The 57671-nt window shown below is 36.5% G+C and carries 54 protein-coding genes and 2 pseudogenes (1 of these 56 only partly in view); 7 read left to right on the forward strand and 49 right to left on the reverse strand.

What is annotated here, in order from left to right:
- Window positions 1–154: 154 nt before the first annotated feature.
- The 8 genes from Ami3637_RS00230 to Ami3637_RS00265 all read right to left on the reverse strand — a co-directional run bounded on the left by Ami3637_RS00230 (window position 155) and on the right by Ami3637_RS00265 (window position 10203).
- The gene (locus Ami3637_RS00230) at window positions 155–991 is read right to left on the reverse strand and encodes an MBL fold metallo-hydrolase (protein ID WP_162360795.1); all 837 of its coding nucleotides are present in this window, start codon (window positions 989–991) and stop codon (window positions 155–157) included.
- 120 nt (window positions 992–1111) lie between these two features.
- Window positions 1112–3979 carry an S-layer homology domain-containing protein gene (locus Ami3637_RS00235; protein WP_162360796.1) on the reverse strand — a complete coding sequence of 956 codons (2868 nt, stop codon included), beginning with the start codon at window positions 3977–3979 and terminating at the stop codon, window positions 1112–1114.
- A gap of 5 nt (window positions 3980–3984) precedes the next feature.
- Complete coding sequence (locus Ami3637_RS00240; RefSeq protein ID WP_162360797.1) at window positions 3985–4242, reverse strand: hypothetical protein; 258 nt, start codon at window positions 4240–4242, stop codon at window positions 3985–3987.
- A gap of 80 nt (window positions 4243–4322) precedes the next feature.
- Window positions 4323–5903 (reverse strand): GLUG motif-containing protein, encoded by a 1581-nt coding sequence (locus tag Ami3637_RS00245; protein ID WP_162360798.1) that lies wholly within the window; start codon window positions 5901–5903, stop codon window positions 4323–4325.
- Window positions 5904–6140: 237 nt separating this feature from the next.
- Window positions 6141–7442: a GHKL domain-containing protein gene (locus Ami3637_RS00250; protein ID WP_162360799.1), complete on the reverse strand. Its 1302-nt coding sequence runs from the start codon at window positions 7440–7442 to the stop codon at window positions 6141–6143.
- 101 nt (window positions 7443–7543) lie between these two features.
- Window positions 7544–8275 carry a LytR/AlgR family response regulator transcription factor gene (locus Ami3637_RS00255; protein WP_162360800.1) on the reverse strand — a complete coding sequence of 244 codons (732 nt, stop codon included), beginning with the start codon at window positions 8273–8275 and terminating at the stop codon, window positions 7544–7546.
- A 230-nt stretch (window positions 8276–8505) separates the two neighbouring features.
- On the reverse strand, window positions 8506–9132 hold the full coding sequence (locus tag Ami3637_RS00260) for a type 1 glutamine amidotransferase family protein (protein ID WP_162360801.1): 627 nt from the start codon (window positions 9130–9132) through the stop codon (window positions 8506–8508).
- A gap of 108 nt (window positions 9133–9240) precedes the next feature.
- On the reverse strand, window positions 9241–10203 hold the full coding sequence (locus Ami3637_RS00265) for a helix-turn-helix transcriptional regulator (RefSeq protein ID WP_162360802.1): 963 nt from the start codon (window positions 10201–10203) through the stop codon (window positions 9241–9243).
- A gap of 307 nt (window positions 10204–10510) precedes the next feature.
- Here Ami3637_RS00265 and Ami3637_RS00270 point away from each other — a divergent pair, with 307 nt between their 5' ends.
- Entirely contained in the window at window positions 10511–10750 is a 240-nt protein-coding gene (locus tag Ami3637_RS00270) for a hypothetical protein (RefSeq protein ID WP_162360803.1), read from the forward strand.
- 58 nt (window positions 10751–10808) lie between these two features.
- Here the strand turns inward: Ami3637_RS00270 and Ami3637_RS17755 are convergent, their stop codons facing one another.
- The 5 genes from Ami3637_RS17755 to Ami3637_RS00290 all read right to left on the reverse strand — a co-directional run bounded on the left by Ami3637_RS17755 (window position 10809) and on the right by Ami3637_RS00290 (window position 14672).
- A complete protein-coding gene (locus Ami3637_RS17755) occupies window positions 10809–10937 on the reverse strand; it encodes a hypothetical protein (protein ID WP_279286679.1) in 129 nt (42 codons plus the stop codon).
- 124 nt (window positions 10938–11061) lie between these two features.
- Window positions 11062–12039 (reverse strand): lipoate--protein ligase, encoded by a 978-nt coding sequence (locus Ami3637_RS00275; RefSeq protein WP_162360804.1) that lies wholly within the window; start codon window positions 12037–12039, stop codon window positions 11062–11064.
- A complete protein-coding gene (gene lpdA, locus Ami3637_RS00280; RefSeq protein ID WP_162360805.1) occupies window positions 12032–13741 on the reverse strand; it encodes a dihydrolipoyl dehydrogenase in 1710 nt (569 codons plus the stop codon). Before lpdA ends, Ami3637_RS00275 begins: the two co-directional genes overlap by 8 nt.
- A gap of 13 nt (window positions 13742–13754) precedes the next feature.
- Window positions 13755–14108, reverse strand: coding sequence for a carboxymuconolactone decarboxylase family protein (locus tag Ami3637_RS00285; protein ID WP_162360806.1), 354 nt, complete (start codon window positions 14106–14108; stop codon window positions 13755–13757).
- Window positions 14109–14222: 114 nt separating this feature from the next.
- Window positions 14223–14672, reverse strand: a complete 450-nt coding sequence (locus Ami3637_RS00290) for a MarR family winged helix-turn-helix transcriptional regulator (protein ID WP_162360807.1) — start codon at window positions 14670–14672, stop codon at window positions 14223–14225.
- A 169-nt stretch (window positions 14673–14841) separates the two neighbouring features.
- Here Ami3637_RS00290 and Ami3637_RS17160 point away from each other — a divergent pair, with 169 nt between their 5' ends.
- A complete protein-coding gene (locus Ami3637_RS17160) occupies window positions 14842–14988 on the forward strand; it encodes a hypothetical protein (protein WP_243158060.1) in 147 nt (48 codons plus the stop codon).
- A 1057-nt stretch (window positions 14989–16045) separates the two neighbouring features.
- Here the strand turns inward: Ami3637_RS17160 and Ami3637_RS00300 are convergent.
- The 10 genes and pseudogenes from Ami3637_RS00300 to Ami3637_RS00340 form a co-directional block, all read right to left on the reverse strand.
- A complete protein-coding gene (locus Ami3637_RS00300) occupies window positions 16046–16648 on the reverse strand; it encodes a hypothetical protein (RefSeq protein WP_162360808.1) in 603 nt (200 codons plus the stop codon).
- Between the two features lie 762 nt (window positions 16649–17410).
- Window positions 17411–17803: pseudogene (locus Ami3637_RS00305) on the reverse strand (LCP family protein); the annotation flags it as partial.
- Window positions 17804–17826: 23 nt separating this feature from the next.
- Window positions 17827–18003 (reverse strand): hypothetical protein, encoded by a 177-nt coding sequence (locus Ami3637_RS00310; RefSeq protein WP_162360810.1) that lies wholly within the window; start codon window positions 18001–18003, stop codon window positions 17827–17829.
- A gap of 68 nt (window positions 18004–18071) precedes the next feature.
- Window positions 18072–19049 (reverse strand): M56 family metallopeptidase, encoded by a 978-nt coding sequence (locus tag Ami3637_RS00315; RefSeq protein ID WP_162360811.1) that lies wholly within the window; start codon window positions 19047–19049, stop codon window positions 18072–18074.
- Window positions 19050–19100: 51 nt separating this feature from the next.
- A complete protein-coding gene (locus Ami3637_RS00320) occupies window positions 19101–19472 on the reverse strand; it encodes a BlaI/MecI/CopY family transcriptional regulator (protein WP_162360812.1) in 372 nt (123 codons plus the stop codon).
- 426 nt (window positions 19473–19898) lie between these two features.
- Window positions 19899–20024 carry a hypothetical protein gene (locus Ami3637_RS17760; RefSeq protein WP_279286680.1) on the reverse strand — a complete coding sequence of 42 codons (126 nt, stop codon included), beginning with the start codon at window positions 20022–20024 and terminating at the stop codon, window positions 19899–19901.
- A 114-nt stretch (window positions 20025–20138) separates the two neighbouring features.
- Entirely contained in the window at window positions 20139–21107 is a 969-nt protein-coding gene (locus Ami3637_RS00325) for a lysine exporter LysO family protein (protein WP_162360813.1), read from the reverse strand.
- Entirely contained in the window at window positions 21104–22630 is a 1527-nt protein-coding gene (locus Ami3637_RS00330; RefSeq protein WP_162360814.1) for a B12-binding domain-containing radical SAM protein, read from the reverse strand. The genes Ami3637_RS00325 and Ami3637_RS00330 overlap by 4 nt, the downstream gene beginning before the upstream one ends.
- Before the next feature lie 283 nt (window positions 22631–22913).
- Entirely contained in the window at window positions 22914–23144 is a 231-nt protein-coding gene (locus Ami3637_RS00335; protein ID WP_162360815.1) for a hypothetical protein, read from the reverse strand.
- Window positions 23145–23420: 276 nt separating this feature from the next.
- Complete coding sequence (locus Ami3637_RS00340) at window positions 23421–24311, reverse strand: LysR family transcriptional regulator (RefSeq protein WP_162360816.1); 891 nt, start codon at window positions 24309–24311, stop codon at window positions 23421–23423.
- A gap of 131 nt (window positions 24312–24442) precedes the next feature.
- On the opposite strand from Ami3637_RS00340, the gene Ami3637_RS00345 reads away from it, so the two are divergent.
- Window positions 24443–25222, forward strand: a complete 780-nt coding sequence (locus Ami3637_RS00345; RefSeq protein WP_202931069.1) for a dimethylarginine dimethylaminohydrolase family protein — start codon at window positions 24443–24445, stop codon at window positions 25220–25222.
- Window positions 25223–25345: 123 nt separating this feature from the next.
- On the opposite strand, the gene Ami3637_RS19205 is transcribed toward Ami3637_RS00345, so the two are convergent.
- The 3 genes from Ami3637_RS19205 to Ami3637_RS00355 form a co-directional block, all read right to left on the reverse strand.
- Complete coding sequence (locus tag Ami3637_RS19205; protein WP_330586953.1) at window positions 25346–25504, reverse strand: DUF6061 family protein; 159 nt, start codon at window positions 25502–25504, stop codon at window positions 25346–25348.
- A gap of 6 nt (window positions 25505–25510) precedes the next feature.
- A complete protein-coding gene (locus tag Ami3637_RS00350; protein ID WP_330586733.1) occupies window positions 25511–25669 on the reverse strand; it encodes an RNA methyltransferase in 159 nt (52 codons plus the stop codon).
- Between the two features lie 453 nt (window positions 25670–26122).
- Window positions 26123–26539 carry a pyridoxamine 5'-phosphate oxidase family protein gene (locus Ami3637_RS00355; RefSeq protein ID WP_162360817.1) on the reverse strand — a complete coding sequence of 139 codons (417 nt, stop codon included), beginning with the start codon at window positions 26537–26539 and terminating at the stop codon, window positions 26123–26125.
- Between the two features lie 97 nt (window positions 26540–26636).
- Here Ami3637_RS00355 and Ami3637_RS00360 point away from each other — a divergent pair, with 97 nt between their 5' ends.
- Window positions 26637–27581: a helix-turn-helix transcriptional regulator gene (locus Ami3637_RS00360; protein WP_162360818.1), complete on the forward strand. Its 945-nt coding sequence runs from the start codon at window positions 26637–26639 to the stop codon at window positions 27579–27581.
- A 349-nt stretch (window positions 27582–27930) separates the two neighbouring features.
- Here the strand turns inward: Ami3637_RS00360 and Ami3637_RS00365 are convergent, their stop codons facing one another.
- The 14 genes and pseudogenes from Ami3637_RS00365 to ruvC all read right to left on the reverse strand — a co-directional run bounded on the left by Ami3637_RS00365 (window position 27931) and on the right by ruvC (window position 43206).
- Entirely contained in the window at window positions 27931–29046 is a 1116-nt protein-coding gene (locus Ami3637_RS00365; protein ID WP_162360819.1) for a hypothetical protein, read from the reverse strand.
- 85 nt (window positions 29047–29131) lie between these two features.
- The gene (locus Ami3637_RS00370; RefSeq protein WP_162360820.1) at window positions 29132–29632 is read right to left on the reverse strand and encodes a C39 family peptidase; all 501 of its coding nucleotides are present in this window, start codon (window positions 29630–29632) and stop codon (window positions 29132–29134) included.
- Window positions 29629–29877: a hypothetical protein gene (locus Ami3637_RS00375; protein ID WP_162360821.1), complete on the reverse strand. Its 249-nt coding sequence runs from the start codon at window positions 29875–29877 to the stop codon at window positions 29629–29631. The genes Ami3637_RS00370 and Ami3637_RS00375 overlap by 4 nt, the downstream gene beginning before the upstream one ends.
- A gap of 1110 nt (window positions 29878–30987) precedes the next feature.
- Entirely contained in the window at window positions 30988–31575 is a 588-nt protein-coding gene (locus Ami3637_RS00380; RefSeq protein WP_162360822.1) for a helix-turn-helix domain-containing protein, read from the reverse strand.
- 895 nt (window positions 31576–32470) lie between these two features.
- On the reverse strand, window positions 32471–34210 hold the full coding sequence (locus Ami3637_RS00385) for a M56 family metallopeptidase (protein ID WP_162360823.1): 1740 nt from the start codon (window positions 34208–34210) through the stop codon (window positions 32471–32473).
- Window positions 34203–34580, reverse strand: a complete 378-nt coding sequence (locus Ami3637_RS00390) for a BlaI/MecI/CopY family transcriptional regulator (protein WP_162360824.1) — start codon at window positions 34578–34580, stop codon at window positions 34203–34205. Before Ami3637_RS00390 ends, Ami3637_RS00385 begins: the two co-directional genes overlap by 8 nt.
- A gap of 418 nt (window positions 34581–34998) precedes the next feature.
- Window positions 34999–35865 carry a BRO family protein gene (locus tag Ami3637_RS00395; RefSeq protein WP_330586734.1) on the reverse strand — a complete coding sequence of 289 codons (867 nt, stop codon included), beginning with the start codon at window positions 35863–35865 and terminating at the stop codon, window positions 34999–35001.
- A 175-nt stretch (window positions 35866–36040) separates the two neighbouring features.
- Window positions 36041–37195 (reverse strand): 23S rRNA (uracil(1939)-C(5))-methyltransferase RlmD, encoded by a 1155-nt coding sequence (gene rlmD / locus Ami3637_RS00400; RefSeq protein WP_162360826.1) that lies wholly within the window; start codon window positions 37193–37195, stop codon window positions 36041–36043.
- 66 nt (window positions 37196–37261) lie between these two features.
- Window positions 37262–38383, reverse strand: a complete 1122-nt coding sequence (tgt, locus tag Ami3637_RS00405; protein WP_162360827.1) for a tRNA guanosine(34) transglycosylase Tgt — start codon at window positions 38381–38383, stop codon at window positions 37262–37264.
- Window positions 38384–38493: 110 nt separating this feature from the next.
- A complete protein-coding gene (gene queA, locus Ami3637_RS00410; protein WP_162360828.1) occupies window positions 38494–39558 on the reverse strand; it encodes a tRNA preQ1(34) S-adenosylmethionine ribosyltransferase-isomerase QueA in 1065 nt (354 codons plus the stop codon).
- Between the two features lie 35 nt (window positions 39559–39593).
- Window positions 39594–41018 carry a SpoIID/LytB domain-containing protein gene (locus tag Ami3637_RS00415; RefSeq protein WP_162360829.1) on the reverse strand — a complete coding sequence of 475 codons (1425 nt, stop codon included), beginning with the start codon at window positions 41016–41018 and terminating at the stop codon, window positions 39594–39596.
- A gap of 20 nt (window positions 41019–41038) precedes the next feature.
- Window positions 41039–42051: pseudogene (gene ruvB, locus Ami3637_RS00420) on the reverse strand (Holliday junction branch migration DNA helicase RuvB).
- 20 nt (window positions 42052–42071) lie between these two features.
- On the reverse strand, window positions 42072–42668 hold the full coding sequence (gene ruvA / locus Ami3637_RS00425; protein WP_162360830.1) for a Holliday junction branch migration protein RuvA: 597 nt from the start codon (window positions 42666–42668) through the stop codon (window positions 42072–42074).
- A gap of 31 nt (window positions 42669–42699) precedes the next feature.
- Window positions 42700–43206, reverse strand: a complete 507-nt coding sequence (ruvC, locus tag Ami3637_RS00430) for a crossover junction endodeoxyribonuclease RuvC (RefSeq protein WP_162360831.1) — start codon at window positions 43204–43206, stop codon at window positions 42700–42702.
- Between the two features lie 248 nt (window positions 43207–43454).
- Between ruvC and Ami3637_RS00435 the strand changes: the two genes are divergently transcribed.
- Together Ami3637_RS00435 and recN are read left to right on the forward strand one after the other, a co-directional pair.
- Window positions 43455–43904 (forward strand): arginine repressor, encoded by a 450-nt coding sequence (locus tag Ami3637_RS00435; protein ID WP_162360832.1) that lies wholly within the window; start codon window positions 43455–43457, stop codon window positions 43902–43904.
- A gap of 23 nt (window positions 43905–43927) precedes the next feature.
- The gene (gene recN, locus Ami3637_RS00440; RefSeq protein ID WP_162360833.1) at window positions 43928–45601 is read left to right on the forward strand and encodes a DNA repair protein RecN; all 1674 of its coding nucleotides are present in this window, start codon (window positions 43928–43930) and stop codon (window positions 45599–45601) included.
- 86 nt (window positions 45602–45687) lie between these two features.
- Here recN and Ami3637_RS00445 read toward each other — a convergent pair whose 3' ends face one another.
- From Ami3637_RS00445 to Ami3637_RS00470, 6 genes are all read right to left on the reverse strand, one after another.
- Entirely contained in the window at window positions 45688–47838 is a 2151-nt protein-coding gene (locus Ami3637_RS00445; protein ID WP_162360834.1) for a methyl-accepting chemotaxis protein, read from the reverse strand.
- A gap of 453 nt (window positions 47839–48291) precedes the next feature.
- Window positions 48292–50442, reverse strand: coding sequence for a methyl-accepting chemotaxis protein (locus Ami3637_RS00450; protein WP_162360835.1), 2151 nt, complete (start codon window positions 50440–50442; stop codon window positions 48292–48294).
- A gap of 261 nt (window positions 50443–50703) precedes the next feature.
- A complete protein-coding gene (locus Ami3637_RS00455) occupies window positions 50704–51204 on the reverse strand; it encodes a shikimate kinase (RefSeq protein WP_162360836.1) in 501 nt (166 codons plus the stop codon).
- 155 nt (window positions 51205–51359) lie between these two features.
- Window positions 51360–53327, reverse strand: coding sequence for a bifunctional 4-hydroxy-3-methylbut-2-enyl diphosphate reductase/30S ribosomal protein S1 (locus Ami3637_RS00460; RefSeq protein ID WP_162360837.1), 1968 nt, complete (start codon window positions 53325–53327; stop codon window positions 51360–51362).
- Window positions 53314–54597, reverse strand: a complete 1284-nt coding sequence (locus Ami3637_RS00465) for a replication-associated recombination protein A (RefSeq protein WP_162360838.1) — start codon at window positions 54595–54597, stop codon at window positions 53314–53316. The genes Ami3637_RS00460 and Ami3637_RS00465 overlap by 14 nt, the downstream gene beginning before the upstream one ends.
- A 26-nt stretch (window positions 54598–54623) precedes the next feature.
- The gene (locus Ami3637_RS00470) at window positions 54624–55223 is read right to left on the reverse strand and encodes an SPOR domain-containing protein (RefSeq protein WP_162360839.1); all 600 of its coding nucleotides are present in this window, start codon (window positions 55221–55223) and stop codon (window positions 54624–54626) included.
- A 754-nt stretch (window positions 55224–55977) separates the two neighbouring features.
- Here Ami3637_RS00470 and Ami3637_RS00475 point away from each other — a divergent pair.
- Entirely contained in the window at window positions 55978–56136 is a 159-nt protein-coding gene (locus tag Ami3637_RS00475; protein WP_128745376.1) for a zinc-ribbon domain-containing protein, read from the forward strand.
- Between the two features lie 97 nt (window positions 56137–56233).
- On the opposite strand, the gene Ami3637_RS00480 is transcribed toward Ami3637_RS00475, so the two are convergent.
- The 3 genes in view from Ami3637_RS00480 to Ami3637_RS00490 are tightly spaced (each overlapping or abutting the next) and all read right to left on the reverse strand, a layout consistent with a single transcriptional unit that may run on beyond the window.
- Complete coding sequence (locus tag Ami3637_RS00480) at window positions 56234–56755, reverse strand: DUF6382 domain-containing protein (protein ID WP_162360840.1); 522 nt, start codon at window positions 56753–56755, stop codon at window positions 56234–56236.
- A complete protein-coding gene (locus tag Ami3637_RS00485) occupies window positions 56755–57519 on the reverse strand; it encodes a hypothetical protein (protein ID WP_162360841.1) in 765 nt (254 codons plus the stop codon). The genes Ami3637_RS00480 and Ami3637_RS00485 overlap by 1 nt, the downstream gene beginning before the upstream one ends.
- On the reverse strand, window positions 57503–57671 hold the 3' portion of the coding sequence (locus Ami3637_RS00490) for a DUF5702 domain-containing protein (RefSeq protein WP_162360842.1). The gene runs 1070 nt beyond the window's last position; the window shows 169 of its 1239 coding nt (coding positions 1071–1239); its start codon lies off the right edge, out of view; its stop codon occupies window positions 57503–57505. Before Ami3637_RS00490 ends, Ami3637_RS00485 begins: the two co-directional genes overlap by 17 nt.

The following is a 57671-nucleotide window of genomic DNA, read 5'->3' on the forward strand; positions in this document are numbered from 1 at the left end:
TAATCCTTTTCAATATTGGATTGCGATTTTTTATTGCTTATTTTACAGTTTACTTCTATACTGAAAAGCGGCAGGGTTTGTAGTTCATTTAAGTTGACTGCAAACTCTGCCGCTATTTATTCACTGATTAAATTAGAATTTGTCATTATAACTATTAAAAATCGCTAATCATATTATTACTTAGTGTTTTAAATACTTGAGAATATTTTTTAAACCCTTCATATCCAACGATATAAATATTCGGCATATACGAATACCTTACCTTAGAATAAGCAATTCGTAACAAACCATTGTCAATAGCGGTATGGTTACTAAGAGCAACATCAACATTTTTTTTATCAGCTTCTTTAATAAAATAATCCAGTGAATCCATATATGTCTGAATATCTGGTTTAGTGCGTGGCGGAGTGGCACCGCCAAAAATAGCAGCCATATGGGGTATGTCATTATCTTTGACCGGAAAAATGTAACTTAAGCACCCAGGCGTATGTCCCGGTGTGCTGTATACATAAATTTTTTTGTCACCACATAAAATAACATCTTTATCATTGAGATAAACGTCAATATTGTAATTTTTCCATGTTTCAGGTCTATCAGGTTTGGTTGGATACTCACGCCAGTAAATATCGTCGATTCTTGACATATAAGTCTTCACATTATGGTTATTCACCAGCCACTTACCGCAGCCGGTATGATCTACATGTCCATGTGTAAGTATAAGTTTATATAACAAATCCGGATTCCATCCAACATCTTTAATAGCACCAACAATTGCTTCGTAGGCCTTAACTGACGGCCAAATTGCGTCTATTACAATAAGCCCCTCAGATGATTTCAGCACAAAGCAATTGGTTTCTTTTTGAGTAACAATTAACAAATCATCGAAAATAAGTGCATGTGTAAAAAATGACATGTCTTCCATATCAATAATTTTTTGCTTTGTAAGAACTGGACTATCTAATCTGTTTAGTACATTATTTATTTTATTCATTATTAAATCTCCTCTACATAATATTAATAATCAGTAACTATGCAGAGGTTGCTCTTTTTGTAGGATGCATCTTTTGAATTATTTTCTTATTCAATATGTCTCATCTTCTTTCTAGTTTATCTATTTCATAATGTTTTTTACAAACCGTTCAATTACCGCTGCTACTTCGGCTCTTGTAGCGTTTCCCTGAGGAATAAAGCGGTCCCCTTCTCTGCCTGTTATCACATTTGTTTCCTGACAGTATTTAGTACCGTCCATTGCCCAAGATGAGATGCTTGCGCTATCTGCATATACAAGGGAACTGTCTGTAACATCTGCCTTTTTTAAGAACTTCGCAAAGTTGAACATCATAACTGCCATTTGCTCACGTGTTACCTTTTTGGTTGGAGCAAACTGGTTTTCTCCTATACCTTTTATAATACCATTATTATTTGCCCATGCAACATACTTTGCATAATACTCGTTTGGATTTACATCAGAAAAATTACTTTTACTCAAAATGCTACCATAAGAACGCTCGTAAAGTCTACCGATTGCTGTAACAAACATGGCTCTTGTCATGCCTTCATTTGGTCCAAACTGATCTTGTGTTTTCCCAATGAAAATTTCACGCTCCGTCACAAAGTCAATACTTGGTTTTGCCCATGCTATGGTATTGTCCGTAAAAGTCTTTGGATTTTCTTTGAATTCTACGGTAACGCCGGCCGGGGCAACATATTTGTAAAGATTGCCTACAATTGCAGAAAAACCAATGTAAACCTTTTGATTCTCTTGATTGTAATACGCAAGTGCGCTTTTCTTTACAAAAACAGCTTTAATTTTATGAGTTTTGCTATCTGAAAAGGTGTATTTCTCCGTTGCTCCTATGCTCTTGCCATCGACTACTACATTTGCTATTACATAATCGTCATCTGGGATAAGAGTTGCAGTCTTTTTGTCCTCGCTAATGGTGATTTTACCGCCCTCACTTGTTTCCTTAGTGATAGTTGATGCCACTACACTACTACTCGAGCCTCCGCCAGAGCCTCCACCTGTATTATTAGTTGGTGTTGATGGCGTGGTATATGCAATTCCATAAGTGGAGAATTTTTTTACAGTAAGCTTGATTGTTGTACCGTTATTGATAAGCTCTATTTTCTCTCCTGCCGGATTTGCCTCTGTGGTAATGGTATTTACCTCAGTTCCATGGTAACGATATACAACATAGTTTGCTCTGCCTTGAAGCGAGGTAGGGAGTGGAATAAGCACCTCTATTAAGCTTGGAAGCTCCTTTAGAATAGCGGATTGCGAAGAAATTTCGTCTCCACTACTATCCTTTACCGTCTTTAGCACCGATAAGTCAACGAAGATGCCTACTGTTTTTCCGTCTGATGTTGCAGTAGCTGAAATATCTGTTGCGTTTGTTGCCGTATTATCCTTTTTCTCTGCAATAAGCTTAATTTCAACGGAACCACCGTTTGTTACCACATCATTATCGGTTGAAGTTACCCCCTTATCTGGTTCTGTGGCCGTTACCTGAAATTGTGTATCCAGCCCACCTACAACAATCGGCGGTGTGGAAGGTTTTACTTCAACAACACTATTGGTCTTTCCACTAGGAAGTATGATGGCACTTTCCAGGGTGTTATTTGTATTATTCACTACTACAAGAGTAGTAACGGTAATTCCATTTTTACTCACTACCAGATTATAGGTGCCATTTATTACGTTCTCAATGGTAAATTTACCATCCACATCAGTTTGAACCGATAGCCCAACCTGGTTTTGTCCATGCATCAGTTTAACTGTGGCATCCTGAACGTTGCTACTATTTCCATCCTGCACGATTCCTATAATTTTATAAATTGGGATTTCCGCATAAGGTGTTGCTGCAATAGTAATCGTCTTTTGGGAAGTAAATAGTGTTTGTAGTCCCTTTGAAACTGTTATTTTGAATACATAACTCCCGTTTGTACCCGCAGGATCTACACTTGTTCCAGCAATAGGCACTATGTAGCTTTCTTTGTTTACTGTTACGTTAACGGTATTGTTATTCACTGCACTTTCTGCTATAGCTTTGAGCGCATCCTGAATACCCGCTTCATCGATAGCGCCTACTTGAGTCATGTCTACATAAGTTGCGTTATCCGCCGCATTTTGGGCATTGTTAACCGTTGCAATGTCAGGGTCGGCGTCTTCTGTGATTATCATTGTAATGGTTGTTGAATCCTCAATGCTTCCTTTTGAAATCACAACATCATATTTACCAGTTTCGCTGTTAAACGTAACAGTAGCGGTTACGCCTGTAGCATCCCCTGTCAGCAAGCCCTCCACATAACTTTTCACAGCCGCCGTTTTCGCTGTTTGATCTGCCCCAAATGCTACAGTTACTGTGCTGTCTTTGATGGCAGTTTTAGCTGCGGCAACCGCATTCACATCACTTACACCGGTAAAAGCTGTTGCCTTAATTGTAATTGTCTTTTTTTCTGTTTTTTGTGTTTGACTACCCTTGCTTACGGTTACGGTGAACTCATAGCTACCATTTGTGCCAGTAGGATCTGCGCTGGTTCCGGCAACTGGTTCAGTGTAGCTTTCTTTGTTAATTGTAACGGTTACACCATTATCGTTTATCGCTGTAGTTGCGGTTGATTTAAGTGTGTCTTTAATTATGTCTTCACTCGTTGCGTCCGTTTGGTTCATATCTGCATAGGTTGCACTTTCTGCCGCATTTTTGGCATTGTTAACCGTTGCAATGTCAGGGTCGGCATCTTCTGTGATTGTCATTGTAATGGTTGTTGAGTCCTTAACGGTTCCTTTTTGAATCGCAACATCATATTTACCAGTTTCGCTGTTAAACGTAACAGTAGCGGTTACGCCTGTAGCATCCCCTGTCAGCAAGCCCTCCACATAACTTTTCACAGCCGCCGTTTTCGCTGTTTGATCTGCCCCAAATGCTACAGTTACTGTGCTGTCTTTGATGGCAGTTTTAGCTGCGGCAACCGCATTCACATCACTTACACCGGTAAAAGCTGTTGCCTTAATTGTAATTGTCTTTTTTCTGTTTTTTGTGTTTGACTACCCTTGCTTACGGTTACGGTGAACTCATAGCTACCATTTGTGCCAGTAGGATCTGCGCTGGTTCCGGCAACTGGTTCAGTGTAGCTTTCTTTGTTGATTGTAACGGTTACACCATTATCATTTATCTCTGTAGTTGCAGTTGATTTCAGTGTGTCTTTGATTATGTCTTCACTTGTTGCGTCCGTCTGGTTCATATTTGCATAGGTTGCACTTTCTGCCGCATTTTTGGCATGGTTGACCGTTGAAATATCCGGATCGGCCGCTACGGTTACTGTTACTGTATACTCTTTTTTGTTCCGTCTTCGGCTGTTACTGTATAAATAACAGGGTCTGTAAAGTCTTTTCCTATACCGCTTATAGGTGAAATGGTTGCTTTTGGTGAAAAAGTGATAGTGGGAATAAGGTTTGTAACAGTGGTCCCATATGGAACCGTAATAGCAATATTTGTTCCTGTTATTGTCCCTGTTACAGTAGGGCTTGCAAAGCTAAACTCCGTAATATCGCAAGCATTACTTGCTGTTGCCTGCCAAGTTACTGTTATTGTAAGTGTTTTATTAGCATCAGAAAGCACGACAGCCACTGTGCCCCCATTTGTGACCGTTATATCGCTTGCCACAATTGTGCTGTCAAACTCATACCCTGCGCTGGCAGTATACACATATTTTGTTTTGTATTCTGTGCTTGCTGCAAAGCTGCCACTTGCAGCAGCATAGGACGTACCGTCGTCAGACCAAGTAATTACTGGAGCTATTGCACCTGTTGGCACTGTGTTTGTACCGTCTGCAACGACTGCCGCTGTAACAGGAGCAGTTGTGTCAATTGTAATTGGCTTTGCGATTATGATTGGAGGAACATAAAATGTTGGATAACCTCCAGAAACCGGTACCCAAGTGCTGGCTCCTGAAATACTGGAACCATTATTGTTTAGCGTTGTAACAAAGGCTGTGTCCTTCATGTCGACGGATGTCATTTTTGTTCCACCTTCAGTACCACTTCCAACGCCTAATTTGTTTGCATCAGGTCTAGCCCCCCACAAGTTCTGCTCTGCATTAATATTCCAGTATGATTTTGTGATTGTCAGGTTTTGTCCCAATCCAACCAATCCACCGACATTGGGATTGGTAGAAGGAGCTCCACCAATGACAGCACCTGTGGCATAGCAGTTTGTAATTTTACCGCCAGAATTCCCTCCAACCAAACCTCCAACATAAGCACTGGTTCCACCGTTAATACTACCTGTAGCATAGCAATTTATGATTGTTGTACTTTGACTATATCCAAGCAAACCACCCACATTAGCCATATATCCGCCCGTAACAGGACCTGTAGCATAACAGTTTGTGATTGTAGCGTTATAATTGCTACCAACCAAACCGCCAACATATCCACTACCATAATTTGAATTAATTGCTATATCAACTCCAAGATTTTTAATTGTCCCACCGTCAACATTGCCAAACAAGCCTACATACTGTAGGGTGCTTTCAGGAGTAGTCGATGATCCTATTTTAACTTGTGTAATTTTTTTGCTGTTGCCGTCAAAGGTGCCCTTAAATGAACAACTTGTCCCTCCAATCGGTGTCCACGCAACATTAAGAGCAATATCATTCTGAAGCACAAAGGTTGTGTATTGATAGGTAGTTCCACTGTTTACCTTCGTTGCTAAAGCACGGAGCTGTGTCTCGTTACTGATGGTATAAGTCACAGGTACAGAACTTGTGCCTGCTGGAGCTCCTGACGAGTATGGTGTTTCGCTTGTAGCAAACACAGGCACTGTCATTTGCGGCAATAGCCCGATTGTCATGGCAACGGTTAAAATTAAAGACAAGATTTTATTTCTTTTTGTTTTTTTCATATCTTTCGCTCCTTATACATACATACGCCGTTTTTTATAGATGATAAACCCGGCAAGTAAGCTAGAGTTACCAACATTTAATTGAAACATAGCATAAAAAGGAGCGCAAAAACCGTTTTTGGGGCAATTGCTATCATTTTAGGGATAATTGCCTGATTATGTCAAAATAGCTACTGTCAGTGGTGGTTGACAGCAGCTATTGGGAAAGTTCCTAATTCTATTTTCTTATTGAACCTTTCAAAGCACATTGAGGACAATTTGAGCAATGAACTTACCATTATTTACTGAAAAGCCTGATGTGCCTTCATACCGCTCAGCGGTGTAAATCATGCTTTTTATCCCTGTTCCACCACTTCGCTTCTGGGTTTTTGGCAATTCCCCTTCAAAGGCGATATCCTCACGGCAAGTGTTCTCAACTCGTATACGCAGTCTTCCATCTACATATCTTACGGTCACAGTAATTTCCCGTATATTCTCATCCGGCAGTCGCAAACAGCCCTCAATGGCATTTTCGAGTATATTACCAAAGATACAAGTCAAATCAACGTTATCAATACCTATTTGTTCAGGGACAACTATTTGAAAAGTAATCTTAATTTGTGCCTGCTTGGCTTTTTTTGCATAGGCATTGCAAACACTGTTGATAATTGGATTTTTGCAAAAGACTGTACTTTGGCTCATGTCCAAAGCCGCATCAAAGCTTTGCATATATCCTTCAAGTTCGCTCAATTTACCCGCCTTAAGCATTTCCATGATAACTGCATTGTGGTGATGCATATCATGCAGTTGCTGGGATGCCAAAGCTACTGCCGCCTTTTGCCGTGCAAGCTCCGATTCCCACAGCTTGTCTTGCTGTACCATGAGTAAGTTTCGGTTTTCCAAAGCATACTTCTCTACAATATCACTTGCCTGGATATACAAGAGATAGTATACCGCTAAGAACAACAGATAGACCATGACGATAACAATTTGATTCCAATTTTCGCTCTTCCAAAAAAAGTATGGGACCGGATAGTACAGCAGAACGATTTGAAGAATTAAAAACATAAGAGGCACTAACGTGGCTGCACGCCATTCTTTGTCCAAAGAATCCACCAGTCTACGAAAGTGAGGGCGAACAAATTTAAACAACAATGGGATAGTCACCCCATAAATGATCGTACGGGCGATATTGTACTCCGTCACATACACAACACCACCTCCACGTATACTCACCATTGAGCTAATGTAACTGATGGCGATATATATGTTAATGCATGTCAGAAAGTTAAAGACCGACACGAAAATGGCATCAGCAGAGCAGATTAAAAACCATGCAAGTATCAATACCAGAACTATAACAATAGCAATACGATCTGCTGCATGAATGCCCTGAGTAAAAAGCATTCCGCAAAGAATGATTATGCCTAAAAGCATCACGATCAATCCTGCAGTGATGCGTTTTTTGACAGGTTCTCGAAAGCGCATGGTAGAGGCCGATGTCAGAGTTGCTCCAATAATTGATTCAATAAACGATAAAAACAGTAACATTTCGTACATTAGCTTGGCCTCCTTTTTTCTTTATTTTATCTTATCTCAAAATAAGTATAAAATCTGTTTTTGGGGTAATTGCTATTATTTTAGGGGAAATTGGCATGTTTTTAGTCCTCTGTGAACATTTGGAACCGCAAAAACTCATTCTTTAACTTCTGGTAAGCACGGTAGGGGTAAGTAAGATGTTCACCAGTATCAAAAAAGATAGCATCCTTTGAAATCTGTCGGATGTATTTAAGGTTTAGATTCAGAGAAGCGCCGCATCGGGCAAAATATTTGTTCTGTCCAAGCAGTTCAAAAAGTTCTGCGGCTGTCATGCGAACCTCCAGCTTCTTTCCCTGAATCGTATGAATGATCTGATAGTTATTACGCCCCGTTTCTGTAAATACCACATCTCGCGGCATAAGGCGAGTGATACCCTCTGACGTCTTGAGGGTGATAATATTTTGCTGGTCCACATTCATTCGTGATATAATCTTATCCAAAGCAGCAAAAATCCCATCTTCTGTATAAGGTTTAACCAGATATTGTGCAGCATCCACTTCAAAGGCATCAAGGGCATGGTCTCGTGATGTAGTGAGGAATATGATTTCAGCTCTATCCCCAAGCTGACGCAGTTCTCTTGCTGCATCCGTGCCCAACATTCCGGCCATGTAGACATCCAGTAGTAACACGTCAAAGCCACCCTGCTCAGCTACATAGGATAATAGCTCTAAAGGTGCAATGAATGAGCAGGTTTTAATATCATATTGTGGACGCTTATGGGCATACTTTATAAGTAGTTCTTGCGCATTTGTAAGCTCTTGCCGCTCGTCGTCACAGATTGCAATATTAATCATAGGTCTATACCCCTTTCTGTACCGTTTTCATGTTATTATTATAATTGTATGTGTTCAAAAGATAAGATTCAACATAAATCTCTTTATTTTTTATTTTTCGCAAATTATTAAATTCATTTAATTAAAATTGATTTTCTTGATTTACTATTCATTACGCAACTCCTTTTCCTTAATTATGGTTCATAATTTAAACCATGAACTAAGGTGAGAGTCAACCCTCTGGTTCAACATTATTGGATTGAATTCATCAACTCATAAAAATATTCGGATTCATGAGTCCTATAAAGATTATACCAGGCATCTAATGTATTTGTAGAAAACACATTCAAAGCTTGCAAGACATGTACAGAAAATTCCAACGAAGCTATTCCAGAAGCAGTAATTAATTTTCCATCCGTAACAGCCAGCTCATTTTTGTAATACTTTTCACCTTTATAATGGGAACACACCATTTTGAGGTAACCCAAATCGTTGCTTGTATGCCATCTTGTATCCAACAACCCACTTTGAGCAAGCCCTATTGTAGCACCACATATGGCTGCTACAACAATGTTCTCCTTTATACACTGCTCTGCTTTATTTATTATTGGTTCATGGATTGATTCCATCCATGTATCGCCACCCGGTAAAATCAAAGCATCTGTATTTTTAATATTACACTCTTCTAGTTTAATATCAGGTAATATCTTCAGACCTCCCATTGTAGTAATAGGAGTCTTTGTAACTCCTATGGTAACTATATTTGATTTGGATATCCCCTTCTTAAAATATCTTCCTGAATTAAGTTCAGCAGTTAAATAGCCTATTTCCCAATCTGCCATCGTATCAAATACATAAAGATATACCGTACTATTCATTCCAAATTCCTCCTTCGACATCCATAAATCACAAACAACATTTGTTAATGGTTTATGTTTATCGCCATAATATAACAGCTTCACTGACATCTACTGTCAGTGAAGCTGTTATATTTGATAATATTCCATTAACTCCGATGCCACAAAAACAAGTTTTTGCTTAAAACTCTGAGGTTCCATTACCTGGATAGCCTTTCCGTAAGAAAGAAGAAAATAAGGTACATAGGTATGCAGTACTCTATCTTCAACTAAAAAGACAGCTTGGTTTGAAGTCCTCTCTTTTAGATGATGCCCTAAAAACCAATGAATGCATAAATCGTCCAGGGCCTCTGCCCGCCCTTTTATAATTAATGAAACCAGACCATTCTCATCGGCTAAATCAGGCAAAAGATTTTGTAAAAAATATTCCTTGGCTGAGAAGGCTTCCGGTCGTTTAAACATCATTTGCGTTTGTTTTATCTGAACAATTCGTTCAACTCGAAAGCTACGAATTTCATTACGCAAATGGCATAATCCAATTGTATACCATTTATTATTCCAATAAATTATTCCATATGGGTCAATCACCCTTGGACGTGGCTCTTCTTCATGTATTGAACAGTATTCGATTTCTACAGAGTATTCATTTGCTACAGATTGCTCTAATCTCTCCAACACCATCTTTACAGCAGGGGCAATATCTCGGTTTATCACTTCAAAACCGACTAAATGACGATTGAGAATGCTTTCTTGTTCTTGATTTGAATACAATTTCAATTTTTCGGTTGCTCTGCTTAAAGCCTCATTAAAGGGGTATCCTGCTTCTTTTGCAAATACTGCAGCATGAAGAAGTGTTTTTTGTTCTTCCATATCAAAAAACAATGGTGCCTGGATAAAATTGTTCATCAAGCTATATCCACCGTTTTGACCTGAGTCCGATATAATCGGTACTCCACTAGCACATAGAGAATCAATGTAACGGTAAACGGTTCGTATATTTATCTCCAATTTCTCAGCTATTTGCTTTGCAGTTATTTTTCTTCCTGAATTAAGCATCCATAAAATTGCCAGCATATTATCGTTTTTTGCCATAATTTGATCCCCCTTAGCTCAATATTTTAAATATCTTTATAATCATTAAAGAACACTCATCTCCTACAGGAATAACAGTCTAAAACAACATTTTAATTTTACTCCTTTAAGAAGACTTTTACAACAAATTCCAAATTACACTCTAGGCATTGAGTAAGCCTCCATACTCCAAATCAAGTCATGTCTAATACAAATCTGAATATAATTCTTTCATCAGCAAATAATAACTCTATTAATATTAAGTATTAATTGATCAAAAACCCCATTCGCAAGAGAACAACACTTTTTATGAAAAGGAGTAAATTATATGAACCGTGATAAACTCATAGACCAAATAAAAGACGAGTATGCACGACTAGCCTCTACTGAATCCCAAGAGGATTTTATCCAATCCACAACCGATTTAACCCCTGAAGGATATTATGAAAAACTTTTAAGTAAAGCCATCGACGAAATTAACAAAGGAACCTTTGACGATTTCAAATCTGGGGAGGAAGTAGTCTCTGCTATTGCAAACGACAAAAGTTTGCTATCAGGTTGGAAGTAACTTTAGCCATAAATTTTATAACTTATGCTAAAATTGAAAGATCCTGGATAGAAAGATTTTATTTAGTAACAACCATAGCGCCTTTTTCTCTTATAAAATCCGCGAGTTCTTCAATATAAATGCCTTCATTGGCATCCCACATCTTTGCGCTCATAATAGTTCTTGAAGCATAAAGCGTATCAAACATAATTGCATGACATCCAGCTTCAATTAATCCTGCCCAATAAATCCCTTACTCTCCAGTTTGGGATTTGTTTGTTGCAAAAAAAACTGTGCACTAAATCATTATTTAGTGCACAGCTCTATTTTGGTTAAATTATTATCATCTCAATAAGATCTCTTCTGATGGTCTCTTCGGAAATCCATTGATGAATACACTGATAAATGGCTTCTTTCTGATATCTTTTACCTATGAAAGCCTCACCTAATTGTTGAAAGTTTTCATCATTTAGCGCGTCCGTAGACAAATGGCAGTTTTCGACAATACCCTTTTGCACTTCCAGCTGAACCATGATACTCCCCCAGCTTAAACGGGATTCGAATTCAATATTAAACTGAGGAATACTCCCTATTTGCCACGACCACTGATTATAATGAAATTTATACGCTTCATAACATTCTGGCAAGATCGTTCCTTCTTCATGGAAAACGCCGTCAAACGCTGACTTAAACGTTTCTATCAATTGGTGCTTCACCTCTGATACAGTACACTTTTCTGAAAGCGTGCTCAAATTGACAACCCTCGATCTCACAGAGTCGATGCCCTTGGATTCAATTTTTAGTTTAGATGGCGTCAAATACTTTGACAATAGCTCTAAAGAGGATTCAATCAGTAAAGTGCCATGATGACAGTGAACACCATATTCTTCTAGAAAAGCATTTCCAGAGAATTTACTGCCCGAGACCGTCAAATCATTGCGACCACTTAGTGTACTATCAATGCCAAAAGCCTTTAACGCCTTAATAACCAATTGATAATTTCTTTGAACATCCGCTTGATCTAAATGCGTTATAAATGAGAAATTCAAATTTCCAAGGTCATGATACACTGCACCACCACCCGATTTACGTCTAACCAATTGAACTTGGTCTTTTTCCATAAGGGGTAGGTTGCATTCTTTATAGGGGTTTTGGTGACACCCTATAACCACGGTGTGATGACTCTGCCATAAGAAGAGTATGATTTCATAGGGTTCACATCGTTTCATAAGGTAGTTTTCAATCGAAAGATTATCAATGGCATCTGCTTTTCTACCTATTACCAATGTATGTTTTTTGAATTTATCCAAAGTGAATTCCTCTTCCATTTGCCATCAATAAAGCCTCATGAATGGTTTCTCCTAAGGTTGGATGTGCATAAATGGCTTCAAGGGCATCCGATACTTTTGTTTTACTTCTAATGAGTTCACTGATCGTCGCAATCAAATCTGTACCGTGTGCTCCGACAATTGCTCCACCCAAGAGTACTTGGTTCTCCGTATCGACAATAAGCTTCACAAAGCCCTCTGTAGCATGCATTGCAACTGCTTTACCACATGCCATAAATGGAAATTTAACCACTTTGATTGAGTAACCTTCTGCTTGAGCTGTTACCTCATTGAGCCCAACTGTGCCAACTTCTGGCATTGTAAAAATGGTTGAAGGCACTAAATCGTAATGCATTTTGCTATCTTGTCCTGCGATATGTTCAGCTGCTATCATCCCCTGATGAGAAGCCACATGTGCCAATTGAATGATATTGGTTACATCTCCGATTGCATAGATGTTCTCATTGCTGGTCTGCATGTGTTCATTAACAGCAATACCATTTGAACGCTTATTAAGTTTAACTTCCAATTTTGCAAGATCAAGGGCATCTAAGTTCGCTCTACGACCAACCGCCATAAGAACTTTGTCGCTACTGATGAGATGCGCTTGGCCCTCTACTTCTATTTCCGTTACAAAGGTCTGACCCAGCGTCTCACGAATGCTTGTCGCCTTTGCACTTTCATAGATTTTAATGCCTCTTTCAATGGCTGATTGGTATACCACATCACTGACATCAGGGTCTAACATGCTCATCACTCTAGGCAAGAACTCCACGACACTGACATCACTCCCTAGTGCATTGTATATAAACGCGATTTCCATACCGATGACACCGCCACCGATAATGGTTAATGATTTTGGTAATTCTTTAAGCGCCAGTACTTCTGTACTGGTGAGAATATCACACAAGTCACTTCCTTCAATCGGCAATTTAAAGGCACTAGATCCCACGGCAATTATCAATTTTTCAAATTTAATCGTCGCATCGATCTTCTTAGTCTTAACGCCAATGGTTTGAGCATCTATTGCAACAGCTTCACCATCGATTACTCGAATTTGATGGCTATTCATCAATCCCCCAATACCACCGAGCAAGGTTTGGATAACCTTATCCTTATTGGCCATGGTTTTTTGAAAATCTATTTGGATGTTATCCACTTGAAAGCCCAGTTTAGAAGCACTCTTCATCTCCTCTAGAACTTCGACACTGTGCGCTAAGGCTTTTGTTGGAATGCAACCGTAGTTAAGACACGTACCTCCGAGGGCATCTTTCTCAACCAAAACCGTTTTCTTGCCAAGTTGAGATGCTCTAATGGCTGCTACGTAACCTCCAGGACCGCCCCCAACGATTAAGACATCACAGTGAATGTCTTCCTTCATCGGGGTACTGATTCCAAAACTGTAGCCCTTTTTCTTTGGTGGCTCATTTTTCTCGCATTGATAACCCGCAGCGACTTTGATGACACCAACTTTCTGATTTTTCTTTACGACATCGCCATCTCGAACATCTAAAGACTGAATCAGACCGGGAACGCTGGCTAAAATTTTAACAGTACCCTTGCCTGATTCAAGCGTAAGTAGGATATCTCCTTCTTGAACTTCATCGCCAACGGCTACTTTAACTTGTCCAACTTTCGCTTCTTGATCATGACCAGATATCTTGTCAATTATAATATCTTTCATTTCATCACCTTATTCACGCTGTAAAATCATTTGCAAATTCTTCTAAACACTCTTTTAATAACGTTACAGAATACGCCATTGAAGGGCCACCACCAAATGCTACCGAAACCATTGCAGCTTCAATGATTTCTTCTTTAGTAGCACCAGCTTCTAAAGCTTTATATGAATGGTATACGATACAATATTCACATCTGTTGTAACATCCGATAGCAACACTGATAAGTTCCTTTGTCTTAATATCTACTGCACCTGGCTCATATGTTGCACCAAGTAAACCCATAAATGCGCCTACAGCTTCACCATTTGTTGTCGCCAAGTTCTCTAAACCACCTACAAAACCATTCAACATTTCTCTTACATTGTACATAAGATAACCTCCATTTTTATTTGTCATACTAAAATTTGCATATGCAATTATTATTATAGCAAATAGCTTTTTTTTAATCAATAAGATTTTTATACAAAAATAAAAATCTCAGAGTTATATCTGAGATCTTTCGTCATTTATGATATTTTTATACATCTTTGCTTGAACGTTGAGAAAAATTTCAATTTCTTCTTGTGGTATCCCTTGAATGAGGACTTGATTAAACTGCTCACCAATTGGCAATAATTTATCCATGAGGTCAGAACCTCTCTGTGTCAAATCCAAATGAATGACCCTTCGATCTTCCTTACTTCTCGTACGGGTTACAAAACCATCTCTTTCCAATCGGTCAACCAACCTTAAAGCGCTGGAATCATTAATCTCCATTGCCTGTGAAAGTTCTCTTTGAGAGAGTTTACCGTTGGTTTTTAAAAAGAAGAGTGCAATCCACTGTATCCTCGTAATACCAGAGCCATCTAGCCACTTTCCAAAGACCTCACTTAATTTCTTTGAATTATTTAACGTGATGTAATTAACACATTGGCGTATATCAAATTCCGTCATTTCCAAGTTCTCCTATTAAAAAGTTGTGATTTTCTATCAAAAACCATAAAGTACTAAAAGTATACCAAATACTATCCCTCTTGTCTATTAAACATTATACGCTGATTCATCACATTGTGCATCTATTACCATTTTTTCAAATTCAGTGTATTGCTTTATATAATGTTAAATGTCATATGATAAATCTTGCAATGATACTGCACAACTTAATACTTTTGGATTTAATTTAGGAGACATCATGGCGCGAATGAAAGGGCAGAGATTTAAACAGTGCAGAAGGCTGAACTTGAATGTTAATGGCATTCCAAAACGATGAAACATTCCTAGAATGGTCAGGCAAGTGATGCTAAAAACTCTCTCCATATGGACGACAATTATTGGAAAAATAAAGACTTCTCGGTTATTACGAAGTCATGAAAGCAGTTTAGACGCTATGTTCAAAGAGCTAAAAAAGCAACCAGCTACTTTGTTGGCTTTCAAATTTTGTGCTAACTTTTAGTTTATTTTTCCAAAAAATTTATCCTAGAATATGTATCCAAAGAAACTCTAGCACTATTTTTACTTTTTCGTGTTCTTCTTGTAAGGAATCCAAGTCTCTTTTAGTGAAAATGTAATCTATAGCCATTTGTTTTAATGACTGAAAATCCTCCATACTTACATCTTTTAAACCACCGCCAATCCCTTTTGGGGTTGTATTGACTGGATTTCTTTAATATCTAAGGCTTTAACACAGGATACTTTACTTCGTAAAGTCCTGTGGTCTGTGACGCTTTTTGGGGCGTTGCCCCTGATACTATAGCCGGATTTGTGTGAGTTCGGCTTTAAATCCTGTTTATAGGGTGTAACCAAAATACAAAATACTTGGGTAAAAGTTACACTTATTAACCTAGAGGATAGGGCGTAATGAAATAGAGCAGTACTCATGTTTAAATTACATACTTACATGCTATTTTTAGATAAAGTAAATTCAATCCTTTTCGGATAAAAAAAATAAGGCATTACCGGTAGGAGTATATAATAATAAATATATTATTATTAAGTGTAATGAGTAAGTTCATTTGGTGCTGATGGGTAAGAAAATACATTTTATATTTAGCTGCAGCGAAATATAAATAGCTTCTAAATCTGAAGCTATTTTTACGCTGGCCGCTAGGGCACACATATAATTTGCCAAAGCAAATTATATGTTCTCTTTTAAATTTTAACTTTAATATTATTTTATTGTACTGTTTTTTGTAATACTAAAGAATTATTTATCTTTTAAGAGTAAATAAAAGCCTCTATAAAAAACAATTAATCCAGTCGTATAGCATATGCACTTAGACAATCGCCCAAAAAGAATAAAAGGTAACTTATAAAATAAACAAAAAATTTTATTCAATATATCCCCAAGAATGACAAATAGGCAGAAATTTTATTTCAGTAATTTCACAATCAACAATTCTGTTGTTAATAAACACTTTTAGCCCAGCGTTTTTTCTTGATGAGGAATAATTAACGTTGATTAATTCATAATTTCTGTTAGATTTATCTAAAGTATCTTCTTCTCTAAATCTCATTTCCAAATATCCTCCACCATACCAACGAGGAGCATGAAGTTTTAGAGATGAGTCCATGCCTATTGATGGTCTATAAATAAGAAAATTCGTAGTATAAAGACTTTTCCTATAACATAATGCATATACCTTTGTAGGTTCTTTTTTACACTTATCAATCCATGTAAGAACTTCAGTAGAATTTTTAAAATCTTCAAAGTCACACTTCTTACTAGCTAACAAAGCACAGGGGTCAATATTTTCAAAACTATACACCACTACCATTATAAAAATTAAAATTGTAAATAGTATGATTTTTAGAATAGTGGCTCTTTTGGGTTTGTTCTTGGTCATTATTTTTAAAACAAAATATATGATACCCACAATTAAAACAGTTACAAATATACATAAAATAATTAATAGATTTATTATTAATAACATTGTAAATTTTAACTCCTTTTTTCTTTTATACCTTAAAAAACCTTACAGTAGAATTTATTACTGTAACAAATTTACAATAAAAAAGATTTACTACGAGTGTGTGAAATAAACTCTGTAAATTAGTTTTCTATGGGTAAGTTTTGGTTTACTTTCTATGGGCACCCAATTACGATAATAATATATAAAATCAGCCTGGGCATGTCAAGGGCACCCTTTGAAGAAGGTATTCTTGCTGCCGTATTAAATGAAATCCATAGGATTATTTTCTTTTCTCTTTGAAATAACCTTCTATGATAACTAAATTTTACCATAGAAGGCTACTAGATTTTGCTATTTACAGACTTTTTTTCACAGTCTCTTTATTACTGTAAAATAAGAAAAACAGCACTTTTTTACCCATTTTCAAGCCTCAAAATTGCTCTAAAACCACAACACATTATGGTCAATGGTCATTTTCTATTTTCCTTCATTTGGCACTTTTCTTCTCCAGCAAACAAACACACTCCGTATGCCTTGAGTAGACAAAAATGATGTCGTATGAACCTACTCGTTCCTTGTTCCCACTTATCACGGCATGTTCATTTTATACTATATCTATTATACTGCAAGGCTAAAATTTATCTTTTAATAATTGTTGGACTTTTTCTTCATTAATTTTTACATAACTAATACCATCCTCAAATGGTAAAGAATACGGTAAGTTGATTTCTTCGATATTTTCCTTTTTGATGGAATGGTTTCTTACGACAGCAGCATACTTTTTTATCTCTTTTTATCGATATTCGTTTCAATGTTTTTTGATGTTAATTCATAAAGGTGTCCTATATTTTTAAAGATATCAGTCTCACTTTTCTGAGTTAGAATTGCCGCAAGTACATCCTTTTGTACGTCTATTCGAGCAAGATCCCCCTCAGGATATCCTTTTCTAAAACGTACAAGCATTTCTACCTGTTTTCCATCTAAAATCTGTGGTCCCTTTTTTAGTGCAATGTGTAATCCTTGCATTGGATCATCATAATACATATCCTGCGGGACATCATAGCTTATTCCTCCGATTGCATCAATAAAATCTCTCAAGACAGCAGTATCCATCTTTACATATTTTGAAATGTTAACCCCTAACAGATTATTCACTTTTTGAACCACCTGCTCAGGAGAATGGGAGGTAGCGTATAGACTTAGTTTTGTATTCCTACCATCATCCCCTTACACAAAGTATCTCTCGGAATCATTACTACATTTAAATTGCCTGTACTTTGCTCATATCCCATCAAAATAAAGGAATCTACAGGAGTGCTTGTGTTCGTTCCTGTCTCGCAAGCACCTATGAATAATACATTAATCGGCTCATTCATATAGGCCCTACCGTCTAGTGGATTGGATAACAGTAGAACTCCAAAGATAACGCATATAAGTGTCGATACTACAATGACCCTTTTGTCGGTTTTTTATATTTCATTATATTTTTCACCCTTTCCCCAATATTACTTTCTCCAAACCCAATTAATTCCTCTGTAAATAAATTATTTTGTTTTATTGAAATTCCTAGTAAGGTATTTGCGTAGCTCTCTCTTTGGTCCATCGTTGATAATTGTAACACTTTTTCATCACAGGATAGTTCCATGTCCTTACTAGCCAGATAAAACCAAATCCACATAACTGGATTAAACCAATGAAGGATCAAAGCCATATAAGCGATGAGTTTTAACATATAATCAAACCGTTTAATATGTACCATTTCGTGCAGTAAAATATGTTGTACCTCTTTTTCATAGTCTTCATTTAGAAAGAGGAAACTTGGCAAAATAATCTTAGGCTTTCGTATGCCACACACAAACGGACTTTCTACTTGATCCGATATATAAGCTTCAAAGGGATACCGTAATTTAACAATTTCACTACAACACCCTATAAAATCTTGCTTTTTCAATCGAGTAGCGGTACTCACCCTTCTAGCTATTTTTAAATAGGAAATCAAACTATACATGAGCAATGCCGCTATTCCAATGCCCCAAATGGCTGCACATCCCATTAAAATAGAATTCCCTTGGATGAAGTCCATGGGTGCACTTGCGGCCCCACTACCCGCATTTGCCAAAGTAGTTCCTATCATATCTGATTCTTCTGGCCCTTGCTGCATCAATGTATTAAAATCAGGCATATAGGTTTGGCTCAAAGTCTCCCCATACTGTCCCACATTGGGATTGATCTTATCTAAAATACTGAAAACGGAGGAAAAGGAAAAAGGAAAAACTAATCGAAGCAAGACAATGCTCCAAAGAACGTAAGAAAATATCTTAGGCATCTTTTTTCCAAATAAACCACGGAAAACAAAAATAATTAATGCTGCAAAGGTAGCAGTAATACTCATATTAATAACAGTCATAAAAACATTTATCATTCTAATCTCCATTCCACCAATGTAGACAGCACAATTGAAATGAAAAGGAATCTAATCCTCTGCTTCATTTGTGCTTTCATCAATAATTCGTTTTAACTCCTTTAACTCTTGCTTGGATAATGTTTCCTTCTTCAAAAAGCTCGCTAAAAACAAAGGAAGAGAACCATTGAATGTTTTATCAAGAAACGCCTTACTCTCTTGCCTTTGGATTTCTTCTCTCGGTACGATATAAGTAACCATGGCATCTACATTCTTTGTGATCCCACGTTCACACAGTTTACGAAGTACCGTATAAGTCGTTGATTTTTTCCAGCCTAATTCTTCTGTGCATAGTTTAACAAGCTCTGTAGAATTGATAGGGGCATGTGTCCAAATCAGTTCCATAAATTTGTACTCGGATTCAAATAATTTATAATCTGACATTTTTTATTCCCTTCTATTGATGTTATTTTGTATACAAAGCATCACAAGGTTTACTTCGATAAACCTTGTGATAAGTTTATCCCAATAAACCTATTCTGTCAACCTAATTTTTTGGGGTTAGCAGGCTTTTTTGTCATCAGTGAATCACGAATAAGAATTCTGTAGAGTCCAGTAATGAATCTGGACTATCCTCTTTGTGATGTTTTGATTTGTGGTGAATTAAACATAACACAAGTTGGAAGTTTTCGTATTTAATTTAAGATAAACTTATACGCCTATATAAGCTCCACAAAATTTCACTTCATTTTCTCATTCACATCCTACATCATCTATATTTCCTCCCATTTTAAAAGGGCAAAACTCGTTATTTTTATCCGATTTTTGCCCCAAATTCACTTTAAAACCACAACATACTGTCATTCTTTCTTATTCTATTTTTTGATCACATTTCTCCAGCAAACAAACTACCTCCGTATGCCTTGTTGCTACAAAATAGATGCCGTCTAAAGCTGATGGGGCCTTGGCGGCAAATACATCACTCACTTTTATCATAGTTCTAGCCTGAATTTTTCATCCTTACGTTCATTATTTTCAGACCATTTTTTGTCGAGTTTTCTTAGACCATTATACTATCGCCTGCGATCCTTAATCTGAATTCGTTTCATATCAACGAAGATTAAAAAGTGACAGCAGTCCTGATAAAATTGGCAGAAGAAATGGTACAATCATCGTCAGCACGGTTCCATTAAACAAAGTAACCAGCCCTAAATCTCTGCCTACAAATTTCTGTATAGGTAAAAGCATGGTGTCCATATCTCCCGCACCACCGGATGCAATTGCGCTGCCTGGACTTATCCTTATTATGAGCGGCAAACATAGGACAGTCAAAAATTCTCTGATGACATTTACGACAAAGCCGTATGTACCGACCCCCACCCCGTAGGCACTGCTCATATATGCTCCGGTAACGCTGTAATAACTCATTCCTGCAGAAGAGATTAAGGTTATTTTTAAAGGTAAGCCAAGAACAAAGCCTGAAATAACCCCGCCTAAAATACTTCCAAATAGAATTGCGACTGGAACCAGCAGGATTCTCCATCCCAATTGCTTCATATATTTCAAGGTGTCGCTGTTGTTTCCCAAAGAAATCCCTACGCCTATGTAAATAATAATTAAGCATATCCTGATAACATAATCAAGCAGAAAAGCCAACTCCACCGGGAGAAGAAAGCGTCCAAACGCTATCCCGGAAACGATACCCAAAGGCATGCTCCATATCAAAGGTGATTTATAGCTTGCGTTTTCGGAAGGCGTATCTTCTAATATGTCCACTTGGATATCATCGGTTTTAATGTTAATGTTGTCCAGCAGCTTCATGGACTTCTCAAAGGAAAAGGTAACGATGATACTTAAACCTATCGCGAAAGTGCTGATTAAAAAGCAATTGATTCCGATTTGACCTAAGCTTTTCATAAGCGAATCGTTAACGCCGATATTCGACCCTATGGTTATCATTAAGATAATTAAAACTATATTGCTAATGATGTCTACGATTTTTAGAAATTTTCTACTTTTTATTTTTAAACCTACTGATAAGCCGATAAATATGCTTATAAAAGGCATGAGAAATATCATCTGCTTTTCCCCCCATGATTTAATGTATTCAATTTATTAGCCATTCTCCTCCGATTTCTTTCTTTATATTTTTCAGTGGCGGCCATTAAAGCATACTGCCAAAGTGCATATATATGATCCTCAGATAGATTTGTGGTTCTAAAATTGGGCGTACCATATCCCAGAGGATCAGAATTCATCCAATAGTTACTAAAATCGTGATTAATGATTGTATACCCAAATTTTTCAGGTGATTTATAAAGTGGCGAACCTGGATACGGTACCGGAATACCAATATGCGTTATTTCATTAAGTTCATTTTCTATGAAATAACATATGGTTTGTATAAGTCTATTAGCTCCCTCAAATGTCTCATCACCTAGCCCAAATAACCAATATCCAACCGGCTGTATATCGGCATCGCGAATCAACTTGCATTGGTTAATGGCTTTTTCGAAATCCACAGGTTTATCCATTACATCCAAAACTTCCTGCGAGCTATTTTCTATTCCCATGCTTATCTGAGCACAACCCGCTTTTCTCATAAGAGCAAGATCCTCCGCGTCGAGTCTACCGACAGTAGTTTGGCACCACCAGCGAAGATGATTTAATTTTCGCTCTATCAGTAAGTTACATAATTGGTGAGCTCTTTTTTTATCGACCATAAATGTTAAGTCGCCAAAATCAAAAAAATCGATATTATATTTTTTATGTAAATGCTCAATTTCATCAACTACTTTGACCGGATCTCTAAATTGTATCTTATAATCATCATAGGATGTTTTAAAATACGAATCGCAAGTGCAAAATGCACAGCCGTTTGGACATCCTTTACTTGAAAAAACCCTTGGCATTAATGGTAATGACTCATAACTACATAAATCATATGCCGGATAAGGAAGTTCATCAAGATCGATATCATGACAACTCCTTTTATGTGTTTCAACATAATTTCCATTCTTATCTTTATAGCATATTCCTTTTATATCATCAAAGTCGCTAGAATCTTTAGTACAATTAATTAGTTCCACAATGGCGATGTTGCCCTCTCCTTTTATTACAATATCAATATTTCTATTTTTTAACATCTCTTGGCTATTAATAGTTGGGTGAATACCCCCAACCACAACCAATGAATCGGGATGATATTTCTTTATCATTTCGGCTATTTTCAGGGTAGCATCAACAGTTACTGTTATACAAGATATGCCGTAAATCTTTGATTTATTTTTTATAATAGATTCTTCAATATCGCTATACTCGATCATTCGGTTTTCTTTATCTCTTAAAACCATATCAAGAGTATGGAAATCTAAGACTTCTACTGTGTATCCGCTTTGCAAAACGGATGCTGCAAGACTATACAAGCCATGATTAGGTTCATTCACAAAATCACCCATAGGTTCTTGGTTATTTAATGAATTCCAATACTCAATAACTATCTTATTTTGGTTTTGAGATAAGACGCGGAGCAGGAAGTGTGGTTGTATAAGCATTACATCCCTTTCTTTTCCCTGAAATAAAATTTCCGACAGATTTTTCATAAAAATATCCCCCTATCAATTTACAACTTAGAAAAAAGCCAAAAATCAACTTTTTTCTAGTATTTCAATAAACAATTGGGCATATATTGTTACGTAAAAAATGTGTATATTATTACATGTTTATCAAATTTTTACATTATTCACTAAAATTATAAACCTACACAAATAATATTGTCAATAAAAACTTACAGTTGATTCAGGAAAAGGAAAAAACGATCGTATTTCAATTTCTTTACACAATCTTACCCCTGCTGGGTTTGTAAAAAACTGGGCATCTTCAAAATCAGTCTGAGCAAACATTATGCTTGGCACGAAATTTAGGATACTCTCCAATATATTTTTTATTTGCTACTAAAACACCCACAAGAGGATGTAATTGATGTACTTCGATACTAAAATTCGATTGTGGAAAACAGTTAACTAACTCTTGAACCGTCGATGGCTGGTCACTTCCTGGTCCATAACCAATCGTGTTGTATTCTTCCTTATACTTATCTGGATTATCAAAAAACATTAAATCACCAATAACAATAGTTTGAAGACTTTGCCCACCAATGGCTCTTTACTTGCACTATCAAACCGATCTTTTACATTATCCATCTAATTTCTCCTTTCTTAAGCTATTTTTATTGCAGAGAGTTAAGCTATCCATACCTTCTCATTTTTTCCACATAAGTATACAAGTTTCGATGTGCTTTGAGTAGACAAAAATGATGTGGCGAGGACCTACTGGTTCCTTGACGGAAAGTGTCGATGCTATTTTGTGGATGCATAGTCTCTTGGAAATATGTCATAGTTCAATAGGCTTGTACTCCTCAGCTATCCAGCGACGAGCATACTCGTAAAACCTTGATGCTGCACCAGACAGAAGGTTAAGGCTGCGGCAAGCGATTCCAAGGTCCCGGTAGCCCTGAGGGTCCAGAGGAATCGCCACAATTCGTCGGTCAAAACCCTGTATCATCATTACAGACATAAGACTAATGCCCAGCCCTTTCTCTACCATAGCGATTACGGCGTGATCGTCGCTTTCTACGAAACGTGCGTCTAGGGTAATCCTATTTTTGTCCAGAATAGCTGTAATCTCATCCTCCACCCCCTCATTGAGCGCAATGTACGGCAGATTTGGCAGCTCGGAAATGTTGAGTTTTTCCATTCTGGAATAGGGATCATCTTCAGAAAAAATGCCTACGATGGGGTCACGGTGCAGGAATTCGGACTCAAGTTCCGGTAAAGTTGGGTATGCAACAAAACCTACATCCACTCGTCCATCAGCTATCCAACTGACAATCTGAGTATCTGTTCCGTGCAGCAGCTCGAATCTGATTCCAGGGTAATCATGTTGAAATCTCTTTATCATCCCAGGGAGCCACTGTGCAGAGACACTGTTAAATGTTCCAATTCTAATAAGACCTTCACGAAGGCCATTGATCTCTCCGATTCGCTCTGAAAGTCTACGTTGGTCATGAAGGACCGTTCTTATATATGGCAACAGCAGTTGCCCTTCTATAGTAAGTTGTACTCCGTTTCGCCCTCTAGTTAATAGTTTTACATTCCATTGCTCCTCTAATGTATTTAATGCTCTAGTAAGCCCTGATTGTGTGTAGCCAAGCTCCTCCGCTGCCTGAGTCATTGTTCCAGTCTCGACAGCTTTGATAAATGCCTCGTATTGTGAGAGACTCATGTTTTACCTCCTTGATCATTGTATGATTAATACTCATGAAAACCATGACATACTTGCCGTTTACGAATCTTTATTTGTATTATATACTTAGAGTATAGAAAAAATCAATTTAATCTTACGGAGGTATAAATATGTTTACAAAAGCCATTACCAAGAAACCTTGCAAAGCATTAATCGACGGAATATCTACAGCTCAATTCGTAGTAGCAGGCGAAAAGCCAGACTATGAATTGTCCGCCAGACAGCATGATAAATACGTTGAGATTCTTGAATCTCTAGGATTAGAAGTTCTAGATTTAGAAGCAGATGAGCGTTACCCTGACTCATGTTTTACAGAAGACCCAGCCGTTGTTATGGAGCGTTGTGCAGTGATCACAAACCCTGCAAGGGACTCCCGCAATGGCGAAAAGGAAGAAATCCTTCCAGCTATTCGTAAGTTCTACTCTGATGACCAGATTTTTCACATCGAAGCTCCAGGAACAATGGAAGGCGGTGATGTAATGCGTGTAGGAGATCACTTCTACATTGGTCAGAGCGACAGAACAAACGCAGAAGGCGCCCGCCAGTTCAACGAAATAGTTACAAGGTTTGGCTACACTTCATCCACAGTACCTGTAACAGAAGGCCTTCATCTAAAGGATTTCGCAATCTACCTTGAAAACAACAATATGCTTGTTACAGAAACCGTTGACAAGCTAGAAGCTTTTAAAGACTTTAACCGCTTCGTTGTAGCCCCTGACGAACTTTACGCAATCAACAGTCTGTACATTAACGGTACAGTGCTTGTTCCTGAAGGATATCCTAAGACTCTTAAAATCATCGAGGACCTAGGCTACCCTGTAAGGCTAGTTGATACAAGTGAGTTCAAGAAAATTGACGGCAGCCTCACTTGCTTGTCACTAAGATTCTGATGCTAATTCATATTTCTAACGCAGCTTCGGCTGCGTTATTTTTACGTTCAGGGGGAAAGACTTTAAGCAAAAGCAGTGCCACGACTACTACTCTGTTTTCAGTGCAGCAACCGTGGCTGTTGTTTAGTCTAAATCTGTAAATTCCGTTACAGTTTTGAAATACGTCTCTGGATCTCCGTTCAAAATTTGGTCTGCGTAAGCCAACGGGGCATTATAAATCAAATAATCCAGCTCTGACCACTGATATATGTATTGCCAACTTCCTCCTATGCCACAGTGGATCTCATATCATACCAAAAACTTCAATGCTTCCGTGATTGCCCGTTCCTTTTCAGGTGAGCATTTCGGCTGTTTGGCATTTTCAGACTTTGGTTTATTGTAATTCACTGGCTCAATAATCCCGTGTTTCTGCTTAATCTGGGCAATAAAGAGGGAATACATTTTCAATCCGGTCTATTCCAACACACGTTCTTTTATCTGCCCGTGTGTTGCATCATTCTGATATCCAGACATATGGTCCCGAAGTGCTAACTCTGCAATAAGCCGCTACCCCAAGCTTGCTATGTTCAATTGTTTTTGCCGGAATATAGCGGATTTTTTTCATCTATGTTTCCCCTTATTGCTATAATGATTAAGTTCTCGAATCTGAGTATGAAAAAAGGACATGAAAGCATCTACTCTCATATCCTTAACTTATTGCATATTATTTTTAGTCATTTTTAGCTGTTTTTCCGATGCAACAGGGCTATGGACTCCACATGCCTTGAGTAGACAAAAATGATGTCGCGAGGACCCACTGGTTCCTTGGCGTAAGGTAATTCTCTCGAAAACGGATTATTAATATCCACTTTTGGAAACTCTGTCGCCACTCCTTTAGAAACAAAAGAGCATCATCTTTGTTTACAATTCAATGACATCTGCACTTTCAAAATTCAGTATCACATTTGCGCTTGTAAAACTTATTTCATATAAAACTAGATACTCACCTACCTGTTCAATTGTATCAGCATAACCTGTTATTTTTTTGCTGAATACTTCTGCTAGATGGAAAATTGTCCTTTCGCTTTTTCTAACCACCCCTCTTGCTCGAACATGTTCATTACCCATATGGGGTATTGTAGTAAATGCAATTTCATTATTAGTTTCAAATTCTTTAACCTTTTCGTTGTCTCCAAATGTCGAGAAGTAAATCAATTTCTTTTCTTCATCAAATATAAAATTTACAATTCTTACATTTGGAACGCTCGCTATACATGTTGCAAGAGCAATTTCCGTCTGTGTGGCCATCATTCTATAAAATTCTTTTTCTACATTCATCCTTATCTCACTCCTTTGTGTTATTTATGTTCATTTTACTTTTAAATGGTGTCATATTGTGATACCATTAAATATATCATTTTAAAAAGAGGGGCAAATGAAAAAATCTGAACGCTTACATGATCTGATGATCTATTTGAATGGTAAAAATTCATTCAACCTAAAGGATGTTATTAATAAATATCAAATCTCAAAAAGTACAGCTTTGCGAGATATACAGTCACTTGAATCAATTGGAATGCCCATATACTCACAGCAAGGTAGAAACGGGTATTATGGCATACTCCCTAATCGATTGTTGTCACCCATTGTTTTCACCATTGACGAGATGTATGCACTCTACTTTGCTATGCTAACCCTTAATGATTATCAAACGACTCCTTTTCACTTATCTACAACTGCGCTGAAAAATAAGTTTGAATTGTGCTTATCCGATGTGAAAAAGAATCAGCTCCGGAAAATGGAAAGCATACTACAAATGGGTGGCATCAAGCATTTTAATGAAAGTAAATTCTTAAAAGATATCTTAGCATTTTCAATTGATAACAAGGTGTGCGAAGTTGAATACACCAAAAATTCTGCTACTCAGACATTTTATGTACAGTTCTTCAATATTTCTTCTTCATTTGGCCAATGGTACACAACCGCTTTCAATTTTCAATCAGAGAAACCGATTGTCTTTCGTTGCGATAAAATATCGTCCATAATGGAATCCACACATTATATTGCCAAAAATTTATTAGAGTTTGATACGTCAAGTTTTGAGTTCTTCAAAAGTACTGATGCAATTGATTTTAGGGTGGAAATCACACAAAAAGGCGTTGATAAGTTTTATAAAGAAAACTATCCGTCAATGAAACTAGAAATGATCGATAGTCGATTTTACATCAACGGTTATTACAATCAAGGAGAAGAAGATTTCATTGCAAATTACCTTGTCTCTTATGGCAAACAGATACTTTCAATATCCCCAGAAGAATTAAAAAGCAGCATTACAAATACCATAAGGGAGCTTGACTCTTATTATCTATCGGTAATCTAACACAACAAGTAATAGATTACCGATAGAACCAGTCGATATGTTTCCACATACAAAAATCCACTGAATGTCATCTATACACCCAGTGGCTTAATCCATTGATATTACTAGCATTTATCATCTTTCTAACAGAACCACACACTCCGTATGCCGTGAACATGCAATAATGATGACATAAAGAGCTAGTGGTTCCTTGGTGGAAGGTATTTCTCTTGTAATGGATCTATAAAATCCCTATCTAGAAAGTTTTTACCTATATTTTTATATTCTTATAAAACATAAATATCCTCATATCCTCCTGTTGAGACGATGTGATATCTAACCTTTCCATTTCTTTTCAAATATAGTTGCGTCAAACTCGGGATTTAAAACACATATTGTCACGATGCAACAAATAGTATTCTGAAGTACTTTGAATTAACAAATCTCCTTTTGAATTTCTATATATAATTGGGTAATCTTTGGTATCTATTGGGAGCTTCACGTAATAGAACCTGCCTTCTTTATTAAATGCAATTAAAACTTTTATATCGCTGAATGCATCAACAAAATAAACTGCTTCATTGGTTTCCCCAGCAAAAGGTAATATTCTATATCTTGATGGATATCTAGAATATAATTCGGAAGGAATCTTTATTTTTACAAGTTTGTTATCCTCTTTTTTATATATTATCTTTCTTTGATTTAATGTGGATAAAATATAATAATCACCATTTATATAAATATCAACCACTGCATCGGAGTAAATCCCCGAATCATCAGGTTTCAAAAAAGCATTCAGGTCAAGCTTATGTGAATTTATCTCATTTCCCTCAATATCATATTGAACGATATAAAATTCTGTTTTACCATTATCTTCCACGTTTTCAAAAGAATAAATAGAGTTGTTATCAACACAAATTGAAGATATAATAGTGCCAATCCCTTCAGCCCTATTACATTCTTTTTTTACGATTTGCTTGGCTTGTAGAGTATTAATATCAATCAAGTCTATTGTGTATCTATTTGTAATGCCATCGTCAAGCGTATTAATATTCATTAAGACCAGATTCTGGTCTATATTAAACAAATAGTTAAAGCTAATATTACCACTCCATTTATAAATTGCCCTTACACTTTGATCTTGCGTATTTATTTTTAAAATAGAATACTCAGATTCATCATCTTTATTTATAAGATATATGTCATTCTTTATAGGAACTATATCAGTTATAATGTAATCTGTATTGGAAAAATAAGCCAATTTGAAATTTCTTTTTTTTTGTATATCATAAAGGAATAAGGTTAAATTCCTATAGCCGTCTTCTTTATCATTTACAGAATAATATATTTTTTCATCATCGTAACAAATTATCTGCGCATTGGAAGGAATTTCTGACAATATAAGAATTGATTGTTTCTCATTTGAACAGCTTGTAAGCGAAAAAATTGAAATGATAATTATAGCAATAGTTATTTTGATTTTCATAAGCCCCCCTCATAAAATTAAACGCAAAAATCTAAGTGATGTAGATGCTAAAACTAAGCATCTACATCATTATTATATGCCTATATTAAAAAGCTATTTCTTTTGCAAAATGATTAGATGTTCCCTTATAGATTGTTTTTACTGGAACATAATATTTGCCAGTAGTATTGCTAGGAACCTTATTTTCGACAGCGGGGTCAGTTACTAAAATCTCTGAGCCATAATCTCTATAACCACTTGCATTCATAAAATGCCCTGAGGACTTTATGTCGTATGGAAATCCGTATGCTGTTAAGACTTTCATTCTTAGTATAGGAGGTTTTTTTCCTAACACAGCTGACGGTATTGCCACAAACAGATAATCTTCGCTAGGATTGGAATATGTCTCATATACTGCTCCTGTTTGTTTCTTAATGTAACTTTTTATAGTTGCCAAATCTGTACCGTTGCTGTTATTTTTAATTCCAAATGCCTCTGCTATTTTTTCTTGAGACGGAGAGCTTCCATTTATGTATGTTATTACCTGATTTGCTGTTGCGGCTCCACACCAGTTGTCTTTGGCTTGTGTACACACTGAAACTTTCATATCTCTTTTTTAGGAAGTGAACCTCCCGGATCTCTAGTTAGATTTTGATTGGATGGCTGGGTATACCGAAGATCAATTGCGTCATCACTTTTTTTCCCATTATCTCCACATATCTCAGTACCCCTTTGAGAGTTGACATCACGGGAAATATCTACTGAATCTGTTGCAAAAACAGTAGCTGTCGATGTTGCTACTGTAAATAAAAGCAAGAAACTTGCAAGCTTACATAATGTTTTCTTTTTCATACTTTTTCTTTTGTATGATGGTTAAAATCATACGCTCCTTATATAATAGATTTAGGTTGATTAAGGTAACCTATTACCCTTGATTAACTGCATATTTATACGGTTTCATATTGTATAAATATTTTATTAGATAGAGTGGACATTATTGGCTTTTTATCTACTCCTTATAATTTGAAGAATCGCTTTCCTTTATGGCTGTTGGTTATACGTAAAGTTGAGCAATTAATCTTTTTCTTACAATCATACGCAACACCCCCTGTTTGTAAATTGTAAAAGTAATGAAAATAGAGCTCATACTTAATAATATAAATGTATCTATTCTCATTTTAAGATTTAATTACTATAATTCTTTCTGCATATAAAACATTTCTCTTGCTAATCCCATACATATACTATCTGTTTAATAAATATTGTCAATATTTTCTGTATGAAATGTTGTCTCAGCTGCGTGAAATGTGATTTTAGGCTAATTTTATACTAAAATAATAAAAACATCATAGTACATGATTTAACCTCTCCACAGTACGATGATGTTATTATAAAATTTAAATACTTTCCTATATTTTCGCCTATTTTAAAGGCGCAAAAACCGTTTTATTTCTATGCGGTTTTTGCCTTAAATCAGAACCACATTTAGTCATCTTTTTTATCACCTCAAGGGTTTCCGAAACTCCGGATATGTCAAACTCTTTCCAAATCCTTTATTTTTCAACGCTTTTACCACGTTCCAACAAACAAACACACTCCGTATGCCTAGGGTAGACAAAAATGATGTCGTGTAGAACTGATGATTCCTTGGCGGCAAGGTATATTTTCAACGTTTCTGACTTGCAGCCTTGTTAAAAGTTTATTATTTACTCTCCTATCCATCCTTTATCAATAATAAACCATTTAAACATCTGTGCCGCATGCAAATGGATGTTCCATTATTATTCATAGAACAAAAAAACGTAACTGCATCTACACTTACAGGCATTGTTCTTATCTGATATATTCATATTATTAATCTTCTGTGCCTTTCAAGCTGCATTTTGGCCCGTTAATGCTTGTTGACATGACCTAATACTTTTCTAACATAATAACATTATGAATCCATCACTTATATTTTACTTATTTCCAGTTCATTACTTCACTTTGCTTATCCAAACATCTTTTAATCAATGACTCTGCTCGCATATCTAAATATACACGCTTAACTGTGGTATTCGATGGTAAGTCGCAAATTTTAATATCTGGAAGATCTAATGCTTCATCCCTGATTTGCATTATAGGTTTTAAAGCCTCCCTCAATTTTTTAAATTCAATGTTATCGGCATAATAATCACCAGAATGTGGCTTACATTCATTGATAACCTCTTGTAAATTATCAAGCATTTCTATTGGATAAATTGCACTCGCTTCAATAGGAAATGTTGAACCTAATAACTCATCTTCTAAATTATATAGCTCTGCTAGTTTTTTTAACTTTTTAACATCAGGCGTTCTTCTTCCTGCTTCATAATGAGCATAGGTTGATTTATCTATGTCAAGATAATCAGCTACATACTGTTGAGTGTAGCCATTAAGCTTTCTCAGTTCAAATATTTTTCCGTGCAATTCATTTGGATTTTTACTAATCATATTATCACCTCCATCATCGGTTGTCGTATCGCCAATATAATCATTATACAGATAAGTTGGCGTTCTGTCAACATCCATATACCTATAATTCAGAAATATGATCAAATCCATTTCTTTCATTTATACTTTTAATATTGTACTTATCAGTAAAATTATATAATCTCCCCATGTTCTGCCTCTTACTGTTTTCTAATCCTATACGATTAAACGCCACCCTTTTTACCGGACGGCGTTTCATGTAATGATTGTAATTATATATATCAGGATTTTTAAAGATGTGATTTATTACTTTTATCAATATTTGATTTTTTAACTGTCCTCTCTAAAAAAGACTGTTGTTTTTATTTACTGATTATTTAATATCTACAAGCTTATTAATATTCTCTAAATGTGCAGCTACACCAAATTTCTGACAACAGTAAATTTCTTGTTTAAGTTTTCTTTTATAATTCTTTAAGATGTTAACCTTATCATTCACGAGCAATCCAGTGACAATCTTCCTTTCACTGCCATTCATTATGTGTGTTTTTAACTCATTGCATTCAAATCCAAATTTCAATAAAATTTGCTTAATTTCTAAATAGCAAAATTCAAATCGTAATCTGATGAAAAAGTAATGCCATCGGCATATCTAGTATATGTAGTATTAATCCTTTTAGAAAAAGCTTCAATTCGTAATACAAATAATGTTTATTAAATATGGGCTGGGGCTGTATGTGCACCTTGTGGTAGCACTCCTCTAAAACAGCATATTTCAGATAATAAGCTTGTTACAGATGTTGCGTAACCAATGTTTAAGAATACATTTTCAATAGTAGTATTTTTAATCGAAGGGAAAAAGTCTTTAATGTCCATAATTCAGCACAGCTGTCGGAATTACTATAAAAAGAGGTGAAGACAAGGCGTAAAACCATGTTTCATCCCTTCTTATCATTTCGAATTAGCCTCTCACCCTAAATACTTTAATGCTAAATTAGAATACAATATCATACAGTCTTTTCATTATATCCGTTTCATCACCGGAGTAACTAACAAAGGAAAATGAACTCTTTTTTATATCCAGACTTATGACAGCCGAACCGTTTCCGGATGTATAGTTATAGGAACGCGTATGATTATAAGTCCACATATCATCCCCAGGCGCAAATGAACTGCTGCTGATTTTAGCCTTGAGGCTGTAATCCGTCATTCCTTCTTCAAGTCTGATAGAACCGGCGCCTTCGCTACTGTAATAATTTAGCTTCTTAGAAAATCCTTTTCCCAAGTAAACGCCTGCCGCTCCATTTTTGTTTACCAAGTCAATATTTGCATCTATTGGAAGCACCGAAATACCGGCATAGTTTCCAACAATCTTTATATTTTCATAAACGTAATCTGGCACATATATACGGATTCTTTTATCCTGCGTGTATCCTTCCGAATCATTGGCTACCTTAGATAAAGACTTTGCATTTATCGTAAATATATCATCCTGTTGTTTTGAACTGACATTATACAATGACTTGTCATACTCATATTTAAAATCCTTACCCGTGGACTGTAAGACAATTATATTGCAGTTATCAGCATTAATAACGATGTCAAAAGGTACATTTTCTTTTATCTGCGGTGCAGAAAGGTAACTAGAACTCTTGTTCTCTGGCAATGTTTTAGAAGCACCATAATCCCTTGCATAGGCTCCGCAAACCGTCGAACTAAAGCATAAAAAAGCAGTTAAAGCAATGGTCATTGCTATCATCCATTTAGATTTTTTCTTATAATACATAATTGCATCCAACCTTTCTTTTATTTGTTCCGCACTTTCCGTTAATGCAATAGAAGCATGGATATCCTTGTATTTTCCGGATAATTTTAAAGATGAAAGTAAAGTATTTCCATAGATGACCTTTTCACGGGCATCCAAGGAGCTTATAACCGCTTCATCGCATGAAAGCTCACAGCACTTGTTAACCTCCTTTCCCATAAAAAAGACAAAGGGATTAAACCAATGCAGGCAAATCGTAAGTTGAACCAGCCATTTATAAAATATATCCAAGCGCTTAAAATGCGTTAATTCATGCTTTATAATGTACTGCATTTCCTCTCGCTTCATTTCCGTATTAGGGATAACAATAAATGGGCGTAAAAATCCAACCAGTATTGTTGAAGAGATTAAGGAGTTTGTATATAATTCAATTGGCTTTTTTATCTTTAACTTTTCTTGGCTTTCCGCCAATAAATTCAGAATATCAATATCACATACTTCTACACTCCCTGCCCAAACATATCGCACAAAGCTTTGATACATGGTAATTTTTCTCAACAGTAATGCCAGAGCCACCGCTAACCAGATAACCCACAGGTTCTCAAGCAGCAGATCCCCTCTAATCCCATATTCTTCCGGTGATGCCGTTTTACCCTTTGACTGAGTATTTTCTATTTCCATAGTAGTGGCAGCACCCTCTTCCCTAAAATCAGATTGCGTATCCTTCTCAGGCTGTGTGACCTCTGCTGTATTTTGGATTCGGTATTCCAGGTGCTGGAACATTGAACCAATAAGAGTGGTTTCCGGTGTAAAAGGAAGTAACATACGGACTACTACTATGAGCCAAATATAATATTGCCATGTCTTACCCATTTTGTGTTTATAAAGTGGTTTCAGACCAAACAAAATAGTCATTAGAATCGTGCCAGAAAGAGACAAAGAGAAAACAACCTTTAATATTTCATTCATTTAATTTCTCCTTCCAATATGTCTGTAATTCTTCCAAATCATCCGAAGAAAGAATATCCTGTTGAATAAGAGTAGAGACAAGCCCTCTGACATTTCCCTCATACACTTTTTCAAGAAAACTCTTTGTCTGTGTTGTGAGATAGTCTTCTTCAGAAACCAAGGCAACATACACATTTCTTCTTCCGATTTTGCTTGTGGTAAGAAATCCCTTATCAACTAATCGGGATAACAGTGTAAGAACCGTATTCTTTTTCCATTCACACTCCTCTTTTTTAAGTTCACTCATTATTGAGGCGTATAATGCTTTTCCTCCCTCTTTCCAAATGATTTTCATAAGCTCCAATTCTGAATTGGAAATCTGTTGTATCATGATTTTTATCCTCCTAAACATACATAATGTAGGCATACTTTATATTAACAACATGTGGGCAAATTGTCAATGCCTATTAAAATTAGGGTTTTAATTAATGAAAAAACAGGAGTTTTTAACTCCTAATATGTCATCTATATTTCCACCCATTTTAAAAGGAGCAAAAAACTGCCCTTTTTCCTGACTGATTTTCGCCCCAAATTCACTCTTAAATCACATCTGATGTGATTCCTCTATTCAATTATTTCTTCTCCATCAAACAAACTACTTCTGTATGCCTTGAATGTACGATAACGATGTCATAAAAATCTAGCTATTGCGTAGGCAATAATGATGTCGTAGACATCTGGTGCTTCCTTGTCGGCAAGCTTTTTTCTATGAAATATACCATACTGCATATTTTATCAACTGCAATTAGCTATTTATCATCATTATCAGAATTCTCAATGACATCAGCAATAAGCCGAGAGAAATCAATAGCGTTTTTGTTAGTTATGACAGGCTTCCCTGTATCAGCTTCAATTTCTTTTCGTGCATTTCCTGCAATTCGACCGCCACGCCGTGCTACCTGCTTATTTTCTTCGAAGGTTTTCGGTTCTGTTGTCTTAGAAATTTCGGTTGTGGTGGCCTCAGCAAGCATATTCAGAACCAATTCCAATGTTGACATGTTATCGCGAAGATTTTCCTTTTTCAACCCTTTGAGTTGTTTATACTGCCTAGTCGTCATATCAGACCATGCTCTTGTAATTTCATCTGTCAATATAGCGTATTCTTGCCCTTGCTTTACGCCACGGTCATCCCACTCATCAGTAAGCTCTTTACGTACCTGAATTGCCTGCAATCGCTGATTAATCCATTCACGAGTATATCCTTTTTTCAGATATGTAGAAAGGGCACGTTCTATGGTGAGTTCTGGATCAATTGTTTCTTCTATTCGCTCACGGCCAACCTGAGCAAGCCACATTTTGAATGGTTCAGCTTTCGGTGACGGAATGGACTGTAAAATGCGTAAAAGTTGTTCAGTATTTGCAACATCCGTCAATCGATTTTTCCCATCCGCCGCTTTCATTTTCAACTGCTTACAATTTGTAAGCAGTTGAGTACCTTCTTCAATTAGTCGTTTTTTCAAGACAGCCCAATAGGTACTCGCACTTCTAGGCGTTGCTTGTTCAGTCAGAATTGATACTACATCCACCACAGAAAAGTACCACTCCTGCTCCTCTTTATCCCAAGCTGTACGAATACGCTTATCTTCAAATAGTTGAATCTCATTATTTCCATCCATTATTTTGTCCTCCAGCATCAAAATAAATTAGTTTTCATTCTGTCCCTTATCCATTTTCTTGCTCTTAGTATTTATATCTTAGCACAAAAAAGCATACAGAACAAGCGTTCTGTATGCTTTTCGTACCTTTTTCTATTAAGTTTATAAGCTCTACTTCTACAATAAATCTATTAAATTACCTCTTCTCCAGCAAGCAAACTACCTCCGTGTGTTTCGTCATAGGGAAGTTATCATATGCCTTCAAGGATTTCACTTCATATCCATACAGCTGCATAAACTGTAAATTCTCTGCCAGCGTTTTTGGATTGCAGGATATATAGACAATCTGCTTCACTCCATAATCTACAATCTTACTTAGTGACTTATTCTGAATTCCCATTCTTGGAGGATCAACTACTATTACGTCTGGTTTTTCATCAATATGATCCAGCACGTCAAAAACATCTCCTGCAAGGAACTGGCAGTTATCAAGGCCATTCAATTCCGCGTTTATTTTTGCTGCCTCTACAGCTTCTTCTACCAGTTCAACTCCGATGGCCTTTTTAGCTTTTAGTGCCAGGGCCTGAGTGATAGTTCCTGTTCCGCAGAACAAATCATAAACGGTCTTTCCCTCAAGGTTTTCAATTAGTGCAAGAGCCTCTGTATACAGACGTTCCACGGCTTCAATGTTTGTCTGGAAAAAAGAGAATGCACTCACTTTAAAGTCCAAACCCATTATTTTTTCCATATAATAGTCACGTCCCCAGAGCACTTTTAATTCATCACAGTTTACTGCGTCAGCAATGCCGTCATTGATAGTCCGAAGAACCCCAACCAGATTATTATTCAATTTAAGCTTACGAATACAATTCACAAAAGCTGATTCATCAAATTCTACCTGAGATGAAGTAACCACGTTTACAAGTAATTCTTTGGTTCGCTCCCCTTTTCGGATGATGAGATTTCTCATCAATCCCTCATGGCTTTTCTTATGATAAAAGTTATAGCCTTGCTCATTACAAAATTCCAAAACAGTTTTTAACACCAGATTAAAATCAGGGTCCACAAGCTGGCATTCATCCACTGTAACAATGGACATAAATCTGCCCTTTTGATGCATTCCCAAAGTCATTTCACCATCTTTAACCTGATCTCCAAAGGTGTATTCCATCTTATTTCTATAGGCATACTGTTTTGGGCTGCCCTCAATGCCTAAAAACTTTTCACAAACTACATCTTTTGCATCAAGCAAACGGATGACTTCTTTACCCTTCATTTCCACCTGTTTTTCATAGGGTATACCCTGATGGATACATCCTCCACAAAATTGGTCATGCTTACATATTTCCATAAATCTCTCCTATTTTCTTTAATGATTTATTTACAATTTATCACAGTAGGCTAGCAAGGCAGGTTCTTAGAACCTGCCGTACTTAGTGTAAAACTCATTTTTATATTCAAGAAATCGATCTTCTTCAATGGCTTTTCTTATATTACCCATCATATTCACTAAAAAGTGTAGATTATGATTTGATAGAAGCATTGCAGATAACATTTCATCACACTTATATAAATGTCTCAGATACGCTTTGGAATAATTTCTGCATGTATAACAGTCGCATTCTGGATCAAGAGTTTCAAAATCCCGCTCATACTTGGCATTTTTGATGTTTACTCTGCCATAAGAAGTCATAGCCATACCATGTCTTGCAATTCTTGTTGGAAGAACACAGTCAAACATGTCAACTCCGCGCTCAACGCCTTCAAAAAGGTAATCTGGGCTTCCTACTCCCATTAAATATCTGGCTTTTTCTTTTGGTAAATAGTCCACACAATCATCAAGTACATCCAGCATTAATTCTTTTGGTTCGCCTACACTTAGTCCACCAATTGCATAACCTGGCAGGTCCAGATCTACCACCTGCATAGCACTCTCATATCTTAGATCTTTATACATGCCTCCCTGCATGATACCGAATAATGACTGTCTTTCAATGTCCTTATGGTAATCCTTACATCGCTTCAGCCATCTGGTAGTTCTTTCTAAAGAATTTTTCACATAATCCCTGTCAGCAGGATATGGTGCACATTCATCAAAAGCCATCATAATGTCAGAGCCAAGAGCATTTTGAATTTCCATGGATTTTTCCGGGGAAAGCATGTGTTTAGACCCGTCAATATGGGATCTGAACTCCACTCCTTCTTCTGTTATTTTCCTTAATGCCCCCAGACTGAATACCTGAAACCCACCACTATCTGTTAAAATAGCTCTGTCCCAGTTCATAAATTTGTGAAGGCCGCCTGCCTCCCTGACTATTTCATGTCCCGGTCTCAGATATAAATGGTACGTGTTAGACAGAATAATCTGTGCTCCCATTTCTTTAACCTGTTCAGGGCGCATAGCCTTAACAGTGGCAGCGGTGCCAACAGGCATAAATACAGGAGTTTCAATAGTTCCGTGAGGGGTATGGACTCTGCCCCTTCTGGCTTTAGTCCGGTTATCTGTTTTTAACAGCTCATAAGAAACTGCATGTTTCATTTAATATTCTCCTTTTAACATTCTGTCCAGTGAGTCAGCATTACTCACCAGATTTTATCTGATAAATCATGAATTTTTCATTCTGAGATTTTCATAGTTTTCTTTTGTCTCTATAAAATCAGCATTGCATCACCATATGAAAAGAATCTGTACTTTTCTTCCACCGCTGTCTTATATACTTCAAGAATTTTTTCTCTGTCATAAAGAGCAGAAATCAGCATCAGTAATGTTGATTTAGGTAAGTGGAAATTGGTGATTAAACAGTCAATAATCTTAAACTCATAACCAGGGTATATAAAAATCCCTGTATTTCCGTGTCCCTGTTGCACTTTATATGAGGGCTCTCCGTCAGCGTCGTTTAGTACAGCAGCGCTTTCAACGGTTCTGCAGGAAGTTGTTCCAACGGAAAAAATTCTCCCCCCTGCCTTTTTTGTTTCATTTATGATTCTTGCACTTTCTTCGCTTACTTCATACTCTTCAAAGTGCATTTTATGTTCTTCTATGATGTCACATTTAACTGGTCTGAATGTTCCAATCCCCACATGTAAGGTTACATAAGCCAGCTTTACTCCCATCTCTTCTGCTTTTTTCAGCAGCTCATCCGTAAAGTGAAGCCCGGCAGTGGGAGCTGCTACTGAACCTTCTTCTTTACAGTAAACAGTCTGATATCTGTCCTTATCTTCCTCCTGGCTCTCTCTTTCAATATAAGGAGGCAGAGGCATGCTTCCAAGCTCTTCCAGACGTTCAAGAAAAATGCCTTCATACTCAAATTTTACGTGCCTTGTTCCTTCTTCACCATAATCGATTACGGTAGCCTGGAATTTGGCAGTAGCACCATTTCTTGAAAAATCAACCACATCGCCTGGTTTAAGTCTTTTTCCCGGTCTAACCATGGTTTCCCAGGTATCTCCTTCAAGTCTTTTTATAAGAAGGAACTCCACTTTAGCCCCTGTTCCTTCCTTGATTCCAAACAATCTGGCTGGTAATACTTTAGAATTGTTCAGAACCAGACAATCCCCTGGTTTCAAATATTCCAAAATATTATAAAAATGTTTATGCTCAATGTCTCCTGAATCTCTGTGTACTACCAGAAGCCTTGAATTATCCCTTTTATCTGTAGGCTTCTGGGCTATTAACTCAGGAGGCAGATTATAATCAAAATCATTAATATGCATTGACTTTTATAACTCCATTCCTTTTTCTAATCATTCTAATCAATTGTAATATCCGTATAATAATACTTTAATATATCCTTATATGTAAAGTCCTTTTTTGCCATTTCAACTGCGCTGTCCTGAGGAAGACCTGCACCATGTCCATAACCGACTCCAACAAAGGTTACATTTCCGCCGCTTACACTTTCAACGGTATTGGATACTGGTGTATTTCCTGATGACTGAATCATAAGGCTGGTATTTTTGCCATTATGAACATACAGGCTTTTTTTGTCAATCTTATTGGTCACTCCGTTTTTATCTATAACGCAGACTGTATCAGGCAGCTCCGTGGCACTGCTCTGGGCCTTTGATACGGCAAAAGCTTTTGATGTGTTATCGGGGGTTGTTGTTGGGGTAATTCCTGCTTCACTCAAAGAAAACATGGTGGATTTTATCACGGTAGACCCCAGAACACTCCTTATTTTGTCTTTTTGTATAACCGCAGTGCCCCCAGTTCCAGTAAATTGAATGGTATCTACCGCTCCTGACTGATTTCTCTTTGTGATAGAAACATTTGTAACATTTCCCACATTGTAGCCTGCTGAAGATAATTTACTGGATAAATCAGCAAAGGTATAAGCCTGACTCCAGGCATAAGTAGGAGAATATTCATCTTTCACTGCTTTTAAGTAACCCACACTTCCTCCCCATACGTCCTGGGCATCCAGTGTATACCCTCCGCTATTTTTATAGAAAAATGCAGCTACTGTATCCCCATTATATTTTATGGTTTCTCCTTTTGTCTGGTCAACAGCACTTATGGTCTCAGGATATTCATCGTTATATCCCTTATAAACCTGGCAGTGTGTCGTTGAACAAAGGTCAAAACCATATGAGTTATGATTTCCAAGTTTACATACAGCATAGCTTCTGGCAGCTACTGCCTGAGCTTTTAAAGCTTCTGCTGGATAAGATTTGCTTAATTCTCCATTTATGACACCATATAAATACTGTTCTATGGGTAAAAGATTAATAATGGTCAGGCTTCCAGAGGAAACATTGAACATAATTCCTCCTCTGTATTTACTGCTTCCAAAGGTTACAGTACCGCCATTTTCATAATTAAAAGGCATGATACAGTTGACATTGTTCTGATTGTCATTCATCACCACCGTTTCACCGGAGCTTTTCGTTCCTATAAGCTGTATACCCCCAGACTGAAGACGGATTACCACTTTATTTACATCGGGAAAAGCCGCGATTTCCGTAAAGCCATCATTATTTCCAACACCCATACGTACACCGCCGTCAAAATTTATTGCATATTCACTTGCACTTGAACTCCCATATTTTAGTCCTATCCGTATATATTCAGGCACAGTTGCTGCATCAGCATACTCCATACTAAAAACACCATATGCCGCTATAATCATGGCAAAAGCTATAATAGTTGACAAAATTCTTTTTACTGTAAACATCGTATCTGCTCCTTATGTTTCTAATCCGGTAACTCTATTCCCAGGTGTTTATAGGCTTGTTCTGAAACCATTCTTCCTTTTTGGGTTCGGTGTAAGAAGCCCGCCTGAATCAAATAGGGTTCATATACATCTTCAATCGTTACTCTGTCCTCACCTATGGATGCTGCAATAGTATCTATCCCAACAGGCCCGCCTTTAAATCTCTCTATAATCATCCTCAGTATTTCCCGGTCAAGGGACTCCAGTCCATACTCATCCACCCCAAGGGACTTTAAAGTCTCATTGGTTATATCTAGATCAATGATACCGCTGCCCTTTACCTGGCAAAAGTCTCTCACTCGTTTGAGAATTCTGTTGGCAACTCGTGGAGTTCCTCTTGATCTCTTAGCCATGGCTTCAAGAGAATCCTCATCCACATCAATATTTAAAAGTCCTGCTGATCTTTTGATAATCTTTTTTAACTCGTCAATAGTGTAAAGTTCAAATTTACTGATTACGCCGAACCTGTCCCTGAGAGGAGCTGATAAACTGCCTGCTCTGGTAGTGGCTCCAATTAAAGTAAACTTAGCCAGATCCAGTCTGATGGACCGGGCTGAGGGCCCCTTCCCTATGATTATGTCTAAGGCATAATCCTCCATGGCAGAATATAATACTTCCTCTACAGACCGGTTCAGCCTGTGTATCTCATCGATAAAAAGTACATCATTCTCGTTTAAGTTTGTCAGAATGGCTGCCAGATCCCCTGCTCTTTCTATGGCAGGACCAGAAGTTATTCTTAAATCAACCCCCAGTTCATTGGCTATTATACCAGCCAGAGTGGTTTTTCCCAAACCAGGGGGCCATAGAAAAGTACATGATCTAATGGCTCGTTTCTCATTTGTGCAGCTTCAATAAACACTTTTAAGTTTTCTGTTGCTGTTTTCTGTCCAATATAATCTTCTAACTTTTTAGGTCTTAAAGTAAGCTCTACCCCTTCTTCATCCCGGTTTTGGTTTGTGGAGGTAACACGCTCATCATATTCCATAAAATCCATCATAAATGCTCCTGTTTACATTAGCATAATCGTTTTAATGCTCTCTTTATATAATCTTCAACAGTCAGATTATTTTCTTCTATACCTGCAAGGGCCTCAACCGCTTCTCCTTTGCTGTATCCCAGTGCAATCAAGGCATTAACAGCTTCTCCCTTTTCGTTCAGGTTAACATTTGTAATATCTGAAGCTGAAATACCACCTGTTATAGCTTCCGCTGCATCCAGTTTATCTTTCAGTTCCAGAACAATCCGCTGTGCAGTTTTTTTGCCTATACCATTTGCTTTTGTAAGGGCAGCTGCATCTTCAAACACAATGGCTTTCTGAAGTTCCATAACTGGCAGCGTCGAAAGAATGGATAAAGCTGCCTTTGCACCTACTCCATTGACCGTCATAAGCTTTCTGAACAGTTGTAAGCTCTCCTTATCAGCAAATCCATAAATACTTATATCATCTTCTCTGACTATCATAGCAGTATATACCATTACCTGCTGTCCTTCTTTTGCCAGATAAACAGAAGAATTGTCCGGGACATAGACTTCATATCCCAGTCCACCTGTTTCAATAACAATACCTCCAGAAAAGTGCATAGCCAGTATTCCTTTTATAAAATGAAGCATTTCGACCTCCTCACAGTCTGTAACATATGTATTATCTTGATTTTATCGCTCCTGCCAGCCGTTTATTGGCGTTGGCGGAATGACCATGGCATATGGCTGCTGCCAGTGCATCTGCAGTGTCATCAGGTTTTGGGACTTCTTTCAAATTCAAAATGGTTTTAACCATATTTTGTACCTGCTTCTTTTCAGCTCTCCCATACCCTACCAGGGCCTGTTTTATCTGCAAAGGTGTATATTCTGCTATATCCATCCCTGAATTGGCGCAGGCAAGTATTGCTACTCCTCTGGCTTGTCCCACCATGATAGCCGTTTTGGTGTTTGTATTAAAAAACAATTCCTCAATAGAAGCTACTTCTGGTTCATACTCCGCAATAATTTCGGTCAGTGAACTATATAGACATTTAAGTCTGTCGGTCATGCACATAGAAGCTTCAGTTGTAACGGCTCCATATCCACAAACCTTAAAATGGTTACCTGTCATGTCAATGATTCCATATCCCAGAATTGCATAACCCGGATCTATACCTAATATTCTCATAAATTCTCCATAACTATAATATTATATCACAAATTTGTTCTAATCCAAATTGTATTATCTTTTCCATTTTATCACACAAACACATGTTTGTCCACCTGTGTATATACATATACTCTGCTGCATAAATGTTTTTTACAGTTGGAAAACCAATGCATAAATTATAATTGTTATTGAATATTTCTGTATAATTATGTTATAGTATACACGTAATGTATTTTTTATTTTAAGAACTGCGCGGAGGTAATAGTATGCGTTATTCAAGGCAAAACAAAATTCTTGAAATTATAAGCAATTTTGAAGTAGAAACACAGGAAAAACTGGCTTCATTACTAAAAGAAAGTGGTTACGATGTTACTCAGGCCACCATCTCAAGAGATATTAAAGAACTTCAGCTAATTAAAGTCTTATCAAACACTGGAAAATACAAATATGCTTTAGGTAACTCTATAGAAACACCTATTTCTGATAGATTTATTAAAATTTTTAAGGAAACAATTCGTAGCGTTGCTGCATCTTATAACCTCATTGTGGTAAAAACTCTATCTGGCTGCGGCCCTGCGGCAGGTGAAGCGATTGATTCCCTGAACTTCCCTCACATTGTGGGATCTGTGGCAGGCGACAATACACTTATGATTATAGTAGATGATTTGGAAAATGTCCCTGCTCTTGTAGAAAAGTTTAATGATTTATTACAATAATACCCTTTGGGAGGTTAATAATTATGATTTCTCATTTACATGTAAAAGATTTCGCCATTATTAACGAAATGGATGTAGATTTTCATACTGGTTTAAATATCATCACCGGCGAAACAGGTGCAGGTAAATCTATTATTATAGAAGCAGTAAGCCTTGCTTTAGGGAGCAGGGCAGATACTGCTTTTGTTCGTTCTGGGAAAGATAAAGCAGTCATTGAACTTATCATGGAAGACTGTCCATCACAAGCCACTGACCTTTTAGTGGAAAATGATATTCCCATTGATGATAACCAGGTTATAATAAAACGTGAAATTTCCATCTCAGGAAAAAGCATATGCAGAATTAATAATCAGATTGTTTCTGTTTCATTTTTGAATATGCTTTGTAAAAAACTGGCCGATATCCACGGTCAGTATGATCATCAGTCATTACTGGATCCCGAGCTACATATCACTTTTGTTGATTTATACAATAGTTCTGAAATACTACCAGTGAAAGCTCTGACAGAAAAGTTTTATCTGGAATACCGAAAGCTTTCTACTGAGTTAAATCAGCTGACAAAAAATGCTGCTGACAATCAGCGTAAACATGATTTTATGGCCTTTGAGTTAAACGAAATTAATAATGCCAGGCTTTCCCCCGGAGAGGATACGGCTTTAGAGGAAGAGATTCTTTCATTGCAAAACAGTGAAAAAATATATGGCAATCTGTCAGATGCTTATGATTCCGTTTATGGCAATTCCCCTTCCGTCCTTCAGACTTTAGCAAAAGTACAAAATCAGCTTCAGGAAATATCACCATATTCTAAGTCTGTATGCGACTTACTTTCGGATTTTGATGATGCTTATTATAAACTGGAAGATATAAGCAGAGAAATCCGGAATATCAGAGACAATATAACCTTTTCACCGGAGCAGCTGGATTCAGCTATTTCCAGAATGGATCTTATTGACAAGTTAAAACTGAAATATGGCGGGTCCATAGAAGAGATATTAGCTTACCGGACACAACTGGAAGAAGATTTATCTCGTATTGAAAATATTGATGAGGCAAAATCCACTCTTTCCCACCAGCTTTCAGTATGCGAGGAGCAGTTGAAATTAGCATCACAAAGGCTTTCAGCTCTTAGAAAAGCATCTGCTAAAGAGCTCCAGATTAAAATTATGGAGCAACTTTTTGAGCTGAGTTTTACCAACTCAGAATTTCAAATTAAAATTTCTGACAATCCCGCCGGCTTTACAGCCAACGGTACGGATACAGCAGAATTTCTGATTAGTACCAACCGGGGAGAACCACTGAAACCACTGGCTAAAATTGCTTCTGGCGGTGAGATGTCCAGAATCATGCTTGCATTTAAAAAGATTGTGGGCGATTATGACGATATTCCTACTATGATTTTTGATGAAATAGATACTGGTATTAGTGGAATTGCAGCCAGTGTAGTGGGCAGGAAACTAAAAGAAATTGCACAGAACCATCAGATTATCTGTATTACCCATCTTCCACAGATCACAGCCTGCGGAAGCCATAACTATAAAATAGTAAAACATTCCGATGATACTTCTACTTACACCACTTTAGTACCTCTTTCCAAAGAAGAAAAAATTAAGGAGGTTGCAAGACTTTTAGGAGGATTGAACATTACCGAGTCCACTTTAAAAAGTGCTGAAGAACTTATCGAAGTTTCTTCCAGATAAAAAAATGAAAAAGCTTCTAAGCTTAAAAAGAGAATATTTTCTCCTATTTGCTTAAAAGCTTTTTTTATATGGAATCGTTATTTTTCCTATCTGCCAGCTGTACCAGCTGAAATTTTAAATCGATCCACCAGTTCTTTTAACATATTGGCCTGCCCTGCAAGTTCTTCACTGGCTGCGGCACTTTCTTCTGCCGTTGCTGAATTGGTTTGTACAATGGAGGCAATCTGGTCCACACCTAAGGTTATCTGCTCTATTCGATTTGCCTGGGTGTCAGATGCCTGTGCAATTCTTCCTGCTGATTCAACCAGTTTTCCTGTTGATTCAGCCACTTCATTTATGGTATTAACTGTATCTACTGCAATCTTGGAACCGTTTTGAATAGCAGAAATAGTGTTTTCAATAAGCTCTGTTGTATTTTGAGCTGCTTCAGCACTTTTCTGAGCCAGATTTCTCACTTCATCTGCAACTACAGCAAATCCTTTTCCTGCGGTACCTGCACGCGCTGCTTCAACAGCTGCATTCAGTGCCAGAATATTTGTCTGGAAGGCAATATCATCAATAGTCTTAATGATCTTACTGATTTCATTTGCAGAATTTGAAATATCTGCCATAGCGTTGGTCATCTCTGACATCTGTACAGTTCCCGCCCTCAGAGCATTTCCTGCTTGTCTTGCAATTTCATTTGAATCCTTTGCATAATCTGCAGTCCCTTTGATTTCCGTCGCTACCTCAGAAATGGTTGCAGATAGTTCTTCAATGGAAGATGCCTGTTCCGTAGCTCCCTGGGAAAGAGCCTGTGCCCCGTCTGAAACCTGGTCACTGCTTACATTTACCTGCTCTGACGCCTTGCTGATGTCAACAATTGCAGAAGTCAGATTATATTCAATGTCATCATACATCTTATATAATTTAGCATACTCTCCTACATATTTATCAGGGCACTGGCTTTTTGCTGTAAAATCCCCATTTGAAATAAGCTCCAACGTAGAAGCTACGTCTGAGATAATGGTTCGTATGTTATTGGACATTTCATTAAAGGCATCTGTCAGTTTGCCAATTTCATCATTTCTGTCTGATGTGAGGTTTAATTCAAAATCACCACTTGTAATTTTATCTGCTGCCATTACCATTCCATCAAGGGGTTTTAACGATTTGTTAACAAGAAGGAAAAGGATGAAATTTACCACTCCTAAAGCTATTACCATTAGAACAACCTGTAAACAAACGAATCTCATAATAGGATTGTTGATTTCACTCTCATGAATCCCTACCATGGACCACCATGTCTGATTACCTGCCTTAATGGGATAAAAAAAGCAGATTACATTTTTACCTTCTTTATTTGTAAAATTAGCATTAAATAATTTATGTTTGCTCAATTTCTCTTTAACGCCAGTCATTTTTTCCCTATCAGTGTAATATTCAGTTAAATTATGTCCTATATTTTTTACATCTGCAGGATCATAAATAATATTGTTTTTGTCACTGTAAATATTAAAAAACATGGTGGAATATTTACTTCCTGCATTTTCTTTAAACTCGGAAAATACATCTATATTTATATCTGCTGTAACAACCCCCACAGCATTTCCATTTACCACAATCGGATAAGACGCTGTTATCATATTTATTCCGTTATCTACATAAGTTTCGCTTAAATGTATCTTTTGGGTTTCATGTGCTACCTTATAATATTCTTCATTACAATACTCTTCATATTTGCCATAGGTCTGGATTGAATTTGATGCAACATCACTATCTGCAATGTAAAGGGTATAGTCTCTTACATTTTTATCAAAAGCGTAAGGTTCAAAATATACCCCCATTCCAACTATGTCTTCATTATTTACAATATTATTTTTAATATTATCAATAACATATTGTTCTATGCTTTTCGCTTTCCCTGACAGAGGAATATTATATACAACACTTATGTCACTACCACTATTATTTACATCAGAACCATTATTCATAGATTCAGATATATAGGTTGAAAGTAATTGTACATCTTTCTCTGACTCTTTTAAAATACTATCGGAAACAATAGCATTTGTTTTAGCAGTACTTGAAAATTCCGATATTACTGAATTGTTCATTTGAGAATATGTATTTACAGACGACAAAGTTATAAAAATAGCAAATATAATCATTAATATTAAAAAAACCATACATATCAATCTTGTAGCAACTTTTTGTTTTCTTCCGACCCCTATTCCCACTCTACTGATTATCTTCATAGCAATCTCCTTTAACTACTTTTATGATTCCAGCTGACATTTTACGAACTAGTATAGCAAGTTATTGTTGTGTTTCTAATTATCTTTCATTCTCCCATAATTTTTACCACTCTTTCCTTCAAAATTTGATTCAAAAAAACAAAAAATGCCCCAAATATATAAATATTCAAGGCATTACGTCATGCTGAATCATGCTAATTTAAAATGCTACTACGCATCTACCATATTATGGTAACACGTAATAAATCATTTGTCAATTAGCTATGCTAACAATCTAAAGTAATATGTTAAAAAATTGTGAACTTTTATAATTGACATAGATTTTATACTACCAACTCACAAAATTTGTTCTAAACAATGAGAGGCCGCTTTTTTAAGCCGCCTCTCATTTAAAATTCTAGGGTAAAAGCTTATGGCAGACTTTTTTCTCCACAAGCTAAATCTTTACTTTTTCTATCTGCCAACTGTATCAGCTGAAATCTTAAATCGTTCTACCAGTTCTTTTAACATATTGGCCTGTCCTGCAAGTTCTTCACTGGCTGCAGCACTTTCTTCTGCCGTTGCTGAATTGGTTTGTACAATGGATGCAATCTGGTCCACACCTAAGGTTATCTGCTCTATTCGATTTGCCTGGGTGTCAGATGCCTGTGCAATCTTACCTGCTGATTCAACCAGTTTTCCTGTTGATTCAGCCACTTCATTAATTGTATTAACTGTTTCCACTGCAATCTTAGAACCGTTTTGAATAGCAGCAATAGTATTTTCGATAAGCTCTGTGGTATTTTGAGCTGCTTCAGCACTTTTCTGAGCCAGATTTCTCACTTCATCTGCAACTACAGCAAATCCTTTTCCTGCAGTTCCTGCACGTGCTGCTTCAACAGCTGCGTTCAGTGCCAGAATATTTGTCTGGAATGCAATATCATCAATAGTCTTAATGATCTTACTGATTTCATTTGCTGAATTTGAAATATCTGCCATAGCATTGGTCATCTCTGCCATCTGTACAGTTCCTGCTTTCAAAGCATTTCCCGCTTCGCTGGCGATTTCATTTGAGTCCTTTGCATAATCGGCAGTTCCTTTGATTTCCGTCGCTACCTCAGAAATGGTTGCGGATAATTCTTCAATGGAAGATGCCTGTTCCGTAGCTCCCTGGGAAAGAGCCTGTGCCCCGTCTGAAACCTGGTCACTGCTTACATTCACCTGCTCTGACGCCTTGCTGATGTCAACAATTGCAGAAGTCAGATTGTATTCAATACTGTCATACATCTTATACAATTTAGCATACTCTCCTACATATTTGTCGGAGCACTGGCTTTTTGCTGTAAAATCCCCATTTGAAATAAGCTCCAAAGTAGAAGCTACGTCTGAGATAATGGTTCGTATGTTATTGGACATTTCATTAAAGGCATCTGTCAGTTTACCAATTTCATCATTTCTGTCTGATGTGAGGTTTAATTCAAAATCACCACTTGTAATTTTATCTGCGGCCATTACCATTCCGTTAAGCGGCTTTAATGATCTGTTTACCAGAAGGAAAATGATGAAACTTACCACTCCTAAAGCTATCACCATTAGAACAACCTGTAAACAAACAAATTTGATAATAGGGCTGGTGATTTCGCTCTCATGAATACCTACCATAGACCACCAGGTCTGGTTTCCCAGTTTTATTGGATGGAAAAAACAGATTACTTTGTCCCCGGTTTTATTTGTTACATTAGCGTTAAAAGCTTTCCCTTTACTTAAACTGTCTTTTACATCGGCCAGTTTTTCATGGTTTGTATAATATTCGGTTAACTTATGCCCTACATTTTTTACATCTGCAGGGTCATAAATTATTTTGTTTCTGTCACTGTAAATATTGAAAAACATTGTTGAATATTTATTGCTTACATTGTTCTTAAATTCAGAAAAAACATTGATATCAATATCTGCAGTTACAACACCCACTGCACTGTCGTTTACCAGAATAGGATAAGAAACTGTTATCATATTTGTGCCCTTATATTCATAAGTTTCACTTAAATGTATCTTCTTGGACTCATGTGGAGCCTTATAATATTCTTCATTACAATAATCTTCATATTTACCGAAAGTCTGGATTGAATTTGATGCCACATCACTATCTGCAATATAAATGGTATAATCTCTTACATTGTTATCCAAAGCGTAGGGTTCAAAATAAACCCCCATTCCAACTATATCTTCGCTGTTTGTAATATTAGTCTTGATATTTTCTATGGCATACTGTTCTATACTTTTCGCTTTTCCTGATAAAGGAACTTTATAAATAGCGCTTAAATTGTTGCCACTATTATTTGCATCTGAACCATTCTGCATCGATTCTGCTATATAAGCTGACAGTAATTGTACAACTTTCTCTGACTCTTTTAAAACACTATTTGAAACAATAGAATTTGTTTTAGCCGTACTGGAAAATTCAGATTTAACAGCATTACTCATTTGAGAATATGTATTTACAGATGACAAAGTTATAAAAATAGCAAATATGATCATTAATAATACTAAAACCATACACGTTAATCTTGTAGCTACTTTTTGATTTTTTCCGATCCCTATACCCACTCTACTCATTATCTTCATAACAATCTCCTTTAACTACTTTTATGAATCCAGCTGACATTTTGCGTACTTGTACAACAAGTTACTGTTGTGTTTTTAATTATCTTTCATGCTCCCATAATTTGTACCACTCTTTCCTGCAAAATTTGATTGCAAACAAAAAATGCCCCGAATATATAAATATCCAAGGCATTACATCATGCTCAATCATACTCTTTATAAATGCTACTTCCCCGTATGCATCTACCATATTATGGTAACATATGGAATATCTTTTGTCAATTACAAATTATTTCCTTGCGCCATAATTCTTTCAATAGTCTGCTCAACAGTCATTCCCTCTGTGTCCACGATAATATCTGCATTCTCTTCATATAAAGGAATTCTTTTGTCATATAAATCTTTCAGGGTTTGTCCGGGATCCAGCGTTACACCCCTGGTGGTTATATTATCCAACCTTTTTTCAATTGTTTCATAAGAAACTTTGATATATACCACCAACCCATTTTTCTTGAAGTGTCTAATGGCTTCCGGATAGTATACGGCACTTCCACCTGTTGATATAACTGTATTTTCAGTTTCTACACTGCGAAGAACATATTCTTCAACCTTTTTAAAGTAATCATTTCCCCTTTTATTTATCAGATCCTGTAACAGTACTCCTTCTCTTTCCTGGATTAGCAGATCTGTATCAAGGAACTTCATACCCATAGTTTTGGCCAGAACAACTCCTATTGTACTTTTACCACAAGCTGGCATGCCTATTAAAATCAAATTCTTCATATGCACTACCCCCAATACTGTAAAATCTTTAGCAGCCACCGCCGCTGAAATTTCTGTATGAGACCTGTACTCCGTATCAAATCCGGTCAGGGCTTCACGTACAAAAATAGCAGGGCGATAAACGCCCCGCTAAATCTAACTTTTAACAATAAAAATTATTCAGCATCTTCAGCAGCTGCTTCTTCAATTTCTTCAGCCTCTGGAGCTTCTAAAGTTTCCTTGATGCTTAAGCTGATTCTCTTTCTGTCTTTATCAATTTCAAGAATCTTAGCTGATACTTCTTGTCCAACTGAAATTTCATCAGCAATGTTAGTAACACGCTTATGTGCAATTTCAGAAATATGTACAAGACCATCAAGACCTGGTTCTAATTCCACGAATGCGCCATATTCCTTAATCTGAACAATTTTACCTGAGATAACCTGTCCAACCTGATACTTGTCATCAATAACTGACCATGGTTCAGGCTTAGTCTGCTTTAATCCAAGGGAAATCTTTCCTTTTTCATTGTTCATGGACAGAACTTTAACTTCTATCTTCTGACCAATAGTAAGAACTTCCTGTGGATGCTTTAATTTACCCCATGAAATTTCTGAAATGTGAAGTAGTCCGTCAATGCCGCCGATATCTACGAATGCACCGTAATCAGTGAATCTCATAACAGTACCTTCAACAACGTCACCTTCACTCAGGCTTCCCCATACTTCGTCAATCTTCTTCTGTCTTTCTTCTGTCAGATAAGCTTTATGTGAGAATACAGCTTTACCTTTCTTCTGATCAACACGAGTTACTCTTACTGGAAGAGTTTTACCGATAAATTCTTCTGCCTTGTCCACAAACTTGTCGGATAATTGTGAAAGAGGAATAAATCCGTAAACTTCCTTATAAGCAGCGATAACACCGCCCTTAACTTCTTTAATAACTTTAGCATTAACAAATGATTTATCTTCAAGAGCACTATTAATTTCATCCCAATGCTCATTTACTTCTAACTTTTTCTTAGAAAGTAGAATGTTTCCGTCGCCGTCGTCAGTCTTTAGTACTTTAGCCTGGATTTCATCGCCTTCTTTAAATAAATCTGTAAGCTTTTGTTCTCCTTCCAGTGTTAATTCGTCCTTTGGTATAATACCGTCCTTCTTGCAGCCAAGATTAACCACAACTTCTCTGTCAGTTACCTGAATTACAGTACCATCTACAATCTCTCCGCCTCTAGGCAATCTTAATGACTTCTCAATTTCATCCATTAAGTCGTGCATTAAATTTTCTTCATTGTTTTCAGTGATAAATTCACTCATGTTAGCAATAACCTCCTTAATTAAGCGTTCAGGTGTCGATGCACCCGCCGCAACTCCTATTTTATTACATAATTCAATATCTTTCAATGGTAAATCTTCTATATTTTCAATAAAATATGCTTTTTCGCAATATTTTTTTGATAGGTCATACAATTTCTGGGAATTAGAGCTTTCTCTGCCTCCTATTACTAACATAGCATCCACTTCTTTTGCCAGCCTCATACAGCTTTCCTGCCTTGAGTTAGTTGCATTGCAGATTGTGTTATTTATACTTAATTTGCAGTTTTTTTCTTTAAGCTTTGAAATAATTTCCTCAAAATGTTTTTTCTGTAAAGTTGTTTGTGAAACGACAAAATAATCTCCCGGATTAATTTTTTCTGCTTCCTCTACAGAGTTTATAATAATGGCACTGTTTTCGCACCAGCCATTTATACCAATAACTTCAGGATGCCCAGAATCTCCAATAATTATTATTTTTTCTCCTGCATGAAAAGCCACTTCTACCAGTTTATGAATTTTTTTAACAAAAGGACAGGTGGCATCAACCAGGTGAAACGCAATATTTTCTGCCTGCTTATAAAAATTTTTCCCTTCCCCATGGGATCGGATTATAACCACATCGTCTTTAGAAGCATCTTCTGGATTTTCTATGATTTTTACACCTTTTTCCAACAGCTCGTCCGTAACTAATTTATTATGAATCAACGGTCCACAGGTATATACCTGCCTGTCTCCTTTAAACTTTTCTGCTGTTTCACAAGTCATCTCTATGGCTCTTTTAACTCCAAAACAAAAACCCGAGTTTTCAGCTATTTTAATCTCTGCCATTAATTTTTCTAACCCCTTCTAAAAACTTTTTAAAGGCGGCCTCACTGCCATTTTCCGTTGGCTCATAATACCTTACTCCTGCTTTATACAGGTTGTCCGGCAAATACTGCTGTTTCACATATCCCCCATAAGCATGAGGATATTTATATTCTGTCCCAATGCCTCTGCTTTTAGCTCCTGTATAGTGAGAATCCTTTAAATGCAATGGTATATCATCAATCTGCTTTGTCTGAATATCATTCATAGCTTTATTTAGTGCCATATAGGAAGCATTGGATTTAGGAGAGGAGGCTAATGTTACTACCGCCTGTGCCAGATTAATCTGTGCTTCAGGCAATCCTACCATCAATGCAGCCTGAATGCACGAATTAACCACAGTTATAGCCATAGGATAAGCCATCCCCACATCTTCACTGGCAATCACCAGCAGCCTTCTGCCAATCATTTGTATGTCTGCACCTCCATTAAGCAGCCTGGCGAGATAATGGACTGCTGCATCTGGATCGCTGCCTCTTATGGATTTCTGTAATGCAGATAATAGATTATATCTGTCTTCGCTTCTGTCATAGAAAGTGGTCTTTCTCTGCATGGCCTCCCCTATGAGCTCTTTAGTCAGGTGCATATCCTGATTTAAGTTATCTGCGATAAAACCAAGAGTATCCAAAGCTACTCTGGCATCTCCGGAGCATAATTCTGCTAAAACCCTGAGGGACTCTTCGTCGTATTTAATGTGTAGATTTCCCAGGCCCCTCTCCGTATCTTCCAGAGTATGCCTTAAAATATTTATCAGATCTATAGTAGTGTGAGGCTTAAATTCATATATATTTCTTACTCGGCTAATAATAGCATTATTAATAGAAAAATACGGATTTTCTGTCGTACTTCCTATAAAATGTATGACCCCTTCTTCAATAGCTTTTAACAGAGTATCCTGCTGCAGTTTATTCCATCTGTGTACTTCATCTACATACACATAAGTGGTTTGCTTCTGTATGCCAAAGAATTTTAATTGTGCTTTCTCTATAATTTCTTTTAATTCTTTAATTCCAGTAGAGGCTGCATTTAACTCATAAAATTCACCATCCATTTCCCTGGCAATAATTCTTGCCAGCGTGGTTTTTCCTGTACCAGAAGGTCCGAAAAAAATAGCAGAGTCAAAGGTATTATTTTTAATTGAATTATAAAATAAAGAGCCTTTATACATGAAATGACTCTGCCCTATAAAATTATCTATGCTGTCTGGCCGCATCCTTGTTGAAAGAGGAATCATATCATTAACCTTTCTCTTTTTCTATCTTATCTTTGTGTAATAAAAGCATCAGAGTATTTAGTCCCTGTTAAAGTATTCATGGTTGCAACCGCTTGTTCCTTTTGTTCAAACAATTGGCTCACAACTTTATAGGCACCGTCTTTTTCAACAACCTGTGCAGTAATGCCACTGGTTTTAAGTTCAGAAACAAGACTTTCCGCACTTAATTTTGTGGTAAAGCTGCCAAATTGTATGCAGTACCCGGCTGGAGTAGTGGTTGCTGCATTTTGTGCCGTTGGAGTCACCTTTAACTTATCTTCTACTACTCCTGATTTAGCGTCCTGATTATTTTGCTGAATTCCAGGGGTGGTTGTACTCTGTCCATTATTTTGATTATTTTTATCACTTTCACCCGGATTGTCCTTATCATCCAAAAAAAAGCCCAAAAACTTTTCAATTTTAAAGCCCTCTTTATTTGTGCTATCTGAATTTGTACTATCCGAATTAAACAAGGGATAAATTATAAATTTCGCAGTTCCATATCCAAGTAATACTGCAATACTTATTATAACAAGAATTGCAGTAAAATTCACCTTTGTTTTTTGACGAAAACTATTTCTTCGCCTTTTTCTTCTAATCGGTCCCATATTTCATTTATCCTCCCTACTCCCTTATTAGGAATACCATGCTAATTAATTGTATGATTCTAAATAAAAAAAATGCCCAACTCCTTTAACAGAATTAAGCATTTATTATTTTTAGTTCATATTTAATTTGTATTTATCATCCTTAGGATTTGCAATGTTTTTTTTGCTTACATTCACAATTTCCTATTTTCTTGATGATAAAATAAGTCAAAGTCATATCAATAGCATAAAGTACCGCATAAATCGATGTCACGAATTTTGCGTGTTTTTTATAATTCCAATCAGTAAAAAACTTTTTCATAACTCCTACCTTCCTGTTATCACTACTCTTAAAACTTTTTGTATCCAACCATATGTATTTTCCCTAAAATATTAGTATATTAAATTAGTTATATTTTATTCCCTAATTTTCTGAATTTCAACTTATTTGCATATTACAATAGTATTACAGAATATTTATTTTTACCATAGGAAGCATATCTAAAGCTTATAGTCTTTTTTTATATTAATTAATTTGTTGTAATTTTTTCATTTTATAGAGAAATAAGTATAGACATTTATCTCAAACCACTATATAATGAAGTCATTGAATATTTAAAATAACTTTGGCTCGATCTGAACATGGAAAGTTCTCTACCCGGAAACTAATGTCCCTAGCATCTGAACAGAAAAACTTCTAAATCTGAATCGTCTCCCATTTTGATATTTTAAATATTTAGAAACTTTTTTTTAAAAACATGGAGGAATTAAGATTATGGAAGACAAGACACTTATTTGTCAGGATTGTGGAAATGAATTTGTATTTACTGTTGGAGAACAGGAATTTTACAAAGAAAAGGGTTTTGACAATGAACCAAAGAGATGTAAGGAATGCAGGGACAAGAAAAAGCAGGAAAGACGTAGAGATAGATAATAATTATTAAAACGACTTACATTAAAAAAGCCGAGTTTTCTCGGCCTTTTTTAATGTAAAAAATTATCCCCTCCTGCCTTCTCTATTTGATACATTTTTATTCCCAGCCACACAAATGAATTTCTCTCTTTAATTCACTTAAGTAATTTAGAAGTGCTCCCATGGACAGATTAAATTTTTCTAACTTATGTATTACTAAATTTATATACTCACTACATCTTACATTTTCAAACTTCATTTCTTCTAGAAAATGAACCATCTTTTCTGAAAAGTTGGGTTTCTCCTCATTTTCCTTACTTGGGATAAATATAATTTTCATGACAGACATATCCTGATCTAAATAAATGTAATTCTCCGTTAAATAGTATCTTGTATGTAAAATCAAATGATTTTGAGCTTCTTTTACACATAAAACCATTTTTTCTATCAAATTTAATATTTCATAAGGATTTTGAAATTGACTTAAATCTAACTTCTGATATCCATCTGTATGATAAATCACACATAACTTTTGATTTGTTTTCATAAATGACATGGGAACAAAACATTTGCAATTTCCAGAAGCAAATATTTTTATTTCAAAATCCCGAATCTCATTACAATCATATAAACTTTCCATCAGCTTCCCCCACATTTTAAACAAGGCGTATATCCTCTTTTCACTGCTTCACTTTTTTCTATCTCCATCACATAGCGTTGTACCGTAGAACAATCTGGGCAATGATATGATTCTCCATTATTAAAAAAGCAATAAATAACGCTTCCTTTTCCAAGTTTTCTTGAATGGCAGATACTGCAAGGTTTATACTTCCTCTTTATCTGAGTCGTTAGTATTGTCTGAGTAGCTGCAACTTGTATATAAGGGCATTCCTTTTGATGATACTTTTTCCCTGCCACAGGAAAAATCCAAACTAATTGGGACTCTTCTTCCTCTTCCATTACAGGAAACCCTTTTGTAGAATGATACCGATTGCTTCCCAGAAAAGCCCTGGTTACAATGGTCTCTTTTCCCCATACAGGACCATAAAATGAAATAGGGAAATTACAATTCATTTTATAAGCAACATGAAATGATATTAAGTTATCCATATAACCATTAAAATATAGATATTTAAAATCCTCTGTTTTTACATAAGAAGAATCCGAATTTTCTTCTATCCTGTGATTAAGTTTTGAAGTAAAATCAAATGCTCCCATTCTTCCTGTCAGGGTATAGGATTCAATATTCAGTTTTCTTGCTTCATCAGCAGCTATACTCATAACAGTTTCGTTTGTGCAGTTTACCTTTATTAGATAAGAAATTGTTAAAATACCTAAAATAATCAAAGGAAGAACAATTGCTGCTTCAACTCCTATACTGCCTTTTTTAGTACTTTTGAACATAACAGTACTCCTGTCCATTAATCATTGCTCTGTATTGAAAACCTACATAACAATCTTTTATATAAAAGCGGTCATCAAATCCCCCCTGAATATTGATTTGTATCAAATCCATCACCCTCATTAACTTTACTTCACGATCTTCAAAATATAAA

Source organism: Aminipila terrae (assembly GCF_010120715.1).
Taxonomy (GTDB): domain Bacteria; phylum Bacillota; class Clostridia; order Peptostreptococcales; family Anaerovoracaceae; genus Aminipila; species Aminipila terrae.

Coding starts and splice junctions, on each gene's coding strand:
- Ami3637_RS00375 (WP_162360821.1), bottom strand. CDS start 29,877: ATGAAAAAGAAAACATTATGTAAGCTTGCAAGTTTCTTGCTTTTATTT.
- Ami3637_RS00480 (WP_162360840.1), bottom strand. CDS start 56,755: ATGGAAAGTTTATATGATTGTAATGAGATTCGGGATTTTGAAATAAAA.
- Ami3637_RS00395 (WP_330586734.1), bottom strand. CDS start 35,865: ATGGATGGAAATAATGAGATTCAACTATTTGAAGATAAGCGTATTCGT.
- Ami3637_RS17160 (WP_243158060.1), top strand. CDS start 14,842: ATGTCATATGATAAATCTTGCAATGATACTGCACAACTTAATACTTTT.
- Ami3637_RS00370 (WP_162360820.1), bottom strand. CDS start 29,632: ATGAAAGTTTCAGTGTGTACACAAGCCAAAGACAACTGGTGTGGAGCC.
- Ami3637_RS17760 (WP_279286680.1), bottom strand. CDS start 20,024: ATGATAAAAGTGAGTGATGTATTTGCCGCCAAGGCCCCATCAGCTTTA.
- Ami3637_RS00355 (WP_162360817.1), bottom strand. CDS start 26,539: ATGAATGTAGAAAAAGAATTTTATAGAATGATGGCCACACAGACGGAA.
- Ami3637_RS00365 (WP_162360819.1), bottom strand. CDS start 29,046: ATGAAAATCAAAATAACTATTGCTATAATTATCATTTCAATTTTTTCG.
- Ami3637_RS00240 (WP_162360797.1), bottom strand. CDS start 4,242: ATGAACCAGACGGACGCAACAAGTGAAGACATAATCAAAGACACACTG.
- Ami3637_RS00255 (WP_162360800.1), bottom strand. CDS start 8,275: ATGATTAATATTGCAATCTGTGACGACGAGCGGCAAGAGCTTACAAAT.
- Ami3637_RS00380 (WP_162360822.1), bottom strand. CDS start 31,575: ATGGATGTTGACAGAACGCCAACTTATCTGTATAATGATTATATTGGC.
- Ami3637_RS00335 (WP_162360815.1), bottom strand. CDS start 23,144: ATGTTTTTTGATAATCCAGATAAGTATAAGGAAGAATACAACACGATT.
- Ami3637_RS00230 (WP_162360795.1), bottom strand. CDS start 991: ATGAATAAAATAAATAATGTACTAAACAGATTAGATAGTCCAGTTCTT.
- Ami3637_RS00290 (WP_162360807.1), bottom strand. CDS start 14,672: ATGACGGAATTTGATATACGCCAATGTGTTAATTACATCACGTTAAAT.
- Ami3637_RS00340 (WP_162360816.1), bottom strand. CDS start 24,311: ATGAGTCTCTCACAATACGAGGCATTTATCAAAGCTGTCGAGACTGGA.
- Ami3637_RS00450 (WP_162360835.1), bottom strand. CDS start 50,442: ATGAAGATAATGAGTAGAGTGGGTATAGGGATCGGAAAAAATCAAAAA.
- Ami3637_RS00320 (WP_162360812.1), bottom strand. CDS start 19,472: ATGTCAGATTATAAATTATTTGAATCCGAGTACAAATTTATGGAACTG.
- Ami3637_RS17755 (WP_279286679.1), bottom strand. CDS start 10,937: ATGTTTGATACGCTTTATGCTTCAAGAACTATTATGAGCGCAAAGATG.
- Ami3637_RS00265 (WP_162360802.1), bottom strand. CDS start 10,203: ATGGCAAAAAACGATAATATGCTGGCAATTTTATGGATGCTTAATTCA.
- ruvC (WP_162360831.1), bottom strand. CDS start 43,206: ATGAGAATATTAGGTATAGATCCGGGTTATGCAATTCTGGGATATGGA.
- Ami3637_RS00315 (WP_162360811.1), bottom strand. CDS start 19,049: ATGATAAATGTTTTTATGACTGTTATTAATATGAGTATTACTGCTACC.
- queA (WP_162360828.1), bottom strand. CDS start 39,558: ATGCATATTAATGATTTTGATTATAATCTGCCTCCTGAGTTAATAGCC.
- Ami3637_RS00455 (WP_162360836.1), bottom strand. CDS start 51,204: ATGAAGAATTTGATTTTAATAGGCATGCCAGCTTGTGGTAAAAGTACA.
- Ami3637_RS00485 (WP_162360841.1), bottom strand. CDS start 57,519: ATGTTCAAAAGTACTAAAAAAGGCAGTATAGGAGTTGAAGCAGCAATT.
- Ami3637_RS00390 (WP_162360824.1), bottom strand. CDS start 34,580: ATGATACAACAGATTTCCAATTCAGAATTGGAGCTTATGAAAATCATT.
- Ami3637_RS00330 (WP_162360814.1), bottom strand. CDS start 22,630: ATGAAAAATCTGTCGGAAATTTTATTTCAGGGAAAAGAAAGGGATGTA.
- rlmD (WP_162360826.1), bottom strand. CDS start 37,195: ATGGAAATATGTAAGCATGACCAATTTTGTGGAGGATGTATCCATCAG.
- Ami3637_RS00325 (WP_162360813.1), bottom strand. CDS start 21,107: ATGATATTTCTCATGCCTTTTATAAGCATATTTATCGGCTTATCAGTA.
- Ami3637_RS00415 (WP_162360829.1), bottom strand. CDS start 41,018: ATGTTTACAGTAAAAAGAATTTTGTCAACTATTATAGCTTTTGCCATG.
- ruvA (WP_162360830.1), bottom strand. CDS start 42,668: ATGCTTCATTTTATAAAAGGAATACTGGCTATGCACTTTTCTGGAGGT.
- Ami3637_RS00260 (WP_162360801.1), bottom strand. CDS start 9,132: ATGAATAGTACGGTATATCTTTATGTATTTGATACGATGGCAGATTGG.
- lpdA (WP_162360805.1), bottom strand. CDS start 13,741: ATGAAAGATATTATAATTGACAAGATATCTGGTCATGATCAAGAAGCG.
- Ami3637_RS00465 (WP_162360838.1), bottom strand. CDS start 54,597: ATGATTCCTCTTTCAACAAGGATGCGGCCAGACAGCATAGATAATTTT.
- Ami3637_RS00250 (WP_162360799.1), bottom strand. CDS start 7,442: ATGTACGAAATGTTACTGTTTTTATCGTTTATTGAATCAATTATTGGA.
- Ami3637_RS00345 (WP_202931069.1), top strand. CDS start 24,443: ATGTTTACAAAAGCCATTACCAAGAAACCTTGCAAAGCATTAATCGAC.
- Ami3637_RS00385 (WP_162360823.1), bottom strand. CDS start 34,210: ATGAATGAAATATTAAAGGTTGTTTTCTCTTTGTCTCTTTCTGGCACG.
- recN (WP_162360833.1), top strand. CDS start 43,928: ATGATTTCTCATTTACATGTAAAAGATTTCGCCATTATTAACGAAATG.
- tgt (WP_162360827.1), bottom strand. CDS start 38,383: ATGAAACATGCAGTTTCTTATGAGCTGTTAAAAACAGATAACCGGACT.
- Ami3637_RS00245 (WP_162360798.1), bottom strand. CDS start 5,903: ATGAAAAAAACAAAAAGAAATAAAATCTTGTCTTTAATTTTAACCGTT.
- Ami3637_RS00435 (WP_162360832.1), top strand. CDS start 43,455: ATGCGTTATTCAAGGCAAAACAAAATTCTTGAAATTATAAGCAATTTT.
- Ami3637_RS00310 (WP_162360810.1), bottom strand. CDS start 18,003: ATGAATGAGCCGATTAATGTATTATTCATAGGTGCTTGCGAGACAGGA.
- Ami3637_RS00475 (WP_128745376.1), top strand. CDS start 55,978: ATGGAAGACAAGACACTTATTTGTCAGGATTGTGGAAATGAATTTGTA.
- Ami3637_RS00470 (WP_162360839.1), bottom strand. CDS start 55,223: ATGGGACCGATTAGAAGAAAAAGGCGAAGAAATAGTTTTCGTCAAAAA.
- Ami3637_RS00445 (WP_162360834.1), bottom strand. CDS start 47,838: ATGAAGATAATCAGTAGAGTGGGAATAGGGGTCGGAAGAAAACAAAAA.
- Ami3637_RS00300 (WP_162360808.1), bottom strand. CDS start 16,648: ATGTTATTAATAATAAATCTATTAATTATTTTATGTATATTTGTAACT.
- Ami3637_RS00360 (WP_162360818.1), top strand. CDS start 26,637: ATGAAAAAATCTGAACGCTTACATGATCTGATGATCTATTTGAATGGT.
- Ami3637_RS00460 (WP_162360837.1), bottom strand. CDS start 53,327: ATGGCAGAGATTAAAATAGCTGAAAACTCGGGTTTTTGTTTTGGAGTT.
- Ami3637_RS00270 (WP_162360803.1), top strand. CDS start 10,511: ATGAACCGTGATAAACTCATAGACCAAATAAAAGACGAGTATGCACGA.
- Ami3637_RS00285 (WP_162360806.1), bottom strand. CDS start 14,108: ATGTACAATGTAAGAGAAATGTTGAATGGTTTTGTAGGTGGTTTAGAG.